The organism is Mastigocladopsis repens PCC 10914 (assembly GCF_000315565.1).
Lineage (GTDB): Bacteria > Cyanobacteriota > Cyanobacteriia > Cyanobacteriales > Nostocaceae > Mastigocladopsis > Mastigocladopsis repens.
In genome coordinates this window covers 5464242-5521912 of record NZ_JH992901.1, presented here as the reverse complement: position 1 = coordinate 5521912, position 57671 = coordinate 5464242, and the positions used below count along the sequence as shown (strand labels likewise).

Here is a 57671-nt window from a genome sequence, read left to right as displayed (position 1 = left end):
CTGCAATTGCGCGTTCACGTCCTCACTGGGACAACGTGTCCATGTTGGATGTACAGCAAATGCACGTCAATGGTAGCTTAGAGCGCTGCATCCGGTTTTTAGTTCACGCCTATCTCCCTGCCACTGCCCCAATCTGCCATACCTATTTACGCCACGCTGCCAGCTTGCGTCCCGACTGGAGTTTGTCCCAACCTCTGTAGCTAGTATAAGCTGCTACCTTTAGAACACTCATAATGCAGATTTGCTAAATCAAACAGGTCTAACGAACCGGGATGAACCCAGACTGCTCAATTGCCTTTTGCCCCTGGTCGGTCAGCAAAAGTCTGGTATAAGCTTCACCAGCTTGCTGTTCCCGACCTTTGTTCCGCTTAATAATTACAAATAATTTGCTAATAATTGGATAACTGCCATTCTTGATAACTTCCGTGTTGATCTGATTGCGCTTTGGTGGGCACTGATTTGGCGGCACTAAGGGTTCACGGTAGAGAGAAACTAGCTGCGTGGGAGTAAAACCTAGGGGCAGAAGCTTTACCGTACATTGAGGCACGACTGCACTGGCAGAAGTGTAATATAGACCACCAGGAGTTTTGCTGACCCGACGCAGTGCCTCAGTGGTTGAGTAGACATATTGGGTATTAGTAGAGTTAAGCGTTTGCTTTGTTAACAGCGGATTGGCAGAGAATAATACTGTGTCTGCATTCTCTGGTTGCTGGGAGAAGGTGGTGATGGGGAGGTCTGGTCCACCCACCTGTCTCCAGTTAGTAATTTGCCCTAGATAAATTTGCTGCAACTGGTCAATGGTTAAGCCTGGGACTTTAAGTGTCTGGTTGACGACGACTGCTATCCCATCAACGCCAACCTGACGTTGCTCAAGTGTGAAGCCTCTGTGCCGAGCCATGTTATATTCCTCAGCTGTGAGGGGACGAGAAGATTCAGCGAAGTCCAATTCCCCATTGAGCAACATCCGAATGCCTGATCCAGAACCAGGGCTACCCTTAGCAGGGTCTACATAGCGCAACTGTAGTTCTGGGCGATTGTTCTGGATTTGAGAATCTACCAGTTGCCGGATTGGTGCCCAAGCTGTACTGCCACCGTATTTGAATGTTCCTATTGGAACATCACTAACAGTCTTAAAGGTTGAAGCCGCAGGAGCAGAGGCAGTGTCTGCACCTTGACTAGAGGAAGAGACAGGACCGTTGTCGATCCATAAGCGCGGTCTCAGCCATAACCATAGTCCGCCGATGATTACAATTGTAAGTAGTTCACCAATGATCAGACCCCTGATCATCTGTACCGCATCTTTGCTGAGTGGGACGCTTCTTTTGCTACCCTGCTTCATCTTTTCTTCCTATAATTTAGTTGGTCATAAACAGTATGAAATGACCACTTAACGTATCTTTTTGGTCTATGACTCATTTCATCTCCTTTCTAAACCTCCCACAACTGCTAGATGCACTTTTTATGAAATTTAGATCTTGTTTTTGGTAATTTACTTAAAGCTTCCTTTGTAAAAACTATATATTAATTTTATAGACAAGCTTGTCTAAGTAAATTTACTTAATGCAACCGTCAGGTACATCGTAACATGTTAACCAAGTTACAAGGGGAGCGTTACCAGGTTGTTCAAGTTTTAAGTCAAGGTATATTCTGTCAAACCTACTTGGTTCATGACACCCACCTCCCCGATCATCCCACCTGCGTCGTCAAACATTTCTTACCCAGCAGTAAATCTCCCATTCCGGTGGAAATTCGCAGACGGCTATTTACGCGAGAAGTAGAAGCCCTGAAAAAACTGAATAATTATGACCTGGTTCCTCATCTTTTAACTTCTTTTGAAGACAACCTTGAGTTCTACTTGGTACAAGAGTTTATTGAAGGACATCCCCTTAGTGTCGAGCTATCTGCTGGTCATCGCTGGTCTGAAAGCAAAGTTTTTCAACTACTGCAAGAAATATTGGACATCCTGAATTTTGTTCACAACTACGGGCTGATCCACAGAGATGTCAAGCCGAGTAATATTATTAGACGAAAGCACGATAATCGGTTAGTCCTGATTGATTTTGGTGCCGTTAAGCCAATTTGGAATCAATTAATCAAAAGTCAAGGAAAAAATTCAAACTTTATTCCCGTTGAATATACCACCATTGCTATTGGTACACCTGGCTATATGCCTCATGAGCAAGAGCGAGGCAAACCACGCCCTAATAGTGATATCTATGCCCTAGGAATGATTGGCATCCAAGCACTAACAGGAGTACATCCGACAAAATTACCAGAAGACCGCAATACAGGTGAGATTATCTGGCAACACTTAGCTCAGGTTAATGCTGGGCTAGCCTCAGTACTTAACAAGATGGTACACTACCATTTTAAAGACCGATACAAGTCGGCACAAGAAGCACTGCAGGCGCTCCTACCACTAACTCATCTCTACACGCCAACACAGGAGTCGCCTACTTCACCATCAGTCAACGTTACATTTGAGCCTCAAACCGCCTCAGATGAGCACAACATTAACCAAGTTTTTGGAGATACGCTTTCAGCACCACTCTTAAACAAGCAAATAAGCGATACGATAGAATTAGACACGCTCCTGTCACTAACTCATCTCTACACGCCAACACAGGAATCGCCTCCTACTTCATCACCAGAAAACGATAAGACTATTTCTATTTCTCCTCAAAATCTAGCTTTACTCATTGGCTTGATATTGGGTGTAGTTTCTGGTCTCATTTTGATGGTTGTGAGCTACTGGTCTGTGCAGATCATTACTCCTGCTCCTCATAAAATTCAAAATTCCTCTCCTCAACCACCAGAGGTTTCCCGTTAACCTTCGGTCGTTATCACAACAGAGAAATGGGGGTAGGATAGAGCGAAAATTTCTCTAGCAAAGTCTAAAGGTCAGACTTCGTTTATATTTGCCTTTGTTGGCTTGGTAATTGATTATAGTTGTCTTGAGTACTATCTCTATGAATCAAAAATGCCACAATGCCGACTATAACTAAGTTAATAACTAGAAGCCCAAGAGCACTCCACATCCAAATTTTCATCTTTATTACCAGGACTTTGTTTGCTCACAGATAGAACTCTCAACTTACACGTATAGCGGTTTGCAACTGGGTGAGGTACACAAAGAAATAATGAACCACCGATGGACACCGATGGACACAGATAAATTAGTACTTCATTCAGATGAGAAGTGCTATAAGTAGGCGTCATGAACTGCGTACACCAAAACGAATGAAAATTTATCTTTTCTTCTGAGTTCTGAGTTCTGCGTTCTGAGTTCTATTTTCAAGTCAGATGGGCAGAAAACTGGTGGAGCATGCTAATTGCCTGATTACCAGTCTTCGACTAGTCATTAGTCTATCTGCCCGCGACCTGCTAATTTTTACTTGCTTTGTTATGGGAAAACCGAATTCCTAAAAAAATGTCATAAACAAACTCAAAAAAGTCTTTTTTTTGTAGCAGACCAGAAGTTTGATAACAGCCTTTTTCATCTAAAAGAGGCTTCATGAGATAGTACGTTGGCTGGTAATTATACCAAGGAATGGAAGGCCATAAATGATGAATTAAATGGTAATTCTGACCCAGAATTAGGATATTCAGAATTGGATGAGGATAGACACGAGCATTTTTCCAGCGATCGCGCTCTTGGTGAGGACGATGGGGTAAATAATCAAAAAATAAACCTAGTGCGACTCCGACGACAGCAGTAGGTATAAACCAAAAATTGAGAATATAGCCCAAAAAGTGGTACTGAATTGAGATATAGAAAATTGCAGCAATAAACAAGCGACTCACAAACCATTCCAGTAGCTCATATTTACGCCACAGTTGCCGCTTAAAGAAAAACACTTCATGGTATAAAAAGCGGACTGGAAGCAACCACAAAGGACCACCTGTGGAAACATAATGATCTGGGTCGTTTTCTGGATCGTTTACATGAGCATGATGCTGCAAATGCACCCGCGTAAACACTGGAAAGGCAAAAGCTAGCATCAAGGCACTGCCATGTCCTAAAATTGCGTTAATTACTCGGTTACGATGAGCAGACTGGTGGCAGGCGTCGTGAATCACGGTTCCTGCAATATGCAGAGCAAGCGTATTTGCACTGAAGCATAACCAGTGTGGCCATTGCCAAACCCAGTAACCAAAATTGGATAAGACAAGAATCGCCACAGCTGCTAAAAACATCAGCAGCGTCGGATTAAAATCACCTGGAGGTGCTAAAAATTCCTTCGGCGGGACTGTCAGTGGCTTCTGTGCCTCCGACATCAGCATTATGAACTCCTTGTTGATTAAATTATGTATGGTATTTAGATCATGCCACTTTTCTTAAGGATAAGTGAAGTTTTGCAATACAAAATGACGAATAATAAATTTATGTGTAGCAAGATTTATCTACTTGTTTACAAATCAGCATCCGAATAACGGTATGATTTCAGGGTACAAGAGAACAAGCGAAGAATTTTCTCCCTTATCTCTCCCCATTCATCTACCAGCTTTAATGATTGATTCAGCAGCAACAGACAAGAGGCGCCCTCTCATTTAGGATGATTCCCTGAGTAGCTCCCTAAATTCAGCTCCTATGCAACTAAAAGATTCTATACGCCGGACAAAAATTGTCGCCACGATTGGTCCTGCTACCAGCAGCCCAGAAACGCTCAAAGCTCTTATTGAAGCTGGTGCAACAACGCTGCGGCTAAACTTCTCCCACGGTAATCATACCGACCATCAGCGTAATATTCGCCTCATTCGGCAAACCGCCTTTGAACTGAATCAACCAGTAGCCATTCTCCAAGACCTGCAAGGACCAAAAATTCGCTTGGGGAAATTTGAAAACGGAGCTATAGTCGTAGCAAAAGGCGATCGCTTCACCTTAACCAATCGTCCAGTTGTTGGCACAGAGGAAATCAGCTGCGTCACTTACGATTATTTGGCAGAGGAAGTGCCTGTCGGGTCAAGAATCCTTCTGGATGATGGGCGAGTAGAAATGCTGGTAGAGGAAGTAAACCGCGAAAAAGGTGATTTGCATTGTCGCATCACGGTTGGTGGGACGCTTTCAAACAATAAAGGCGTGAACTTTCCAGGGGTTTACCTGTCAGTTAAGGCAATGACCGACAAAGACCGTGAGGATCTGATGTTTGGTCTAGACCAGGGTGTTGACTGGGTAGCACTTTCCTTTGTCCGCAACCCCCAAGACATGATAGAAATTAAAGAACTTATTTCCAGTATCGGTAAACAAGTGCCAGTCATTGCCAAAATTGAAAAGCACGAAGCCATCGAACAAATGGAAGCTGTTCTAGCTTTGTGTGATGGCGTCATGGTGGCAAGAGGTGACTTGGGCGTAGAACTACCAGCGGAAGATGTCCCGGTACTACAAAAGCGGCTGATTGCGACTGCTAATCGCATGGGGATTCCCATCATCACCGCCACCCAAATGTTAGACAGTATGGTTAACAACCCCCGTCCAACTCGCGCCGAAGTCTCAGATGTGGCAAATGCGATTTTAGATGGTACGGATGCAGTGATGCTCTCGAATGAAACCGCTGTCGGTAAATTCCCAGTGGAAGCTGTAGCGACGATGGCACGAATTGCCGAACGCATAGAACAAGAGGAGGCGTTAAACACAAACGCACGTCAGGGCAGAGACACCAAACGTTCCATTCCTAATGCCATTAGTCAAGCTGTCGGTCAAATTGCAGAACAGCTAGGAGCATCGGCAATTATGACCTTAACGCAAACAGGAGCAACAGCGCGGAACGTTTCCAAGTTTCGTCCCAAGACACCCATTTTGGCAGTCACACCCCATGTGAATGTAGCACGGCAGTTGCAGCTCGTATGGGGGGTAAAACCATTGTTGATGCTAGAGCTACCTTCCACTGGTCAGACATTTCAAGCTGCTATCAACGTAGCTCAAGACAGAGGTCTACTGTCTGAGGGGGATTTGGTCGTGATGACGGCTGGGACTCTCCAAGGAGTGTCCGGGTCAACAGATTTGATTAAAGTTGAAGTTGTGACGGCAGTACTCGGTCAGGGAATTGGACTAGGACAAGGTTCTGTAAGTGGTCGCGCACGGGTGGCGTACACTGGTATGGATGCTAGTAACTTTAATCACGGAGAGATTTTGGTTGCCCCACGTACAAGTGCTGATTTTGTTGAGGCAATTCGCAAAGCCGCCGGAATTATTACTGAAGAAGAAAGTCTCACCAGCCATGCAGCCGTGATTGGCTTACGTCTCGGTGTGCCAGTCATCGTTGGAGTGAAAAAGGCAACCCAAGTGATTCGAGATGGAGCGATTTTAACAATGGATCTGCAACGCGGCTTAGTTTACTCTGGCGCAGTGGGAACGCCTTAGAATTAGTTGATGGTTAGTGGTTAGTAGTTAGTACAAAATTTAACCTAACAACTAACAACTAACAATCTCCAATTACTAATCCCTTGCCTTCAAAGATATTGTTTGAAGACGTATCATAATCGCTGAACACAATAGGCATCAAAGGCAGAATCTACACTCACAAGGAGTTTGAATGTTCTGGCTCTGAAAGAGCCTAACCCAAGGGTTGGGTGAGATGTTGAGCAATATTTTACTTTCAAAAGACTAATGGCTGTTGAACCATAGATTTCTAACATCTTCAAAGTGGCATGACCGACTCGTTTTGACGAGATTGAACGGCAAGAAAAAAATCAACTGATGAAGGTTCAACCGATGAAGAGAGATCGCGAATCGCAATCATAGAATCCTTGGTTTTGGGCAAATCAGTTGCTGCTTTTTCACGTCGTGCTCGGGTGGAAAGTCCCATCTCCTTGAGCAGTATACTGATGTAGCGCTCACTCAGCTGAATCCCCAATTCTTTCGCCAGATGCTTCCCTAACCAGTTCGCTGTCCAGCGCTTAAAAGAATAGCCATAGTCCTGGGGGCTATGGCTCACCAACTCTTTTAACCGATTGAGATAGTGGGTATTCACCGTCTTAGGCCGACCCGTCGGGTGATCTTGCCAGTGGTGAGCCTTGCCAGCGCGTGCCATTGCAATCCAGTACCGGGCTGTCTCCTGGGAGCACTCAAGTGCGGCACAGATTTGCGTTTGCGATTGACCCTCATCAGCCATCAGCATGATTTGAATGCGACGGCGGTATTCAGGTCGTAAATCAGTTTCCATGCTTTTCAGCAGGAGCTTCCTTTGAAACGGTGTCAGAAGCTGAGCCTGATATTCCATAGCAATTGTTCTTATTGTAGATACACCTATGGACATGTGATAACTTCGTGCATTAACGAAGCATATCCGCGCTTATTAGGGCAATTTTGAGCACTCCATCCAGTAGGATTCTACATTGACCAGATTGAAACATCTCCCCTAGGGTAGAACCTCGCCTTCATCTAAGGAGTACGACATTCTTGCTGTCAATTGGTCATGTAAGTCTCTATCTTAGAGACTGTTTGTAAATGATTGTTAAGCGCAAAATCAACCTTTTTGATTGAATTATGTATACAGGATATCATAAATACTCACATCCAAAAAGATGGTTTTTAAAACCTTTACTTTTGTTTACAAATAGCTTCTAAAATAGAACTAGGTAGAACTAGCAGAAAAGTGGAATTCTTCTCGTTTCAGGTTGTGGATAAAACCAGAAAAAAGAAATAACTCAGGGGCTTGTTTCGAAATAAGGACTTTTAGAATTGCCAGATTCCTGGGTAGGATTAGGAGAAAACATAGGATTAGGGAGAAAAGTCGAATTCTTCTCGTTTCACGTTGTGGATAAAACCAGAAAAAAGAAATAACTCAAAAATTGATTTTTAAATGCTCTAGTTACGGGTGTTTTAAATAGAGAAATAACTCATTTAGTTAGGTCTAAAAAAGCAGCCTCAAAGACTTGAAATAGCGGATTTGGAGTTGGTAATCTACGTAAGGAGTGAGCAATTTACAGTTTTTAGTTCTATCCAAGACGTGAACTTGGCTTTGGTACATCTTAGATAGCTTGTGGGTTCACTTTGGAAATGACTGAATCTTTACTTGTAGGAGGAAAACAAATGGCTAATATCAAAATCTCTGAACTGCGTCCTGCGGGAGCTGAGCTGTTCCAAGATTCCGAAAGCTTTCTCAATGAGCTAACCGAGCGGGAAATGTGGGGGGTCGAAGGCGGTCTAACACTAGATACGTTGAGTGCGACGTTGGCGGATACAGTCAGTGAACCGTTAAGTGGAGTCACTGGGGGCTCCTTAGGACTCTCCATAGCATCGCTGTAAAGGCTACTTAGTACAACTTGTCATTAATGGGGGTCGGAAATCAAAATCTTGTTGACAACTCTGGACAATGGTTCATCCCTCAATCCAATTCCGATCCCCCTCTTATGCTTATGGTGACGTGATACCCTTACACCCTGCCCGTAGGGCATTGACTTTTTTGTTAGGAGGAAAACAAATGGCAAACATCGAAATCAATAATCTGCATCCTGCGGGTTCCGAGCTGTTCCACGATTCCGAAAGTTTTCTCAATGAGCTGACCGAGCGGGAAATGTGGGGAGTCGAAGGCGGTCTAACTTTGGATACGTTGGGGTCGGTATTAAGTGAATCACTAGGGCAAACACTAGGGCAAGGCAGCATAGTTGTAACGGGACCCGACAGCATCCAAGGTCTTACTCTTTGAGGTAGCCCTCGGCAAAGTGATTGCCCCTGCGGTTCGTAACCCCGTACTGAAGCAGACTTTAGTGCTCACTTTGCCCAAACCATTGCTCCAGACGCAGAAGTTGTATGGATTTTTATCGTTGCTCAACTGAACACTCACAGTGTTCAGTTGCTTAAATCCGCAACCCTCTCTCGTCGAATTAGTGGCGCGGCGCTGCGGGGTTGAGATAGACCTGGGGGTTAAGGGTCAATCAAGCGTTCTTTAGTCGATTGAGACAAGGGCAGCATTTCTGAGTGACCCGACCCACCAGATTCGCTTTATTTACCTCCCCAAGCACATCTCCTATCTGAATCAGATTGAGATTTGGTTCGGTATTTTGGCGCGTTGGCTAGACAAACGGGCAAGTCTTACTCAGTCTGCATCTTCTGGTTACCGATACTTGCTACCCAATTGACACTCCTCAGCCTAAAGGCATGAGGATTCTTGCTTCAACCGTCCGGACTAGATACCGAAATGCAAGCATTCAAATATCCCCGGTGCGGATACGTCCACAAGCGTACACGGACTGCCCGACCGCGTTTGAAAAGGTTTATTCAATACGAGTGCTTTTACTCCCACATTTGTACAAGATCTTGGATTTGTGCTACCAGGGTTCCGGATCAGGAGTTGTCCGCTTGACCTACTTCGCCTTTTTTATGTGCACATTACCACTATACTCTATTGTTACACAAAGTCGCCCTACAAGGGCGAGGCTTTAGACCCAAAATTTTCGGTAAAGTTTAAAAACTCTAATTATGAAATTCTTGTTAAGCTCTCAGAATGCTGTTGAGTACTTGGTTGGGCATGGTCTTTGTACTCACCAAGAGCAACAGCAGAGCCAGATTGAGCAAAAAGTTGCCAAAAACTTTAACTTGTTACTGAGCTTGCCAAATGACCGTAAACTCCTTGTTAAGCAAGAGCGTTACAATCGAGAAGGGAAAACGGCTGGTGAGTTTTTGTACGAATGGCGAATCCAGGAGTTTTTACAACGATTCCCAGAGCTTAACTACCTTCGCTCCTGGCTCCCGGAGATGCTCCATTTCAACGCCGAGCATTCAATCATTGTTCTCAACTACCTAAATAACTATCGCGATTTAGCGGATTTCTACGCCAAGGAGAAAGTTTTCCCGACAGCGTTAGCGCAGCGGGACGCGGTAGCGTCCATCGCAACTTCAATCGGAGCCATTCTGGCTGCAATTCATCGCGTGACGCTGGATCGTCAGGACTATCGGGACTTCTTCTCTCACAATCGTGAAGGTGTCGCCATCAGCCAGGCTCCTAACCTAACTCGTGGGCTAGAACGGATTGGTCCTGAAGTTTTTGGTCAGGTTCCCGCAGATGGACTCAAATTCTTAGCACTCTATCAGCGCTACGACAGTCTTAGGCAGGCGATCGCAGAGCTAGCAGGTGCTTTCGAGCGCTGTTGTTTGACGCACAATGATCTCAAGCTGAACAACATCTTACTGCCTATTGATTGGGAACAAGCTGTCTCCAGAGAAAAATCAGGTGAAAGCATCGTTCGGTTCATTGATTGGGAACGCTCAACTTGGGGAGACCCTGCCTTCGATTTAGGAATGATCATCGCCAGCTATCTGCAAATCTGGCTGGGTAGCTTGATTACCAGTAAGACGATCAGTATGGAAGAGTCTTTACGCCTAGCCACGATTCCCCTCGAACAGCTTCAACCCTCGATTGCTGCCTTGGCTGGTGCTTATTTCGAGCGCTTTCCGGAAATTTTAGCTCGTCGCCCTGATTTTTTGAAGCGAGTCGTGCAATTTTCTGGTCTGGCTTTGATTCAAACAATTCAAGCAACAATCCAGCACCAAAAAACCTTTAACAATACGGGGATCTGCATACTTCAGGTTGCCAAGACTTTACTGTGCCGTCCGGAATCATCGATTCCAACGGTTTTTGGTATGTCAGCATCAGAACTCACTCACCGTTACTCTGTTCTCCCAGTTTAGTATTTATAGTTATAGTACAGACTATTATGCAATTGCTGGATTCTCCGCAAAATCAACTGCCAGATACCGCGACTGAACAACTGCGGGCTTCACTTGAAGATATCGCTAGCAAAGTTCAGATCCAGTCCAACTTCTGTATTCGCCATCCAGACTATAAACCCTTAGAACTTCCGGCTGAGGCACTAGACCGCTTTCAGCAAGTGCCTTTAGAGCTTCAGAACAAGTATCGGAGCCTGCAACTACAAAGTTTTCTCTACGGCACCTATTACAACGGTTCCCTACGACCTGCCTTCACACCAGATGCAAATTCAGATGGTTTAGCCCTGCACCAGAATCTAGAGAACAATACCTTCTTAGGCGTAGACGTAGCATTTTACGAGCGATTGCACGAAAGCAATAGCGGTGAAGGCTACTTTGACCCAGGTTGGTCTGTGCTGAAGCAAGAGAGTGATGACAGCCTGGTCGTGACCAAGAATGGTTTAACCCTGTATATCGAGCGCCAGCGCCATCTACACCCAGAAGCGCAATCTGCGGCTGTTGGTGACTTAGTTGCCATCAAGCTGCCTCGCAATCGCGTACAAAACGGATTTTATATGGCAGTTGGCAATGCGGGTCCAAGTCGCGGTAATCCAGACAGTCATTCGGAGATAGTACGCATCTACTTCAATTTAAGCTCTGAAGGTGCAGTTGCGGTGATGGGCAGCCTGACGCGGCAGCTAAATGACATCACCCTTCCCTTCACTTTTAAAGCGTTATACAACCCTTCAAACTACGGGCGCTATGACTCAGCAGTGCTCTACTTTGACAAAAGCAACTACAAAGCCGTCCGGCTAGTACTTCAGACTGTTTATGCAGAACACCAATCGCAGTTTCAGCCCGAAGTGCCTCTGTTCACCAAGTGGCTGGCACCGGGACTAGCGCTAGCCGAGGAACCAAACCACAAATTTGCTGAGTTAGAAAGTTTCGGGATGAACCGCTGCCAGATTGTTGCCAATGGCTTGCTAGAAGCTTGGCAACAAGGGGATGACTCAGCTAAGGGGCGGATGAGTTGTATCCTAAAACACTTCTCCTTACTGGGGATTGAATTGCAGCGTCCTTACCTAAATGCCAACTCTGAGGACATCTACACTTCCTTGGACTTATGAAAATCACTAATCTCGTAACTGATCCTGTGCAGCAGCCTGTAGTCCCATCCGTTGAGGTCGCTGCTATCACTAAATTTCCAGAGTCCGATCTGCCTTTTTACCGCAAACTTGGGCGGACTGATCTAACAGTCAGTTGCTTAGGATTGGGAGGCGGGGGACACATCTCCAGTGAGGATACCCTTTATGCCTTCAAGCAGGGAATTAACTACTTTTTCTACTCTAGCGATCTGCACCACTATCTCTACAGTTCCATGGCTGAGGCACTCCGCAACTTATGTGGACGTAAATCCTCAGTCCGAGAACAAGTCGTTCTGGCAACCGTGACTTACGTCCTTAAGAGTCCAGAGTCTGTGCTCTCATCGCTCTACGACCAATTGACAGACCTGAAAATGGACTACATTGATGTGTTTTTTTGGGGCTGGGTTGGCAGCAAAGATGGTGATACATTTCAGGATTGCTTGAGCGTCTCTGACGATCTGCGAGGTCCTAATACCGCTTATCAGCGGACTATCGAACGAATGTTTGGCACCTCGGAGCGCCTCAAAAAAATGGGGATTGTACGCTACATCGGAGCCTCTTTCCATGACCTCAATCTAGCCCGCCAATGGCTGGACAGCCCCCTGCTTGATGTCGTCATGGTCAGACACAATGTCGCTCACCGCACCGCCCAGAGTCAGGTTTTCGCTCATCTAGATGCCCAAGACCCCCAGCGACCAGGCATTGTTACGTTTAAATCTGCTGGTATGCAGGGTCCCCTCTGGCACGCCCCTCCAGGTCTTCCAGCAGAGTGTTGGCAGCCTTCTGTGCCTGATTTCTATCGCTATGCTTTATCCCAGAACTGTGTGGACATCGCTTTGACAGGTTGTCGAAGCCGTGAGGAGATTGATGCGGCGATCAGCGGAGTCCAGAAGGGTAAATTGACTCCTGCCGAACTGGACTACCTTAACCTTTATGGCGATTTACATCGCCATCGGCTGAAAATCCAAGAGGTTCCACCAGAACGATTACTGTACCGCTCTGAGATGGCAATACCTACGCTGTAAAGTTCTCTTTAATACAAGCTCTTTAATACAATCTCTTTAATACAAGCCATGGAAGAAACTTTGGAAAAATTGGCATCGCCGGAAATTTCCCCTATAAAAGATGCAGATATCATTGCTTACCTGCGCCGTTCCTATAAATTTGCTGAAATTGCCGCTCTAGCTGAACGAGATGCACTGGTTTTAAACACCTGTGAACAGCTCGGCATTACTGTTTCTGATGAAGAGTTGCAAGCAGCCGGAGATGCCTTTCGCTTGGAGTACAAGTTGCTGGGAGGTTCTGAAACCTTTGCATGGCTTTCCCAGCAGCGGATTACCGTAGAAGATTGGTCTCAAGGAATTAGAGTAGCGCTGCTCACGAAAAAGTTACAAGAACATCTCTTCGGTGCAGCTGTCGATAGTCAATATGTTAGCAACCGCAACAATTTTAAACGCGTTGCTCTCTCTCAGATTCTAGTGCTTGACCTAACAGAGGGTTTGAAAATAGCCCAGGCACTGCGAGAGGAAAACGCTTCCTTGTGTGCTTTAGCATTGGAATACTCGAAGGGTAAGCAGTCCCGAGAAAATGGTGGCTTTGTCGGGATTCAGTTTCTGGCAGAACTGGTGCAGGAGGTTGCAGAAGCTGTTGCCAAAGCGAAGGAAGGCGAAGTGATAGGACCAGTTCAAACGAAATTTGGCTATCACATTCTTAGAGTTGAAAAGTGGTTTCCGCCTCAACTCAATGAATCAGTCAGAGAGCGAGTTTTGGAATCCTTTTTTCAGGCTTGGTTACAGCAGCTAAGCCATTTTAACTATCGTACTTAATAGATTCAGTATTATGCCTACCTCAGCGCTCATTTAAATTACTTCCTGAATCAAAAAATCAGGTGTGCTCCTTTAGGAGTCAAGACCGTTCAGTTAAGGTTATTCGTGAGATTTTCTGGTATGTAGAGACGTTGCAATTGCAACGTCTCTACATACGTTATTGCTCTTGCAAATAATCTTATCTAAACCGTATGGCTTTAGGGGTCACGATTGGTTTGAGAATCTGGGGCGGAGTGACTGCAAAGACGCAGCAGAAATCTCCATCCTCCGCGAACCATACCCCTTTTTCCACATCTTGTGAAAAGTCCAATATAAATTGAGAGTAGAAATTTAATGCAATATAAACATATTTTGAATCCGTTTTTTGGGAAAAATCCATATTTATCGCAGGTAGAATTAGGAGAAAAAAAGAAATAATTAAGCGACTTATCTAGAAACAAGATTTCTAATGCAAATTCAAGCATTCCTAAATAGGATTTTTCTAATCTTCTGCCTTGAATAAGTAAGTAGGCGAGAAAAAATCAAACTATGTAAAGAAAAGAAAAGCTTGAAAACTGGCTCGTAGTAAGCGCTTACTACATACCTTTAATTATTTACGCCGACTTACTTATGAACGTTAAAAACTGGAAAAAAGTTGTTTTTTTAGAGAGAGTAGTTGCTCTAGTTACAAGAGATTTGAATAGAGAAATAACTCCTTCAATTAAATCCGAAAAAGAAGTTTCAGAGGCTTGAATTACCAGTTTTCGAGTTTGTATTCTATTAGAGAAAGCTAGGCAATTGACAGTCTAGCTTTATCGAAAATCACTTTACTGAATTAAGGATATTCTCAAATGGCTAACATCAAACTCAATGACCTGCGCCCGGTTGGCTCTGATTTCTTTGCTGATAACGAAAGCTACCTGAACGAGTTAACAGATAATGAACTGGGAGTCACTGGTGGCATTATTACTCTTGACAGTGTTGCCTCGTTGGCGTCTGCCCTTAGTATACCCACTGCATTGACAAGCGAAGTATCAAGCGCTCTAACAAGTGTTATAGGTGGCTAGGTGTTGCAACTAAAGACCACTGAATGTTACTAGCCTAGAAACCTGGTTTCTTTAAGAAACCGGGTTTCTTTCCCTGAACGCTCCTTAACCGTCCAATTGACAGATCTGAGAATGGACTACTTAGCTGTTCTGTCGTGCATACTTTAAACATAACGTGATAAAACTTCAACAGTAGCAAGCCCTGTTTTTTCCCAACTGAACTGACTAGCCCTGCTAATACCTTGAGTAGAAAGATGCTGACGCAATGCTGAATCAGTTGCAATTGTTTGCATCGCTTCAGTCATTTCTTCAACGTTGTAAGGATTGATAACAACAGCAGCGTCGCCAGCCACTTCTGGTAAAGATGAGAGGTTTGAGGTAATCACGGGAGTACCGCAAGCCATTGCTTCTAGAACTGGAAAACCAAACCCTTCCCAAAGACTAGGAAAGACGAGGGCTGTAGCACCATTGATGATTTTGGGCAATTCGCTGTAAGCAACGTAGTTGAGGAATTTTACCTTATTAGTTATACCTAATTCCTCAACTTGCTTTTGTAAAACAGGAGTATAGCGTTTATCTGGTGGTCCTGCTAACCAAAGTTCATATTCCCTATTGTTAGGTAGTGCAGCGAAGGCGGTCATGAGTCTGTGCAGGTTCTTGTAGGGGTCTTGTCGCCCAATGTAGAGAAAATAGGGGCATCCTGTGGGGCGGACATCTTGTCCGCCATTCTCTAAATAAAGCGGGCGAAAATGATTGGCATCATGTGCTAGGAGAATAGGGGTAATTTTACTTGCCCGAATGTGATAAAAGTCGGTGATATCCTTTGCCGTAGCGTCAGAGTTGCAGATGATATGTTGCGCTTGGGCGAGAACTTGGGGAACGTAGTAGCGCGAGAAATTCGTCAGTGGCGACAAGAGTTTGGGAAAGCGCAACGGTATCAGGTCGTGAACCATTACGATAAAACGACAATCGGTATAGAATGGGGCTTCCGGAATAGGAGAAAATATAAGTTGAGATTTCAGCTTTTTATAGATTTGCGGTAGTTGAAATTGTGTCCACACAAGGCGGTCAAAATGTCCTTTTGTCCCTTGAGCAGGCGTAAGATTATCTGGTATTGAATAACAGTTAAATTCAGGGTAGTTTTGGGCGGTTAATAGGGTAGGATTGAGAGTTTTTAAATAAGGAAAAAGATTTTTAGCATAGTTGCTTATGCCTGTAGGTTGAGAAAAAACAATGGATAAGTTAAATAATATTTTGCTCATCTACTCAAAGTTAACTCGTTCAGAAATCTGGCAGTGAGGAATTTGACAGTTACCTGAAACTAGGGTCAAAACTCCATCCTTGTCATCAGATTCTCGAAATAGCCAGTTCCCTTCTAAAGTTTTACTAAACTGCTCAATATGGATTTGATATTGGTCAATCAGAACATATTCTTGAAATTGCGGGATGGAACGATAGTAAGTGAACTTGTCACCCCTGTCGCGGCTACTAGTAGATTTGGAAAGAACTTCAAAGATAATACAGGGATTCAGTACTGTATCGGTACGTCCTTCCTCAAACATGGGTTCATCTTTGATAATCAAGATATCTGGGTAGGTGTATTGGCGGTAGCGAGGAATCCATAAGCGCAGAGCATTAGCGTAAACGTAGTAATCTTGCTCCCTGAGTGCAAGGGTAAGGGCGATTATTAAATTAACAACAATCCGGTTATGATTAATCGAACCACCTGTCATGGGAACAATTTCTCCATCATTATATTCACTGCGGTAGTCGGTGGTTTCCTCAAGTGAGTAATAACTAGGGGGTGTTTGTACAAACACAGCAATAGCCTGTGGGTTTTTTGTCTTCTGCTGGCTAACATTAGCCTAGCATTTTTTGAAAAAAGTTAAGGTTGCGTTCTCCTCCAATACATTAACACGCCACCAAATTTACCAAATGCTACTTTCGGTTTTATAAAAATCAAAATTAGAGCATAACAAATCAAGCGAATTAGCCTTAAGGTGAGAATCAATTTATTTGTATATCTATCTAAAGATAACAAATACCCATAGGTACTATTTTTGATTTTTCTAAAAATATACCTATTAGTAATTGAGGAGGGCTGGTGCAGCACACCAAACTGCTTAGTCACTGCAATTAAATGTCCTTGATTAGCATAACGTCGGCAAAAGTCAAAATCTTCATAGTAGAGAAAGTAAGCAGAGTCAAACTGAGGATACTCATCAAATTTACGAAGATTAATGAGCAGGCTACAACCTGTAATCCAATCACAAGCAACATAGTCTGCATCTGCATCGGTCAACAAATCTTGAGTGATAATTGCCCCTGTTGAAGGAATAAAGCGACCGCCGGCAAACCAAATTTCGCCTGTGGGAGTATGAACAATCGTGCCGAGTATGGAAATTTCTGGATGAACTTCAAAGAAAAACTGAACTTTAGACAAAGGATTTTCTGTGAAATAAGCATCTGGATTAACTATCCAAACAATTCCTTGAGAATCTTGAGTGGAAATCCACTTTATTCCTAAATTACAAGCTCCGCCAAAACCGAGATTATTTTCAGCATTAAAAATAAATACCAATTCATGCTTTAGATGATAAATAGAATGATCATCGAGAGAATTATTAATAATTACTATTTTGTAATCATTATTTTTAGAAGCAGACAGAGAGCTAATTAATTTAGTAATGAGATTGCTAGAATAATAATTGACTACTAAAAAATAAATCATGTTAGTTCATTCTGCAAATAGACTCGTTGAAAAAGTATAATTAGGAGATAGTTTGAACCACAGATGGACACAGATTAACACAGATAAATTATCTGTGTTAATCTGTGGTTTCATTCTTAATATGAGTAACAGCTTATAACTTCAATCTCCCTGCGGATAATCCTCCCACAATGTTGTTATTTCCCTCAGGCTCTGATGATTGCCATCGCCTAAAATCAGATGGTCTAAAAGAGGAATGCCCAAAAACTGCGCTCCAACTAATAACTGTCGCGTCAACTCGATATCTTCTTGACTAGGTTCTACGTTTCCAGACGGATGGTTGTGGGCAACTATGACTCGCGTTGCTCCTTGGCGAATGACTTCTCGAAAAATTTCGCGAGGAGGGGCTAAAGTTTCCGTTGCGGTGCCAATGGTAATAACTTGCGTCCCTAGCAGGCGATTCTTCACATCCAACAGTAACACTGCAAAACGTTCTTGATTTTGCCACATTAAATCTTGACTCAGAGCAGCAGCCGCCGCCGCTGGGCTATCAATTAACGTGCGTTCTCCTGGACGGGATTGAAATGCTCGTTTACCCAATTCAATCGCCGCTAAGATAGTCGTGGCTTTTGCCGGACCAATACCAGGAATTTGCATCAACTCGGCGGCGCTGACATCTCGCAGAACTGCCAAGGGGTCTCGCTGGTGTTTGCTCAGTTCCTGTAAAATATATTGCCCCAGGCCCACGGCAGATAACTTTCCGTGTCCTTGACCGGTGCCTAACAGAATTGCTATTAACTCGGCTGTAGCTAAAATTTTAGAACCATGCGTTAATAACCGCTCGCGCGGACGCTCAGTCTCTGGTATATCGGCAATTCTGAGGCAATAAGTCATAGACAAACACAGGGGACAAATGATGATATATGTACTTATTCCTACTTATCCCCTGTAACCCTGAAAACCTTTACATAGTTGACAAAATATTTAATTTTCGTCTTTTTTTCCGTATTTTCCCAAGTTTTCTACGGTAATATTTGTGTGGCTTTAAGCACGTGATACGTAATTAACAGCTGAGTGAGGGCAAGAGGGTAACTCTGGATGGTTTCCCCAGTTGTCCCTGCCACTTTGCCTAACTCTGGGTTGCCTTCGCGATCGCATATACTTTTTAGGTAGGGCATATCTGCACAAAGGATTTGTTCTAACTTATTGACTTGTTCTAAAGTGGCATGACCATCTACTTCCAGAACATCAACTGGTTTGCTCATATCCCGAGCTAACCCTAAGCGGATTGCTGACTCAAAACTACCATCACCGTAGTAGATAATCTGGCTAAAATCTGGATGAGGAATCGTAGGACGAAGTACCAGACGAACATTTAGGTGTCCATTGCTTTGCTCCAAATCGTCATTAGGAGGGTAAAAACTCACCACAATATCTGACCATTGGCGTTGTGGACGGATAAAGTGTTCAGAATCTGCTTCGCGTTTTCTGAGTTCCTCAAGCACTTGTTCTTCTGTATACCCTCGCTTTTGCGTATCCCGCTTGACTTTCCACGCTTGCCTTAAGGACTCAGGGGGAGCAAGGTAAACTTTCACGTCGTAGCAATCACGGGCGCCACGGGTGGAATAACCCAGCAATCCCTCCACAATGACTAATTTACTTGGCTTCACATAAACTGGTGGCTCAAAGGTTCCTGTTTTGTGGCTGTAAACAGGCTTAAGAATTGACTGTCCTGTCCTTAGTAATGACAGGTGCTGCTGCATAATATCTAGATAGTTGCAGTCAGGATGAAGAGCAGTGATACCAATCTCAGCACGTTGCTTACGGTCGTACTTATGATAATCATCTGTACAAATAACCGTAACATTCTCCGGTCCAAGAACCTGAGCAATCCCCTTAGTCAGTGTTGTTTTCCCAGCAGCGCTGTCACCAACAATACCAAGAATGATAGGACGGCTCATGACTCCCCCTGACTGAAGTTACAGTAAAGTATAATTATAAATTGTAGGTTATTTTACTTATTTTATATAAAAAATAAAATAATGATAAAAATACAATTAGCCCGTCATTAGCTATTAGCAGCAGAACATGGCAAATAAAACGTTGGGACTCGAAAAAAGTCTTTATGACTACTTGCAATCTGTTTCGTTGCGAGAGCCAGAAATATTAGCGCAATTGAGGGAGGAAACAGCGCAGCATACGATGAGCAGAATGCAGATTACTCCAGAACAGGGGCAATTGATGGCATTGCTGATCCAATTGATGGAAGCAAAGAAAACTCTAGATATCGGTGTTTTTACGGGATACAGTTCCCTGGTGGTAGCACTAGCATTGCCACCAGAGGGTAAGGTCGTTGCTTGTGATCTGAGCGAGGAGTATACGGCGATCGCCCGTCGCTACTGGCAGCAAGCAGGAGTAGCGGATAAAATCGAGCTACACATCGCCCCAGCACTGGAGACTCTAGAGAGTCTGATAGCAACAGCACAAGCCAACACCTTTGATTTTGCCTTCATCGATGCAGATAAAAGCAACTACGATAACTACTACGAGCGAACATTACAATTAGTGCGTCCGGGTGGGCTGATTGCGATTGATAATGTGCTGTGGTCAGGGCGAGTTGCAGATCCCCAAGAGCAAGACAACAGAACTAACAACATCCGCGCCTTTAATCAGAAACTGCATCAAGACCCACGAATCACGATGAGCTTGGTGCCAATTGCTGATGGCTTAACTTTGGCACTGAAGCGTCGTTAGTTCTCTGGTAAGCCAAATCCAACTGTCGTTTTTTCTCCTGCTGACGTATCTTTTTTTCCTCACAGAGACTATCAAAACAATAAGGGCAAGAAACACCTTCTTGGTACTTGGGAGATAATTTATCAGCTTCCGAGATAGGACGCCCACAACTGGGGCACATATCATAACTACCCGGTTCCAAAGCGTGACGCACAGCGATGCGTTGGTCAAAGACAAAACACTCGCCATCCCACAAACTCTCAGACTCTGGAACTTCCTCTAAATATTTGAGAATCCCACCTTTTAGGTGATAAACCTCTTGAAACCCTTGAGACAGCATGAAAGAAGAGGCTTTTTCGCAACGAATTCCCCCAGTACAAAACAGCGCAACCTTTTTGTGTTTCTTGGGGTCGAGGTGGTTGTGGACATACTCTGGAAAGTCACGGAACGATTCAGTATGAGGATTTTGTGCTCCTTTGAACGTTCCGATACTCACCTCATAATCATTGCGTGTATCAATCACAGTGACTTCTGGATCTGAAATGAGACCATTCCAATCCTTGGGGCTGACATAGTTGCCCACCTGTTCGTTAGGGTCAACTCCTGGCAATCCGATAGTCACAATTTCTTTTTTCAAACGCACTTTCATGCGCTCAAACGGTGGGTCGTCAGCATAAGACTCTTTATGTTCCAAGTCTGCCAAGCAGGGGTCGGAGCGCAAAAAGGAGAGAACCGAGTCAATCGCTTGACGCGAACCTACTATCGTACCGTTAATACCTTCTGCTGCCAATAGAATTGTCCCCTTAACGCCATGCTCTTGGCATAAAGACAGCAGAGGGTATTGTTTGTCAGCAAAGTCTGGCAGCCTGACAAATTTATAGAGTGCTGCAACAACTAATGTCATTTTTTTGTTAATCCCCTTTCGCAAAACAAGAGTACAGGTTAGAATAACAACGGCAGTATAAAAGACCTGCCTTCTTCATCTTAAGGGGGTATAGCTCAGTTGGTAGAGCGCCTGCTTTGCAAGCAGGATGTCAGGAGTTCGAGTCTCCTTACCTCCATCAATACAGTTCTTCTGGGGCGCACATCTTGTCCGCCTAAAGATTAGGACGGACGAGAAGCCAATCCTACAAGAAATCTTTAAATGTGATGCATTCAATTGAGAACCGCTATAACTTAAAGTTACACCGAGCGATCGCGTGAGGATATACCGCGTCAACAAAAACCGCTATATTGCACGCCCAAGCTTGATAATTGAAACACCAGTACCATATGAGCAAGCTCATTCATGACCTCCGAACGCGAAAGGGTCGATAATGATTCACCCTGGAAAGAAATCTTAGAAGCCTACTTTCCCCAAGCAATGGAATTCTTCTTTCCTCAAACAGCTGCATTAATTAATTGGGAACGTCCCCATGAATTTCTCGATAAAGAATTCCAACAAATAGCCCGCAATGCCGAACAGGGAAGAAGATACGCAGATAAATTGGTCAAAGTTTGGCAAATTCAAGGAGAAGAAATTTGGTTGTTAATCCATGTCGAAATCCAGGCAAAACCGGAAGATAGCTTTGCAGAAAGAATGTTTTCCTACAACCTACGAATTTTTGACAGATTTGCGAAACCAGCCATTAGTTTAGCGATTTTGTGTGATACAGACCTGACATGGCGACCAAATCAATACAGTTATAATTATCCCGATACTAGTCTGCATTTTAAATTTGGAACCATCAAACTTCTCGATTATCAAAACCGTTGGACTCAATTAGAGAAGAGCGATAATCCTTTTGCAACGGTTGTGATGGCACATTTGAAAACACAGCAGACGAGTAAAAAGCCAGGAGAACGCAAAACTTGGAAATTTAGCTTAATCCGCCGATTGTACGAATTAGGTTTTCCAGAAAAAGATATTCGTAACCTTTACCGCTTCGTGGATTGGGTTATGATTTTACCAAAAGCATTAGAAGCAGAGTTTTGGCAAGATTTTAAGGAGTTTGAGCAGGAGCGTGCAATGAGCTATATCACTACAGGCGAGCGCATTGGCTACGAACGTGGAAAACAAGAAGAGGGACAGACTATAATTGTGCGGCAACTACAAAGACGAGTAGGAGAGCTATCTCAAGAGGTGAAAAAGCAAGTACAGGCTCTTTCGCTGGAAGATTTAGAAGTACTTGCCGAAGCTTTATTAGATTTTACAGCAATGGGTGACTTGCTCAATTGGTTACAAGCACATCTCAATTCACCTGAAAACTGATGCAAATGATGCAAATACGGTATAAAAGGCATAGGAACCTGATAAAGTAGCTGTTAAAGCTGTCAAACAGGCAATTGCTCCAATCGCAGCTTGCTTGTTTACCTCTGTCTGGCAGTCTTTTCTATTTAGTATTTGTTTATTTGCACCAGCACAATATAAGAGAAAATCTAAACCTAGATTGCGTTTATCATGTCGCATCAGACTCATTGTTTAACTCGACAATTACATAATTCCACTGGTGTATTGGAGTTAGACCTTGAGTAATTTGAGTAATTTGAGTTGCTGATTTTACTTTTTTCGAGTATCAGTCAGTGTAAAGTGTCAAGTAAAATAACGCCTCAAGGTATTTACCCACATTGTTTTCCCCTGCATTTAAACTAACTTGGATTGGCATCTCCAGGACTTACACAGTCTGCTTTTTTCCTCTGTGTTCTTGCCTCTGCGGTTATTTAAATATCAGTAAGGTTCAGATAAGATGATTTGCTGGTGTGATTGCCCATGTAGAGACGTTGCACTTGCTAGTCTCTACACAGATTTTTTAGATACTATTAAAGCTTATTTATAGAAGCCCAAAAAATTGTAAAAAAATTAGCATTTTTTCTTTGAATTAAATAGTAATTATTGTTTCAGTAGAAAGATTTTGTAGATGAAAGCCTTATTTCAAAAAAAGGTTTTTGCAAATCAAAAAGAGAGAGATATTTGAGGGAAAAATACTGATGTCCAGTGATATTAATAGTAACAATTCTTTTTCTAATCAAGGGTCAAATATCACTTCTATCTCCTCAGTAAATTCCTTTGATTCCAACAACGACTACAGCGTAAATTTGAGCGGTCGTAGTAGCTTTGACCTAGCTACGAATGATAATGAGGAACAATTGTTGAATGACAATGGGTATAACTCCACCTCTGGCTATGGCTTGATTGATGCAGCAGCAGCCGTGAGTCAAGCGGTTGGTCAAAATACCTTTGCTGATGTTTCTGACCTTGGTAGTAATAATTGGGGAGCCGACCTTGTGAACGCACCAGAAGCTTGGGCACAAGGATACACAGGTCAAGATGTGGTTGTTGCTGTTCTGGATACTGGGGTTGACTACACCCACGATGATTTAAACGATAATATCTGGACAAATAGCAGCGAAATTGCTGATAACGGCAAGGATGATGATGGTAATGGCTATATTGATGATGTCTATGGCTGGAGCTTTGCTGACAACAACAACAACACCTTAGATAATAGTGATTATGGTCATGGCACCCATGTTGCTGGCACTATTGCTGGGGAAAACAATGGCTTTGGTGTGACTGGCATTGCATATGATTCTAAAATTATGCCAGTCAAAGTCATGGATGATCAGGGTTCAGGCTCTTATAGTTGGGTTTCTCAGGGTATTTACTATGCTGTCAATAATGGAGCTGATGTGATTAACCTTAGTCTCGGTAGCGATTATCCTAATAGCACTTTAGAGGAAGCTATTGAGTATGCTAGCAGTAAAGGAGTGGTTGTTGTTATGGCTGCTGGCAATGATGGTGACTCACAACCTGGTTATCCAGCCGGCTATGCAGACACAACAGGAATTGCAGTTGGAGCAGTTGATCAAAATAACAACATGGCTGACTTCTCCAACCAAGCGGGAACAAATGAACTCACTTACGTCACAGCACCAGGAGTCGATGTATACTCTACAGTTCCGGGAAACAACTATGCTTCCTATAGCGGCACATCTATGGCAACTCCCCACGTTGCTGGCGTAGTCGCCCTCATGCTCAGTGGTAACCAAAGTCTGACTGATACGCAAGTGCGTCAGATGATCTCCGAGACAGCAGTAGATAGTACAAAAACCGCAAGCTCCAGCTCAAATGACTTTGTAACACAAAGCAATCTCGTCACTTCTAGCTTTCATGTTACACAGTACCAGGATAGCTCTTTGTGGGCTGGTAAGACGTCCACCTCACAAGACCAATTAAATGATGTCAATAATGTGCAAACCTCTAGCTTCAGTACCAGTTCTACACTTAATCACAATGATATGTCCCTCAGTTCAAGTCTCGGGTCGCGATTCTTAAGCTACCAAACCATAACGGACAGCGATGTAAAATATAGTACCTTTGATAATAGTGGTACTAATTCTGAAGAAATGCTGGGGGAGTATTGGGAATGGTTAGATAACTCTAAATAGGGTAAAAAATTATAGCTAATACCCAAACGGTGTGAGATGGAAGGGCGATTGCATCAAGGCGCAGCACTCCTTTGCAATCGCCCTTGGCGGGTGCTCTGCACCATCGCACCCCTTAAACCTACCTGACAGAAAATGCCTCGCTAAAGCGACGAGTAATCGGCTCAATTAAGAATGTTAAAATCGACTTTTTACGAGTGACAATTTCACCATTAGCAGCCATCCCCGGAGTAAACGCGACTTCTTGACCGCGCACCAATATCGCGTGTTTGTTTAGCTTAATTCTAGTAGGAAAAACTAAGCCCATTTCCTTATCAACAATAGCATTTGGACTGACTTGCACCACCTCGCCATTAATAATGCCAAATTCTTGGAAGGGGAACGTCGCCATTTTCACCTTTGCCTTCATTCCCTGGTGAATAAAGCCAATATCCCGGTTAAGAACTTTCACCTCCAACAAGAGTTGTTCTCCTTCTGGCAAAATAGACAGTAACTCTTCACCTGATTGGACTGGTCCTTTTGTAGCTTTGATTCTATAGATGGTACCTGCTACTGGAGCTTTAATAGTTTCCCTGTCTTGTTGCTTCCGTGCCTGATTAAGCTGACCTTGAATTGTGGTCAGTTCTTCTTTACGCTTGTTAATTTGGGTGATAATTTCACTTTGACGCTGTGATTCCAGACGTTGTACTTGATTGCGAGCAGCTTGATATGCTTCTTCAGCTTGGCGAATTTCTTGAACTTGAGCAGCAATATCCTTTTCTAAGGATGTGACTTTGTCTTGAGCTTCTGTCACCTTATTTTGAGAGTTTGTCACCTCATCATTCGACCTGGTGATTTCCGCAGTCACACGATTTAGTCTTTCTTGCGCGTCTAGGTAATCAAGTCGAGGGAGAGCACCAGAAGTCACTAGGGTTTTTAGGCTTTGTTCCCTTTTTTGAGCAATGACTAAGCCGCTTTCAACTTTAGTACGAATATTTTGAGCGTTGACTAGGTTAGTTTTGGCGTTGGCAAGGCTAGTTCTTGAGTTTACCAGATTTTCTTGCAACCGAGTTTGACGCACTTTTGCTTGGTCAATCAGCGCCTGTTGGCGGTTTGCTTCGGCTTGGGCTGCGGCTTGACGCGCTTGGTAGTCTCGTAAACGAGAGTTTAACAGTTCATCTTGAAGTTGTGTACCGGCAGCTTTCGCACCCGTGCGTTCTGCATCCAAACGCCGTAAATCTTCCTGAATCAATTTAGCAGATGTGGCTAAACGAGCAACATCAACTTGTTGCAAGTCTGGGTCACGTTGAACGAGGGTTTGACCTTTGATAACGCGATCGCCTTCTTTGACGTTGACCGCAACAATTGTTCCATTACCTATCGATGTCACGGGTCGTACCTGTGTGGAAGCGATTAACTCCCCAGGTGCTGTCGCTACTTCATCTATTTGCGAAAAGTGTGCCCAGGCGATCGTCCCTATTACCACAGCGCTCACTGTTCCCGCTAACAATCTAGTATACAAGGGCGGCAATTCCTGTACCGCCTTACCCAGCTCATACGATAGATGTTCATCAGGTTTTACGAATCGCTGTTTTGTTTTACGTGCTTGAGCAGCATTTGCAGCTAGAGAATATTTCATAAGATTTTAGATTAGGAAGTAGGAATTGTTGGTTGTTAGTTGTTAGTTGTTAGTAGTTAGTTGTTAGTTTTTGGTTGTTCTTAACCACTATCCACTACCCACTAACTACTAACACTTTCTTTTTAAACTGCTAGATACCGTCGCAAGAAATTTTCTAATGTTTCCAACTTAAAGTTGAAAATATCCTCCAATTTGGCAATTTCCTCATGTGTACAGAAAAATTCATTACCTAGTAGTGTACGAAACGTTCCCAATGCTTTTTGTGCTTGAGGATTGAAAAAACCTAATGCACCGCGTAAAGCATCTACTGCAAACAGTGGCGGGTTAATCAGCACTGGCTCTTTATTAAAAATGCGACTAAAAATTTTAGGAATATCCTCTCGCGATAAAATCTCTGGTCCCCCGACTGGTAATATCTGATTGCGAGCAGCTTCAACTGTTACAGAATCTACCACTATCCTTGCCAAATCATCTGTACTCACAATAGAGGTACGGTTTTTGGGATCGCCAATGAGCAGGTAAAACCCCGTTTCTCGAAAACGTTCTGCCAATGGCAGCAAGTTCGATGCTAATCCAGCTGGGCGTAAAATAGTGTAGTTTAAGCCACTAGTTTCCAGGTATCGCTCTACTGCTCGTTTTGCTTTAAAGACAGGAGCATCCTCGTATCCCCGGTCTGCTCCTAGCACAGAAATGAAGACAAAATGCTGTACTCCATTAGCTTTTGCGGAGTCTATGAGTTCAATGTTGGCGCGGTAGTCCAAAGATAGGGCATCACCATCGGAACCATGTGTGCTGATTATGTACTGTACGCCCTGACAAGCTTTTTGGATATCTTTTTCTTGGCGCAAATCACCAATAAAGATGTTAGCTCCTCGGTGTTCTAACTCGCCGTAACGCGAGGTGAGGCGGACAAATGCCCGTACCTGCTTTTCTCGTTCACGTAAAAGTCGCACGACTCTGCGACCTATTCCCCCAGTGGCTCCAGTGACTAGAAACATATCAATTTTGGATTTTGGATTTTGGATGAGTCAATAGTCCAAAGGTTTTTAACCAATGACTAATGACTAAATTCTAAAATTCGACAATCACAGGCGCATGGTCGCTGGGTTGAGGTAACTTTCTAGGAGCTACATCAATCGTGCAACTTTTAGCACGTTCATATAAGTTGGGTGTGAGATAGTGATGGTCAATACGCCAACCCAAGTTACGGCGAAAAGATGCAGCACGATAGTCCCACCAGCTGTAATGTCCGCCTTCAGTTGTAAATTTGCGAAAAGCATCAGCAAATCCTAATAAAAGAATATCCCGCAAGGCTTGGCGCTCTGGTTCTGATGCCATGACGTGATTTTGACTACTAACACTATCGTGAATATCTCTAGCTTCTAAAGCAATGTTAAAGTCTCCACACATACAGATTCTTGGTGAGGACAAAAGAAGCGATCGCAAATACTCCCGCAGCACTGTTAACCAGCCCAGCTTGTAATCATATTTTTCGCTTCCTATGGCTGATCCATTGGGTACATAAAGATTGACAATTCTGATCCCGTCAATGACACCCGTAATCACCCGTTTTTGTTCATCCCAATCTTGCTGTACGTTTGACAAAATAGGCGTAAAACCACGGCTGACATCTTCTAATGGTTGGCGGCTTACTATGGCAACACCATTGTAAGCTTTTTGCCCTGATACATAGAGGTGATAGCCCAATTGCTCGAAAGGCGCACAGGGAAATTCCGCATCTACAACTTTAGTTTCTTGCATACATAGGACATCAACGTAATTCTGACTTAACCAATCAACAACGTGTCCTAGACGAGTGCGAATCGAGTTGACATTCCAAGTAGCAATTCTCATATGAGTCATTTAGTCAGTACTTATTAATTATTCTCTCGAGCACTCGATTTCCCTCTCCTGCATCGCTTGCAAAAATTGATCCCGTTTAGAAGATTTAGTATGTTTCGTTACAAAATCCTTGAATTATTTATGATCCCCAAGATAGATGCATTCTGGTCTTGACAAAGAGTACTATAAAAGCATAGTCGTAGTACAGTCATAATGACTAGTGTAAAATTAGTCATGAGCTATCTCAGGGTACGGTTAACCGAAATTGCGCTCTAGTGAGTGAGTCAGGTTAACTTAAAAGTCGATGGTTAGGTACAAATGCTCTACCATCATCAGATGTAGGTCTTGGCTATAAGACCGTTTCACCTGCTGAACCAAAACAACTTATGAAAATCGCTCAAGTAGCCCCCTTATGGGAACGGGTTCCTCCTCCTACATATGGAGGAATAGAGCTAGTCGTTAGTCGCTTGACCGATGAACTGGTGCGTCGAGGTCATGATGTCACTTTGTTCGCATCTGGGGATTCGCAAACATTGGCTAGGTTAGAAGCAGTTTATCCTCGTGCATTACGCTTAGACCCAAATGTCAAAGAGTACACGGTGTACGAAATGCTGGAACTCAGCCAAGTTTACCAGATAGCACAGGAATTCGATATTATCCACTCCCATTTGGGAATATCGGCATTACCTTTGGCGAGTTTAGTGCCAACACCCACAGTTCATACCCTGCATGGCAGGTTCACAACAGATAACAAGAACGTATATGCCCACCATCAAAAGCAACCATACGTTAGCATTAGTCACGCGCAGCGTGAAATAAACCTGAATTATGTTAGCACGGTCTACAACGGGATTAATCCAGAAGATTACCCTTTTGTCGCCCAACCTGAAGATCCGCCCTATTTGGCATTTTTAGGACGATTTTCGCCAGAAAAGGGACCGCAACACGCGATCGCCATTGCTAAGGAAACTGGCTGGAACCTAAAGATCGCAGGAAAGGTTGATGTAGTAGACTCTAAGTTTTTTGAACAAGAGATTGCTCCTCACATTGATGGTCAGCAAATTCAGTACTTAGGCGAAATCAACCACGCCGAGAAAGTTGAACTGCTGGGCAATGCTGCTATCACTCTGTTCCCAATAACCTGGCAAGAACCGTTTGGCTTGGTGATGATTGAATCGATGGCAACTGGTACACCAGTTATTGCCCTAAATTTAGGTTCTGTACCAGAAGTCCTTGCCCACGGTGTATCAGGTTTTGTTTGCCAAAAGTATGATGATATGGCAGCAATGATTCCAGCTGCTTTGGAACTGAATCGACAAACTTGCCGAGAGTATGTAGAAAACAAGTTTAGCGTCATCCAGATGGTCAATGGGTACGAGGCGGTCTATGGAAAAATAATTAAAGACCGCATAAATTCAAACGGTCGTATTCATGCGACTAAAATCCAGTTTTAATTAACACTTTTTTAGTGCATCTATAAAATCAACAATTTTTCACAAGGAGGGCATCAATAATGAGCATGAGAGCCAATAATTGTCCATGCTGTGGTGGTTCACTCTTGCGTCATGTCCGTCACGGTGAACTCTACTGGTTTTGTAAGACCTGCTGGCAAGAAGTCCCTGTGTTAACTGTCAGTCAGATGCCAAACGTGGAAGGAAGAAACACGGGCGTTGTTCCTCAACCAGCAGTGAAATCCTAGGTTTCCAGAACTTAAGACAGATTAACTCGTAAAAAGTTCCCAACTCCACCTGGTAAAATCAGGTGGAGCAAATTACTGGGTACAAGCTGTGTTAGCAGCGTTACTTTACGGCAAAGAAAATTTACGTTTAGAAGAAGTCACTGACCCAACTCCCGGTGTGGGTGAAGTCGTCATCCGAGTGGAAGCAGCGACAACTTGTGGTACGGATTTAAAAGTTTGGCGTCGTGGCGGTCATGCCAAGATGCTAAAACCGCCTACGCTATTTGGTCATGAGGCGGCAGGGCAAATTGTAGCGGTAGGAGAAGGTGTTACGGGTTGGCAAGTGGGTAGTCGCGTGGTGGCAAATAATTCTGCCCCTTGCATGAATTGCTTTTTTTGTCAACGCCGAGAATACTCTCTGTGTCCAAATTTGACATGGAATAACGGCACTTTTGCCCAATACTTGAAAATTCCCCCACCTGTTGTGCAACATAATCTGTTGCCCATTCCTGAGGACTTGCCCTATGAATTGGCGGCAATGACAGAACCTCTCGCTTGTGTGCTGCATGGAGTCGCCCGTTCCAACGTCAAAGCTGGCGATCGCGTGGTAGTGTTGGGAGACGGAGCGATTGGGTTGATGTTTGTAGCAAAGTTGGCTCATGATGCACAAGCTGAAGTGTTGCTCTTTGGCGGCAATGACCAAAGGCTAGAAATTGGGGAAAAACTGGGCGCGGCAAAAACCTTCAATTACCGTCAACTGCCGGATATTTCCAGTTTGGTCAAAGAACTGACACAGGGATGGGGTGCGGATGTGGTAATTGAAGCCACTGGTGTACCAAGTGTCTGGGAAACGGCAATTGCTTGCGCCCGTCCCGGTGCAACAGTTAACCTATTCGGTGGTTGTCCACGGGATACGACGATTAGTGTGAATACAGAACAGTTGCACTATAGCGAACTTACGCTTAAAGGGGTGTTTCACAACACTCCTGAATTTGTCCGCGCCGCGCTGTCACTTATTGCAAGTAGGAAGATTCCCTTTGAGTTACTTATCAGTGAACACCGTGCGTTGAAGGATTTAGAACAGGTGTTTTGTGATATGAGGGAGCGTAAGGTCATTAAGGTAGCGATGATTCCGTGAACTATTCATGCTTGCTCATGCACCTGCTGTGGCAGAGCCAATGAAAATCAAGTGTCTCCTTAGATTTTCTGGCTGTGTAAACGCCTTATATTGAGCCGTCATCTCTGGAGTCAGCAGGTTTAGCAATAATCTGTTTTCCAACCAGAACTCAATGTAATCGAAGCCGAAGTTATTACGCAACACCTGCCAACCTTCACGTTGGGCAATTCGCTCAATTTTTTCTACGCTGACAGGTACAGATATAGCTGCATGGGTAGCTGTGAACCCATAAGGACTCTCTTTTTGCACATATGAATGCCCCTCATTACTTTTCCCTGGCACTATCTCAGTCCCCAAAGAATATACTTCAATTTCTGTACCGTATTGATCGAAAGGAAAGACGATATAGCCGTTAAAGACAAAAGGATGGTGTGCAATTTGTCCGTTCCAGAGTTCAGCAAGAACTTGGGCAACGTGCAAGGAGTTGTGAGCAGAAATACTCATATGATGAATCATAAATTTGTTATGTGATGAAATTAGACGACTGCTGAGAGAATTCTTAAAAAGAATATAGATGTAAGGCTGCTCTTGCTTATGCACTTCCGATGAGGTTGGGACTCTATTCTTCGTTGTGAGCTTTATTTGCACAAAAAGGGAAAACTAAGATTACCCTCCCGTTAAGCTATGAGGTTGTTTCATTCCGCTTGTCAGAAAGGTTGATGAAACGACTGTGTTGTTGTCAATCAGCTATCAGGGAGGATCGCCATGCAACTCCTGAAGAGAAAATGCTAAAAAAACCTCTATATAACTATTTGATTCTGCCTTCCCTTGTTCCCTGCTTTTGCCTCACAACGCTTTTTAATTTAAAAGCCAATGCTTTACCAGGACAACCTACAGAGGAAGTTGGTGCTTGGATTAAAGCACATCCCACACTTCGCCCCAATACTGGAGAGCGATTTTTGGTGCAAAAGAGTGACACAGCTGCCCAAAGGTTTACCTTTCAAGCATCGGTATTACCTCCAGGTAAAGTCGGGTTTACCAAAGACCGCAGCACAATTCGCACTGAGCGCATTGCAATGTATGATGCCATTAACGGTATGACATTTGGGCGGCTCCAGGAATCTTTACGGGTAATTTATGGCTTGGATATCTATCAAGATTTTAAACGAGCTCAGGTGGTGTACGAGTATCCTAACCAAAGTGCGATTAACTCAGCTCGTTTTGCAAAAACTCCAATTAGAGAAGCTTTACAGGGGGAGTTGCGTGTAGGCGATCGCTATGTCTACTGGGTAGAAGTTGCACAACCCAAAGAAGGGAAAGCATTCACCGGTCAGATGACAATTTTGCTCAAATCTGACTTAGATAAGATGGAAGCAGAACTGCGAAATCGTTAATGTAAGCTTTGCCATTCACCAGAAAAGATACTTTCAGTTGCGATCGCAATTCTTAGTAAATCTTCCTTTAGCAGCGGTGGCCATTCAACCCCGACTTTACGTCCCGCTGCAAACATCTGTTGAGCCTTAATTGTTAACTCATACAGAGCGTAAGCCAGTTTTTTGTCTATAACGGTAGCATCTTTTAGACTTTCAAAAACTACTTTCAATGCCAATAAAATCGAGGTGATCTGACCAGGTACTGGCGGCTTTCCCTGTTGCAGACGCATTAACAGCGGATCTGGGTTTTCCTCAGTGATGACTGTTTGGTCAATCAGGAATTTGCGAGCTGTTTCGTAATTCATTTTAGAGGAGTATCCATCATGCTGTTACCTACCTATTTCCCAACCAAGCCTCTAAATCAGCAACAGTGTTGAAATCCAACAACGCCTCAGCCAAATCCTCTAACTCGGCTGTTGACAAATTTTGAATACGTTCTTGCAACTGGGAACTGACTCCACTGAAGCGTCGGTTGAGTAGGCGTAGAACAAGCGTTGCTGCTTCCTGCTGCCTTCCCTCCTGCCTTCCTTGTTGAATACCCTCTTCCATCCAGCTAGTGACGATTTGCATAACTTCCTCCTGCTGCCTTGGTTCAATCGTAGCAAGTTGTTCTTCAAACACAGCTTTTTCTTCAGCATTCAACTTGAGGTATGTATCAATAAAGCCAGAAATCAACTGTACTTGTGCGGGGTTTAGTCCTAGAGTAGATAGCAGTTGTAGCGACACTAGCTTTACTGTAGGACGTTCTTGAGCATCCATTCGCATTTTGGACATCAAAGCACTAGCTACTGGGTTCTGGTGATTGACAAAATCCTGCCAGTTGAGACAATTTAGTTGAATCACCCTATAGTTAAACTCTAATACTTTCCAACCGGGAAACTCGATGCTATAGGAGTTGGCTTCTGGACGCTGGGGGAAGTCATGGGAATAAATGACTATCGGATAGACTGGTAGGTCATATTTCTCGTGTAAGCGTGCGAAGTAGCGGAACATCCGCGCATTAAAATCGCTTTTGGTATAGGATTGATGTTCTGTGTGGATGATGAATAGAGCCTTCTGATTTATAAATGCTGCTTGCACCAATAAATCTACAATTTTGCGCTCGCCTTCTGTAATATCGGTAAACATCTCTTGCGGCAAAAATTGCAGAGAGTCTCTATCCCAGTAAGCGCTCACATCAGGGAAGAATAGCTCGATAAACTCTGGAAAGAAGTTGGAGAGAAGTTCTTTGAATAGGCGGTCGTGGTCAATCATTGAGTCATTTTAGCTGGTTATCCGCCAATATATAGTAAAACAGCTAATTTTAAGTTGGAAAATTAGCTGTCTTGAACAATAGCGTCAATTTAATTCAAAATATGAGCAATCATCCGGTTTGCTTGCGACAAGTAACCACCACCGAATAAATTGAAATGATTCAAAATGTGATACAAGTTGTAGAGAGTTTTTCTCTGCTCATACCCTTCATCTAAGGGCCAAACTTCGTTGTAACCCTGATAAAACCCAGCTGAGAAACCACCAAAAAGTTCGGTCATGGCGATATCAACTTCGCGATCGCCAAAATAAGTTGCTGGATCAAAAATCACTGGTTCTCCGGACACAGTACAGCCAGCATTTCCTCCCCACAAATCACCATGTACCAAAGAAGGTTGCACTTTGTGTGCTAAGAGTTCAGGAATCACCTCTAGTAACTCTTTCTCTTGGGGAAAATGCCCACCCCGCCGCCTTGCCAACTGGAATTGATAACCCAGCCGATGTTTAGTATAAAATTCCGCCCAATCTGTAGTCCAAGTGTTAATTTGAGGCGTGCTGCCGATAGTATTGTTGATTTTCCAACCAAAACCTTGGCTACTGGTAGCTTTGTGCATCGCTGCTAACTTGCGCCCCATTTCTTGCCAAGATTTCGTATCACCAGAACCCATTTCCAGCCACTGCAACACCAAATAGCCAGAATTACCAGTTGTACCCCAACAAATGGCTTTGGGAACGCGGATGGTAGCTGTTTGGTACATTTGCTCTAAGCCCAGCGCCTCTGCCTCAAACATAGCAACTTGCGATGCTTGGTTGAGCTTCACGAAGTAAGTACGCTGACCATTAGAGACAGCATAACCTTGGTTGATGCATCCACCACTCACTGAGCGTCGTTGTGACGATTGAAATTTTTCGCTCCTCACTTGGCTAATATGGGCATCAATTTCAGTCCACATCATAAGAATAGGAAGTAGGTAGTTGTTAGTTGTTTACTACTACCCACTATCTACTACCCACTAAGTACTTTAAAATGGTTTGAGGATAACTACACCGTAAGCATCTGGTGAAAGAAATTCTTGGGAAGCTTGCATCAAGTCAGTTACATCTTGAGCCTGAATGCGGGCTGGGTAGTTAAATGCTGGTTCCAAATCTCCCACCATTGATTGGTAGTAGCCATATAAATTAGCGCGATCGCTTGGTGTTTCATTACCAAAAATAAATCTGTTAGCCACTTGTGTCCGCACGCGGGCAATTTCCGCTTCTTTCACCATTTCTGTTTGCAGATTGCAGATGTGTTGAACAATCCCAGCCTCTACATCTGCCAACTTTTCCACTGCACAATAAGCTGCAATATAAAATGTTCCCTGTAACTGTTGGGTGATATTGCTGACAGAAATATGGGAAACCAGTCCCCTTTCTTCCCGCAAATCCCGCACTAGCCTTGATGTTAGTCCATGTCCCAAAATTCCCGCCAAAACATCTAACGCATAAGTTTGCTTTAATTGGTTCATCCCTGGCACTCGCCAAACCATCACAAGTCTTGCTTGCTGGAGGCTTTTATCAATAAATTCTCTGCGAACAATTTCTGTAAACGGAGGTTCAGGAGCTACTGAGTGCCGAGTGATGAGTGGAGTCTGCTGAGTCCTAACAGCTTGTTCAAATCCCTCAGAAACAATTTCAATTAAATCTTCCACGGGTAAATTGCCTACAGCCACAGCAGTCATTGATTGCGGTTGATACCAACTCGCATGAAAATCGCGCATCTGCTGAGGTTGCAGTTGAGAAATGACCGTTTCTGGTCCCAATACTGGACGCCGATAAGGGAGCTCATCAAAAGCTGTCTCCATCGCCCGCCCAAATGTGCGGCGACGGGGATTATCATCTGAGCGCCGAATTTCTTCCAAAACTACCAATCGTTCGCGTTCAAAAGCTTCATCGGGTATGCTGGCATTTAGGACTACATCAATTTGCAGTGGAGCAAGTTCTGCAAAATCCTTGGGAGCACTCGTAATGTAGTAATGAGTATAGTCTTGACTTGTGGCGGCATTAGTCACAGCGCCCCGCTCTTCAATTTGCCGTTCAAACTCGCCGCTTGCCAGTCGCTCAGTTCCCTTGAAAACCATATGCTCTAGAAAGTGAGCCATACCGTTAATGGCATCTGACTCAGCGGCTGAACCAACGTTAACCCACAAGCTTAGGTTAACTGCTTCAACTGGCATCTGCTCTGCCACTATTGTCAAACCATTAGGCAATTGGTGCAGCTTCGGGGCATTAACACGAGGAAAGTTCAGCAGGGTTGAGGTCATTGGTACTGGTGGGGGTGAGCCTATACTTCTTTATCTTACCTATGACTGAAGTTTGTACCAAAATTACCAGTACATGACTGGAGATTTGCTGCGAAAGTTTCTATATACCATAAAATGGTCTTTACGCATACATCTTCATCAAGATTTAAATGTAATAAGATTTTCTGTAAAACTACTGGAAAAGTTTGGTAATTTTCTTTCATAAATTGACAATTTCTCTAAGAGAAACTAATAGAATATAAAAACTACTGTAAACTTTAAAGAAGTGTTTCCATTGATGAATTAACCGATACTAGCATCTACCCTACCCACCTATTTGCGCTTTAAGTCGGTTAAAGCAGTTCAGTTTTTTTAGATCGGACGACATTGCAGTATAGGTCTACATTAAATTCCCCAATCAATCATCACTGCTCAAAAGTGAGATTTTTTGCATTGAAGTGTCAGTTGTTCCTCGCAAAATTACGATAACAGACTAAACTCTAATTATCAGTAAACTTTCGGAGAGACCGGAAGTATTGATAGCTGTAATATCTGTCTCTATAGTGACAGTTTTGCTATCAAGCACAATGCTGCTTGGGGGAATTGTCATAAGCGTATCAAATCTAGGTTTCTGGCTAGGTTGTTAATTCTATAGTGCAAGATTTGCAATACGAATAAGAAAATGCAGACTGCTTCTCCATTGGTTTTGGTTTCAGTGATTATCCCTGCTTACAACGCAGAGGCGTTTATCGGTCGGACATTGAAATCAGTCCTGTCTCAAACTTACACAAATGTTGAAGTTTTAGTTGTTGATGATGGTTCTCAGGATACAACTGCTGAAATTGTGAAATCTTTTGCTCAACAAGATGAGCGTGTCACTTTATTGCAACAGAAAAATGCCGGTGTAGCAGCTGCGCGGAATTTAGCAATTGAAAAGTCTAGAGGTGAATACATCGCACCAATTGATGCAGATGATATTTGGTATCCTCAAAAACTAGAAAAACAAGTGCAATCTATGTTAGAAGCAGACCTATCTGTAGGATTAGTTTATGCCTGGTCTGTGGACATTGACGAAGAGGATGCAATTATTGGCAAATACAATCTCCACTATAATTTAAATTTTCAAAGCGTAGAGGGTAACGTTTACCCAGCTATGCTATATAGCAACATTATAGGCAATGGTAGTGTACCTCTAATCCGCCGAACTTGTTTCGAGAAAGTTGGTGGTTACAACTCAAAACTTAGAGAGCAAAATGCTCAAGGCTGTGAGGATTGGGATATTTATCTGCGTATTGCTGAATATTATCAATTCCGAGCTGTGCCAGAGTTTTTAATTGGTTATCGTCAGGTCAGTGGAAGTATGTCTAGAAATTGTACGGCAATGGAGAGGTCTTACAATTTGGTTATGGCAGATGCTCGACAACGGCGTCCAGAAACTTCCTCTCGCATCTACAATTGGTCTGCCAGTAATTTTTACATCTATATGCTATCAATAGGCAGAGCTTGTGGAGATTATTGGAGTACTCTAGCCTGGCTATACAAAGCTATCAAATTGGATTATAGTCCGTTGTTAAAAAGCAGTGTGTATAAATGCTTTATTATATGCCTTTTTAAAATTTCAGCTAAGTACCTCATTTCTTTGATTTGGTCAGAAGAACAATCTAGGTTACAGTTTCCGAAAAAAATTCAGTCTTCTAAAAAGGTAGCTATTAATGGCGTGAATACAGTTTCTGAGAGCCAGAAAGAAATTTATAAAATACAATATTTTCCGTGGCAACCATACGAACTCATTAAATGGCAAAGATGGTTGTACATTGTGCAGCTTTGTCAGACAGTATCTCATTAAGTGAAAGGGCAGTTTTTTTTAATCAAATCCTCAAGTCTTCGTATCAAAAAGGATGACATGATGAAAGAATCGAAGGTAACTAAAATGCTAGTGCCACTGCTGAAACTATATCCTGAGGCTAATCCATCCATATATTCATTATTTCTTTAAAATATAAAGTCCTCTGAGGTAGTAATTTTAATGTATTGTGTAACAAAGGGGTATACGCAGATTCTGGGAATGTAATATCCCCGATGCAAGCTTTTGCAACAGTCGATACGGCGAGGCTTAGTACTAGTAAAATACTTTATCTAAGTTTTGTTACTGTACATAGCACGAAAAGTAGGCATAAAGTCATACGAAAGAGGGCAGAAACAGGATGAATATAGAACAGATGCAGCAGAATGCACCCTTAGTTTCGGTAATTATACCTGCCTATAATGCAGAGGCTTTTATTAGTCAAACATTAGACTCTGTACTATCTCAAACTTATAAAAACATTGAGGTTTTAGTTGTAGATGACGGCTCGCGGGATAAAACTCCTGAAATAGTCAAATCGTTTGCACAAAGCGATCGCCGTGTCATTTTATTGCAGCAGTCCAATAAGGGAGTTGCAGCGGCTCGTAACTTGGCAATTGAAAATGCTCGTGGGGAATATATCGCACCCATTGATGCCGATGATATTTGGTATCCTCTCAAACTAGAAAGACAAATGCAGTGCATGTTGCAAGCAGAATCATCTGTTGGATTAATCTACTGCTGGTCAGCATGGACTGATGAACAGGGTTTAATTATTGGAGAATATAGTGATTATGCTACTGACAAGCCAGAAGGAAAAATTTATGCAGCTTTGGTGTATCGCAATTTTGTAGGTCATGCTAGCTCACCTCTGATTCGTCGTACTTGTCTAGAGAAAGTCGGTGGCTACAGCTGCAAATTGAAAGAAAATAATGCTCAAGGTTGTGAGGACTGGGATCTTTACTTGCGTATTGCTGAATATTATGAATTCCGGGTGGTACGAGAGTTTTTGGTTGGTTACCGTCAGATAAATGGAAGTATGTCCAGCAACTGTAGCTCAATGGCAAGGTCTTACGATCTCGTCCTGAGAAATTCTCAGCAACAGCACCCAGAGATTCCAAGCTGTATCTATCGGTGGTCTAAAAGTTATTTCTACAGCTACCTGTTAGGAAAAAGCTTGACTGGCAGTGCTCATTGGAATAGTTTGGTGTATTTATTCAACGCTTTACAAGCAGATTTTATGTTCCTTTTACGCCCAGGAGTTTATAAGATCTTTGTTAAATGTCTTTTAAAGCTTGTAGCTAGTCCATTGACTTCTTTAATTTGGCAAGATCATAACTCTTGGTTACAGTTCAGACAAAAATTGGGATTAAATCAGCAGTCAAATCAACAACAGGAGATGACAATTGCTGATATCACCAGGCAGGTCAACAAAGGCAAACAGTCGTTGAAACTATATGACAGAGTTCTGCGACAAAGATGGTTTAAAGTTATGCAACTGTGTCAAAGACCAGCTTCTCAAGCAGTAAGGCAAAAAGTTTCTGTGTAATTCTATGACAACTTCCTTTTATCTATGAACAAATCAAGGAGTAAACCCTTGCAGTTAACTCCAGGAGCAACTCGGCAAACGCGAAGGGTGGTTTACACGCCTGAAAGTCAGCTGGAGCATCCTGTTCAATTATTCAAAGCAATGGGGCGAGACTTGCTTGCTTCTCGGCAACTGGCTTGGCAGCTCATGGTGCGGGATATTAGCGCGCAATACCGCCAGTCTTTTTTAGGGATTTTCTGGGCTTTTGTTCCACCGATTATAGCTGCCTTGGGTTTTACTTTTGCCAGCAACGCCAAAATCGTTAATGTGGGAGCAACAGATCTGCCTTACCCGGCTTTTGTCGTGTTTAACATGGCTTTATGGCAGACTTTTACGGAAGCACTCAATGCTCCGATTCAAGCAGTGACTGCTGCAAAGCAGATGCTGGCTAGAATCAATTTTCCACGTGAAGCACTCATCCTTGCCAAGCTAGGCGAAGTATTTTTTAACTTCGCCATCAAGTTAATTCTCATCGTAGCGTTGTTTCTCTGGTTTCGGATACCAGTGAGTTGGACTGCAATTTTGGCACCAGTAGCCTTGATTCATTTGGTGATTTTAGGAACATTTGTCGGCTTGTTACTAGCTCCCCTTGGTGTTCTATATAACGACATTTCCAGGGGTCTTACCCTAATTATCGGACTGTGGCTGTTTTTGACCCCAGTGGTTTATCCTGTTCCCCGTGGGGGTGGATTAGCAGCAATTGTGCAACTAAATCCAGTTACCCCACTGCTTGTAACAACACGGGAATTAGCGACAACAGGTGTGGTGTCAAACTCGTACGGATTTTGGCTAGCGAGTCTGTTTGCCATAGTAGGATTACTACTGGCATGGCTTGTATATCGTCTAGCGATGCCCTTTGTAGTTGAGCGGATAAGTTCCTAATGACGATTAACGTTACTGATCGAGAAATTTTAGAAAAGCCGCAAGGTGATGACGTGATTCTCTGTGTTAAGGGAGTCTCGAAAAAGTTTTGCCGTGACTTGAAGCGATCGCTACTCTACGGCGTTCAGGATATGGTTTCTGAGTTAACAAGAACGCGAGCATCGAGCCAGAAGCTAAGACCAAAGGAATTTTGGGCGTTAAAGGATGTCAGTTTTCAGTTGCGGCGAGGAGAATCCCTAGGTTTAATAGGACCAAATGGGAGTGGGAAAACGACACTACTAAGAATCATTAGTGGATTAATCAAACCGGATACTGGCTCTGTGGAAGTGACTGGTCGGTTAGCGCCACTCATTGCCTTGGGAGCCGGATTTAATCCAATTTTAACAGGGCGGGAAAATGTCTATACAAATATGTCAATTTTGGGTTTATCTAAACAAGAAATTGATGAGCGATTTCAGGATGTTGTAGATTTTGCAGAAATCGGGGATGCTATTGATGCTCCAGTGCAATCCTATAGCTCCGGTATGGCAGCACGATTAGGATTTGCTTGTGCAATTCATACAGAGCCAGAAATTCTTCTCATTGATGAAGTGTTGGCTGTAGGAGATATCAAGTTTAAAGCTAAGTGTTATCGTAAGCTGTATGAACTGCGTCAAAAAGGTATATCTTTTATCTTAGTTAATCATAACACTCAAGCAATATTACATGCTTGTGAATCCGCCATTTATTTATCAAAAGGCGAATTAATTGTATCTGGCAGCATAGAAGAAGTTGTCAAAAAATATGAAGAAGATTTATTTCTGGGAAGTTCAGCCAATCAAACAAACTCAGTCATGTTTCTCCCAGAAAAGTTAGAAGATGAAAGTTTAGGAATAGATATAATTTCACTTTTATTTAGAGACCAACAGGGAAAAATCATTGAATCAATAGCAAGTGGTCAAAACGTTAATTTTTCCGTAGGTATTAAAGCACACAAGCAATTTGATGATGTTAACCTTCACTTAAAAATTACAGAATTGGGTGGTGAAGGAGGTTCAGCTTTATTTATAAGTGGAGGAAATGATGAAACGTTTTTTGAAGTCCTCCCAGGAGAACATGAGATACAAGTTCATTTGCCTTACCTTTGCTTTAGCCCTGGTACATATACCATGAGTGTTAAAGTCAAAACAGGCGCTTTTTATACTTTTGATGTCATTGAATCTTTCAAGTTTACAGTCGAGTCAGATGGCAAGATGAGTGGATGTAAGTTTTATCAACCGAGGGCGTGGAAGCTTGTGAGTAAGTAAGTTGATTAAGACTGTCACGTTGAAAGCTAGACTGCAACCACCAGACAATAAATTAACATGGCAACATTAAAATCGCTGCTCTATTTATCTTATGGAAATCTGCCTTCAAAAATGGCTCATACGATACAAGTCGCTAAAATGGCGCAAGCCTTATCTAAAAAAATTGAAAACTTTGAGTTAGTGACTGGTGGAGATATTAAGTCAGCTTTGAAAGGGATGGATGCAGAATTTAAAGATTGGTATGGCTTACATTGCAATTTTAAGGTAGCACGAATACCAACACATATTAAGGCAAATTATCCTTTTCCCCCAGATTATTACAATCCAAAATTTTTTAAATTAGCTGTTTTGTATGCCTGTGTCAAATCTCCCTCATTGGTGTACACTCGTACACCAAAAAACGTTGAGCTTTTGCTCAAGATAGGTATACCAGTTGTGTGGGAAAAGCATGAACCGATCAACGATGATTCTCCCAGTCGGAAATTTTTTGATGACAAAAACTTTATCGGTTTCGTTACAATATCGCCCCAATTATTAGAGCAATATATCAAACATGGTCTCAGCCCCGACAAGGCATTATTTGTTCATAGCGGTGTGGATTTGAGCAATTTTCTGCCCTACCAGCCAAAAGATTTAGCTCGGCAAAAGCTCTCCCTACCTCAAGATGAAAAAATTGTTCTATACTCAGGGCATTTATACGAACATAAAGGAATTCCAACACTGCTAGAAACTGCCCGCCTCCTGCCAGAGTATAAATTTGTTTTAGTCGGAGGATGGGACAATGATATTAATCGAGTCAAACAAGAGTGTAAAAACCTGAACTTACACAATGTAAATATAGTCGGTCACGTAGTCCAATCTGAGTTAGCCGCATACTTGTACGCAGCAGATGTCCTGATTCTTCCTACTAGTAAGTACTGGCATTTAAGCGAAACGACTAGCCCTTTGAAACTGTTTGAGTATATGGCTGTTAGAAGACCAATTGTTGCTTCAGCATTGCCAACTATAAAGACAGTATTGCGCGATCGCGAAAATGCTCTTTTGGCGCAACCTGACGAACCTCTTTCCTTTAAAGAAGCTATAGTTCAATTATTTGAAAATCCAACACTTGCAAGTGCTATTGCTGAACTTGCTTTTCAAGAGGTAGATAACTTTACTTGGGATAGCAGAGTAGAGCGCATTTTGCAGTTTGCCGTACCAAAGCTACAGGAAATTGACGAAGGCATAACTAGTCCTAGAAAAAACTTGATGAGATATATCAAATGCTACCTAAACTCAGCGTTGTAATGTCAGTTTACAATGGAGACCAGTACTTACGGGAGTCTATAGAAAGTATTCTCAATCAAACCTTTACTGATTTTGAATTCATTATTATTGATGACGGTTCTGTCGATTGTAGCTGGCAAATTCTCAGTGAATATGCTGACAAAGATCGTCGCGTTAAGTTGTTCAAGAACGAAGAAAATATTGGCTTGACTAAATCTCTGAATAAGGGATTAAAACTGGCAAAAGGAGAGTACATCGCCCGACAAGATGCAGACGACGTGTCTCTACCAGAAAGATTTAACAAGCAGGTGGAACTTTTGGATAAGTCTCCAGAGGTTGTTCTAGTATCTTGCAATATAGATTGGATCGACTCTGAGGGACGTTTTATCGGAAAACAGCCAAGGGAGTGCGATCGCGACTTAGTAGCTTGGTACTTGTTGTTCTATAATCATGTGGCAGGTCACAGCCAAGTGATGTTTAGGCAAAAGCCAGTCAGCGATTTGGGCGGTTATTCCGAGGATTATCGCTATAGTCAAGACTACGAACTTTGGAGCCGTCTAAGTAAGGTTGGTGACATTGTTATTTTATCTGATGCCCTACTACAACAGCGCCGTCACGACAAGAGTATTTCTTCTGCAAAGCAATTAGAGCAGGATACTTACTCTCTGAGTAACTCAAAGCACAATATCAAACAATTACTAGGCGAAGAACTTAGTCTGGAGGAATTAAATGCTCTTAGGGGTTTTTGGTTAGGTCATTGGTATTCACCCTTTTTCCCATCAAGCCAAAAAGTGAGTTCTATACACTCCAGACTCAAGGAAATTTATCGAATATTTTTGCACAAAGCTGCACAACAGAACAACTGTAATTCCGATCTGTCCTTGCGATTACGCATCCGTATCGGACAGCAATTTGCTTACTGGTTTAGAAATCTCAGCCTACGACAAGAATTACTGTCAAAATTCAAGATTTCACTTTATATGTTGGTCTGGCACCCAGTAGCTTTACTGGATTGCTGGCTAAAAGAGATTGAGAAAGTACTATCCCGTATATCTCAAATTTTGGTGTTGCCGGGGTTTCGCGAGCAATAGGACAAGAAACAACGCTAAGATTTTGTAAAGTAATATAAAATTCTTAATATAAATATTAAGAAATATGTCGTAAACATCAATGCCAGGTCATCGTGTTGGCAACAGCAAATCCCGCGTCATAGTTATCGGTGCTGGAATAGGCGGACTCACTGCTGGAGCATTATTAGCCCGTAGAGGTTACAGTGTCTTAATTCTGGATCAAGCCCTCGTACCAGGAGGGTGTGCTTCTACCTTTAAACGCAAAGGATTTACCTTTGATGTGGGCGCCACTCAAGTAGCAGGGTTGGAACCAGGTGGAATTCACCACCGTATCTTCACAGAATTAGAAATCAATCTACCAGAAGCAAAGCCTTGTGACCCCGCTTGTGCAGTGTATTTGCCTAGTGAGGAGACACCAATCAACGTTTGGCGAGATCCAGAGAAATGGAAAGAGGAACGGCAACGCCAGTTTCCTGGTAGCGAACCGTTTTGGCAGTTGATGGCGGCTTTGTTTAAAGCCAGCTGGGAATTCCAAGGACGCGACCCAGTGCTACCGCCACGTAACGTGTGGGATTTATTACAGCTTACCAAAGCAGTGCGTCCTCGTACATTTATTACCGTACCCTACACGTTGTTTACAGTTGGAGATGCATTACGTGCTTATAAGCTGGCAAACGACCACCGCTTAAAGACATTTCTGGATTTGCAACTCAAGCTCTACTCTCAGGTAGATGCAGAAGAAACGGCTTTACTCTATGCAGCAACAGCGTTGAGTGTATCGCAGTTGCCGCAGGGATTGTATCATCTCCAAGGTAGTATGCAAGTCCTAAGCGATCGCCTGGTAGAAGCTTTAGAAAAAAATGGTGGCAAGTTGCTCATGCGCCACACGGTGGAACATATCAAAGTAGAAAAGGGCAAAGCTACCACTGTGGTCATTCGCAATCAGAAAACTGGCGAAGTCTGGACAGAACCAGCCGACCAAGTCGTTGCCAATGTTACCGCGCAGAATTTGGTGCAGTTGTTGGGCAATAAGGTTCCCAATGGTTATAAGCGACGAGTAGAAAAACTACCACCCGCATCAGGTGCTTTTGTTGTGTATCTGGGCGTAGACGAAAGCGCTATTCCTTCTGGATGTCCGCCCCATCTCCAATTTATGTATGATGCTAAAGGTCCCATTGGGGAGAATAATTCCCTGTTTGTTTCTGTAAGCCATCCAGGAGATGGTCGCGCCCCAGATGGAAAAGCGACAATTATTGCTTCTTCCTTTGTAGATCCACAACAGTGGTGGCTGACTGAGGATTATGAGGGGTTAAAGCAACAGTATACACAAGAAGCTATCTCGCACCTGGCAAAGTTCTTTTACTTGAAACCAGAAACCATTGTTCATCTAGAAGCAGCCACTCCCCGCACTTTTGCAAGGTACACAGCACGCGATCGCGGTATTGTTGGTGGTATTGGTCAAAGGATATCCACTTTCGGTCCCTTTGGTTTTGCCAACCGTACACCCATCAGCAATCTGTGGCTTGTTGGTGACTCCACCCACCCAGGCGAAGGGACTGCTGGTGTGAGTTACTCGGCGCTGACAGCAGTCAAGCAAATTGAGGCTCAAATTTAGTCAATATCTGTCATAGCTTGTTGGGTTTCCATACAATAAACCCAACAAACTTCCTTTTCCGCATTTATGGGTTCCACTCAGCTATCCTGCTCAGCAAATCTTCAAGTTGTCTACTGTCTTGGATAACGTCTAAATCGGGGTCAGTCTTGACAAAGATTTGAAAATTCGGATTGATTTTTAAGGCTGTCTGAAGGCTTTCAATCGCTAGCGATTCTTGTCCAACTTGGGCGGCACAGCAAGCGCGATTATACCAAGCATACTCATCATCTGGGTTCAGTTGGATTGCTTTTTGATAGCTTGCAAGCGCCTCATCATAGCGCTCTAGATATCTCAAAGTATCTCCTATTTTGTAGTAAGTCCAAAATTCATCCGAACGGATATATTGGGCTTCGTCGTAACTTTTGAGCGCTTCTTTATAGCGACCCAAATGTCTCAAGGCATCTCCCCGACGCAACCACGCCCAGTAATCATCACGACGAATTGATAAAGCTTGATCATAGTCGGAAATGGCTTCTTCATAGCGCTCCAAATGTCTTAAGACTTCTCCCCGACGAAACCACGCCCAGTAGTCATTGCGGCGAATTGCCAATGCTCTGTCAAAACTCTTGATCGCTTCCTCAAACTGCTCTAGTTCTTCTAACAAAATGTATCCCCGGTTGTACCACGCCCAGTAATCATTAGGGCGAAGAGCCAATGCTCGGTCAAAGCTCTTGAGAGCTTCCTGATAATCACCCAATTCCCGCAGGACGCTACCTCGGTCATACCAGAGCCAGTATTCATTGGGGCAAGCCTCTATAGCTTTGTTGTAATAAGCGATCGCTTCTTCGTAACGTTCTTGCTTTTCAAGCCGTTTGCCCTGTCGATACAAGTCTCTATAGTCTTGTGTGAGTGATGGAGTATCCGCCTCCGGTGGTGCTGCTGGACTCATCATTAATTCCCCAAAATGTTATTACTGTTACAGACAAGCGCACTATCTATATTATGGGGAAGTTTGATTATTCGCTATTTGAAGGGTCGTTTCGTTGGTTCCTGATGTCGCTAATTCTTCCAACCTAGTATTACCTGCGGCTTAACCCACCTCTGACGGTTACAAATAAATTAAGTAGTGCATAAGTCAATTTCGCTTATATATATCAATAAAGTGCAAAGATAGTCGATATCAAAACACAAGTAAGCATGTCATGACTCAATGCTGGTCTATATAACTATGAGCTTCGCCTAGCTAAAAGTGACTCTGTTTGACCGACTTTTGCAAGAGGTCTATTCATCTATGATGGCAACTGTTGGGTGAGCATCTCTCGCCAAATGCTTTAGAATTTGTAATTCTACATCCATTTCCCTGCTTACCTTCCAGAGTTTTTTCTCTATTTAGAATACCCGGAAAGTGACAGAAGAGGGCTAATCTTTTCGCTAAATTTTCTCCCGTATAAGCTTGCAGTTCTAGCTGCGGTGGGCGGTAGTTAAAAGATTGTCGCCGGGAGCCAGTTGAGGATCGCTGATTAAGTAAAGAGATTGCTCCTTCTATTTGTGCTAACCTTTGGACGATTGCTTCAGTCTTCTGCTCCAACAGTGAAAGTCTTTGTTTGGAGTTATGTTCTACACCCAATTCTATACGAGCATCTTGTCGATTGACGATTTGAGTCAATTGAGCTTCAAGTTGTTGTAGACGAATTTCTACACTCGTTTCTGTACCTGGGGCTGACCCCAGGATATGATGCAAGCCCTGGATAACTAAGTCACTAGCAGTGGTGTTACGTTCTCGTGCAGCAGTGCGGAGTGCTTTAGTCAGGGTTTTGGGGAGTTTGAAGTTAATTGATTCGCGTTCCACATTAGCCATGTATACACCACATATATACCCTAATACAGACAGTTTACCGCGTTTGTAGTAGACGGCGTAAATAGAAGGTTCGTGCAACCAGGGGCAACCTATGGCTATAAACCTTATACAGCAACAGTTACAGGGATTGATACGAGATTTAACCGCACTCATGAATAGATTTGTTGCACAAATACTTTTTCTAGCGCATAGACAGTAAAAGAACTTTGCCTAAAACGGAGCTTGGAGTACCTGGAAGTGTCTGTTTCAAAGTATTATCGCTCCGTCTCGAAACTGAAAAACATTGCCTAAAAGAAAGCAAAGTAGGCAAAGTATTGATCGATAATAATTATCAATAAAGTACTCAAAAGGGGTTGACAAATGTGACATCATACTAAAAAGCCCCTGGTTGCATGAACCTTCTATTTACGCCGTTACCAATGGTGCGGAAGGAAAGTTATATACTTGGACATATTGACAAAATCTACTTGCTTTTCAAGGTATTACTTTGACAACGTGTCGTTTGACAACGGTGAATTTTCGTATTGATAATATAACTTGCTTTCACTATTGCAGCATTTCTACTAAGTAAGTCTGCACAATATACTAAGAACGGTTAAAAACTAGACTTTTGTGTAGTTTAAAAAAGTCCACTTTTTAGCCGTTTAGAGTATAAAAAAAACTATGTGAAGAAAGATGAACTATGCTAAAACCCTCTTCCCTCCTGCCTCCTGCCTCCTGCCCTCTGCCTTATCCCAATGAGAAATATTCACGCCGACCTACTTAGAGTTGCGATTCTTTTGTGTGAGTGCAATTTTCATGTGGTGTGGGAGGATACTTTGAAATTGAAACAATTTTTATACGCAGGCTTTGCAGGTGTATGTTGTTTAGTGTTGGCTCAACCATGTTTTGCAGGAGAAAAGCAAAGAGAAACAGAAATTATTACTAAAAAACAAGATGCTTGGTCTCAGGTTGAGAAGAAACTGACAAGCACTACGAATGAAGCACAAAAAACTCAGACATCAATTTCAAATATTTCCCAACTGAGCGAAATTCAGTTCCCAAAAACGAGTGCAACTGATTTGCTGACCCAGGAAAATACAACTCCTCAAGTTATTAAAGTAACTGGAATTAAACTGCAAGAAACGCAAAGCGGTTTGGAAATTGTTTTAGAAACTCTTGAGGGAGAATTGTCACAGCCGACAACTAGAGTGGATGGTAAGACTTTGATTGCAGACATCCAAAATGCGGTATTGGCGTTACCGGATGGTCAGAAGTTTCAATCGCAAACACCCACTCCAGGAATTGCTTCTGTAACAGTTGTACAGCTAGATGACAACAAAGTGCAGGTGCGCGTGACTGGGGTAGAAGATGTACCGAGCGCACAGATGACGAGTAGCGATCGCCGTTTAATTTTCAGCTTAGCTCCTGCTCCCGAAGCAGATATTGAACTCATCGTTACCGCGCAAAAACGACCGGAAGACGCACAGGATGTACCGATAAGTGTTACGGTCATACCCCTTCAGGAAATAGAAGATGCTCAAATCGATTCTTTTGCTGATATTGCCAATCAAACGCCCAACTTTTACTTTCTTCCCACATCTTCCGGTGGTACTGAGTTTAATAATTACAGTTTACGGGGTTTGAACAATCAAAATTTCCTGACCGCTCAGGATAGTGTAGCCTTTTACATCGATGATGTTCCAATTGACTATAACGGCTTTCTAGACCTTGCTTTACTCGATCTAGAACAAGTAGAAGTGCTCAGGGGTCCCCAAAGTACACTATACGGTCGAAATAGTTCTGGTGGGGTCGTCAATATCATTTCTAGGCAAGCAACTCCAGAACCAGAAGCACGAGTGAGTGCAAGTTACGGTAGATATAACAGCCGCGAACTCCAAGTCTCTCTCAACGTATCGGCTCAATAAACAGGGGTAGTCGAGAAAAATAAAAAAACGAGCGAGGAACACATAGCGTCGTAGAATATGACAGATGACGCAAAAGCAATCGAGTGAAAAGTTAGTAGAGACTTTAGTGTAAACCATCAACCCGAAGGAAATTGCAGAGGAGTCCTTGCGTCAAACAGTAGAGATACTACTGAACCTGATAGAGCAATTACATACAGAAGTAAAAGAGTTACGAGAAGAAAACCAACGCTTAAGAGACGAAAACAACCGCCTCAAGGGAGAACAGGGTCAGCCAGACATCAAAGCCAAAAAACCGAGAGGGTTCTCAAACAACCACTCATCAGAAGAAGAACGAAAGACTCTGAAAAACCACTCCAAGGGCAGCAAAAATGCTCATCTAAAAATAGACCGAGAAGAAATACTGGAGTATCCCTTAGAATGACTGCCAGCAGATGCACAATTCAAAGGTTACGAGGAAGTAATCGTTCAAGACATCACCCTGGCAGCCGATAACGTATTATTCCGTAAACAGAAATACTATTCGCCGTCTGAAGGAAAAACTTATCTGGCAGAACTACCACTAGGTTACTCTGGAGAATTTGGCCCGGGAATAAAAGCCTTGGTGATTAGTTTGTACTATGGAGGCAATATGACCCAAGGCAAACTGTTAGAGTTTTTAGAGGATATTGGCATCTCCATGTCAGCAGGGCATTTGTCCAACCTGTTGATCAAAAACCACCCTTGTTTTGAAAGCGAGAAAAGTGAAATCTATGAAGCTGGGCTAGCTAGCAGTCCCTGGCAGCAGTTTGACCAGACTGGTGCCCGTGTTGCTGGAGTCAACTATACCACCAATGTAGTGTGTAACCCTTTGTATACGGTCTACTTTACAACTCCCAACAAAGACAGATTAACTGTACTGAAGGGATTACAAAACGGACGAGAACTAGAGTTTCTTCTTAACCAACTCACCTTCTCACTCCTGGAGGCTTTCCAACTACCGACTAAATGGAAGAATTCTCTAAAACTCTTGCCTCAAGAAACTGTATTTAGCTGCACAGACTTTAATACACTACTTGATACATATCTACCCAAATTAGGCTCTGTCCAACGTACTCGTGTTTTAGAAGCAGCCGCAATCGCCTTTTATCATCAGCAAAGAGATTGGCCAGTGGTGCAAGCTCTCGTATGTGATGATGCTCCTCAGTTCAAGTTACTCACTGATGATTTGGCTTTATGCTGGGTAGATGAGGGACGACATTATAAGAAGTTAAGTCCACTGGTTGCTTATCATCAACAAGCCCTTGATAAATTCTTGGATGATTTCTGGGATTATTACCGAGAATTACTCACTTACAGAGATTTTCCCAGTGCAGAAGTCGCACGAGAACTAAAGTCTAAATTCTGGAAACTTTTTGATACAAAAAGTGGTTACGAACAGTTGGATGAACGAAAACGATTAACTGTTGCCAAAGCTTCAGAACTGCTTCTAGTTTTAGAGCATCCGGAATTACCCCTGCATAATAATCCTGCTGAATTAGCTGCTAGGACTATGGTGCAGCGACGTAATGTTAGCTATGCAACTCAGACAACTGAGGGAACTCAAGCTTGGGATACTTTTATGTCTCTTGTGGCTACTACTCGCAAGTTAGAAATCAGCTTTTTTGAGTATATGCGTGACCGTATTTCTCAAATTCGAGCAATCCCCTCTCTTGCCCAAGTTATTCGCGAGAAATCTTCTCTCATTCCATTGGGCTGGTCGTGGCAGCTTGAATCACTGCCTACCCCAAATTATTGAGCCGATACGTATAAAATATTTTCAATTTCTGCTGGATAGACATTTTCACCACCATAAACAATCATATCTTTAAAGCGATCGCAAATATAAATGTAACCTTCTTCGTCAACATAACCAGCATCACCCGTATGAATCCAGCCATCTACTAAAGTTTTTGCTGTGGCTTCTGGTAATTTCCAATAACCAATCATATTTGCCGGAGATTTGATATAAACTTCACCCACTTGAAAGCAAGAGACTTCTTTACCCTCACTGTTGATGATGGCTACCGATACACCAGGAAAGGGTTTACCCGCAGCTTTGAGTCTGTCTTTATTTGTAGATGTATGCTCATCCGCAGGTAAAGATACTGCACAATTTCCTGTTTCTGTCAACCCATATATTTGCACAAAATGACAACCGAATGTGGCGATCGCTTTTTTGAGTGTTGCTTCGGCGATAGGGGAACCCCCATAAATAATGTATTTTAGTGATGAAAAATCTGTTTTTTGGCATGATGGTTCGTTCAACAGAATTTGAATCATCGCTGGAACCATAAATGTCTTGGTGATGCGGTACTTTTCAATCGCTTCGAGAACCTCAACGCCGATAAAATTGTCTAAGATAATATTTTCGGCTCCTGATGCTAGACCACGGATAGCCCACCAGAGACTGCCGATATGGAATAAAGATAAGGTCAGCAAACTCTTATCAGTTTCGTTCCAACCTATCCACTTTTTGCCTCGTTGAGCAAATTCTTTGGCGATCGCAAAAAAACTGTAATGTCCTAGTTGGACACCTTTGGGTCGTCCGGTAGTGCCACTAGTATACATTTGTACGGCTACATCATTGGCTTCAACAGCAAAATTGGGTGGTTGGTCACTATGTTCCTGACACCACATATCGTAACTCAGGCAATTGCCATCAATTTTTTCTAAGGCAATAATGGTTTTAATTGTAACTCTTGGATGTAGTGAGTCGCCATCTGTTCAATTTGAGTGTGAGCTTCGTACTCGGGATTAAGTCCAATTGCTTGTAATCCAGTGATAAAGCTAGCGTTTGTTTTTTCATCATCTTTCCAATAACCTAGCGCTAGTCCTATCCCCCCAATATAAAGCTGTCCTGTAACCCATAGCGGAGTTGGTTCCATTAATTCATTGAAGACATAAAACTGTTGATTCGTCAGCGGTTTACCATAGGGAATACTCGGACAATCGGGGGAGACTGCGGTGATGGGATAGCAAATCGACCAAATTGAAGCTTCCGTTGCTCCCCCCAAACTAACTATTTCAATATCCGAGCAAAACAAATGAATTTGCTCTGGTAAACTTAAAGGCAGCCAATCTCCACTTAGCAAAGCCAAACGTAATGATAATGGTACTATGAAAGGCTGTGCGGATAAATACTCTACCAACATCTGCATCAGAGCCGGAACTGAATTCCAGATCGTAACTCCTTGCTTAACTATTAATTCATACCAGCAAGCCGGGTCTTTAACTGCATCTTTCGGTGGAATGACTATGGTTCCCCCAGCTGCAAGAATACCGAAGATATCGTACACTGATAAATCAAAATTTAACGCCGAGAGAGCCAAGAGGCGGTCGCCACTTCCAACTCCAAAGCGCTGGTTAATATCAACAATTGTATTAACTGCACCCCGATGGTCGATGGCTACTCCTTTAGGTAATCCAGTGGAACCTGATGTATAAATTACGTAGGCTAGATTGCGGTTATTTTCATCGTTTAAGGGCGCGAAGGTCGGGTTAGTCTCTGCATTGCTATCGTCAACACATAGACTCTGCACCCCTGGAGGTAAAGAAAGATTGCTTTCTAGGTGGGGTAGGGTAACAACTAGTTTAACTTGTCCTTGTTCGAGTAAATACCACTGTCGCTGTTGGGGTAAATTGGGGTCAATCGGGAGATACGCCGCTCCAGACATTAAAATTCCTAGTACGGCTACAACTTGTTCCCAACCTTTGTCCATCACTACAGCTACTAAGGTGTTAGGGGTTGCTCCCGACTGTTGTAATCTACGTGCTAATCCTGATGCTCGCTGGTATAATTGTTCATATGTTAACTGGCATTCATTCGTAATGACTGCTACTTGTTGGGGTTGTGTTTTCACTTGCAAGGTAAACAAGCCGTGCAAAGTTTGCTGACAAATTGGAGCACTAGTATTATTTACCTCATGGCGTTTAGTTGTTTGAGTTGCAGGTAATAATTCTTGTTGTGCTTCCACCCAAGCCGATTCGGAAGTAGCCAGACACTTGAGTAAATCACAGTAAGCCCCAAACATATCACCCATAAGACCAAGAGGGAAGAGTTCTTCCACCACATCCCAGTTGAATATTAATGCTCCTTTTTGTTCGGTAACTTGATGGTCGAGCCAGACTTGCGGTGTTTGACTAATGCTATAAACTTCTTCTCCTAAAAAACTGAGTTCTAAATCTCTTTGATTTACAGAATTTAAACCTAAAAGACTGGTAAAAACTATTGGCATCACTGCGGTTAATCCAGTTTTTCTACGACGAACTAATTCCCGCAGTACCTCCACTCCACTAATATGAATATGGTCTAAGTCTTGTAATAATTGCTGCTGTATTTTCCGAGCGCGGATAGTAAATGTAGCTAGGGTTGAATTATCTACTGCCAATAAAATTGTATTAGTAAAATCGCCTATAATGCGATCAATGTCAGGATGGAGAGGAAGACGTTCAAACACGGTGAGATTGATCGTAAAGCGAGGATTCTTGCTCCACACTGTTAAAATTTCCGCAAAAGCAGCCAGCAAAATCACAGAAGGAGTCAAACCAGCATTTTTCCCTCGCTGTTTTAATTGCTCCCAAATATTGTGTTCGAGTCGAGCGCGGTAACGTTTAAATCTATAATCTTTTAATTCGCTAGGAAAATAAACTAGAGGTAATTTTGGTGCTGGGGGTAAAGTATCTAAACGACTGAACCAGTAATTGTGCGATCGCTTTATCAATTCTGGATCTTGTCGTGTTTGCTTATTAATTACATAATCTCGGAATGATACCTCCAATGGTTTAAAGGAAATTTCAGGATTTTGGTAAAGTTGATTCCACTCTTGGAATAGAATTTGAACACTAGCAGCATCCATCATCAATAAATCTATTTTGATATGAAGCCGCATCCGATGGTCGTCCAAATAAGTGGCTCGAATATCAAACAAAGGCCATTGATCGCAAGGTAACATCTGATGGGATAATTTTTCTCGCATGGCTGTGAGTACCCGTTCTGCTTCAAGATTTTGTACTTCTCGCAGATCCAAGGTAGAAATTTCATAGTCTGGAACTTCCTCTAAAATCTGTTGCTCTCCTGTAGGTAAGACTACAGCTCGCAGCATATCGTGACGATAAATTAATTTCTGCCAAGCTGCTGAAAGTCGCGACAAGTCTAAATTTTCAGTTTCAAACTCGATATAACCACTAATAGCTACATCCCCTAACTCAAATATGCCACTGCGTCCGATCCAATATGCTTGCTGAATATCAGTAAGGGGAAAAGGTTCATATCGGCTGGTAGAATCTGATTCAATTACTGGTACAGAAGTAGTATTTATCTCGGTTTGTTCTAGCAAACGTATAATATCTAGCTTATGTTCTGCTAAGGAGTTTCTTAGTTTTGGTGTCAATACTCCTTTTGGAGCTTCAATAATCAATCGTTCGTTTTTGACTGATAATTTGATTCCCTGTTGTTTCAGTTCTGTTAAAAGTTTATTTCTATTCATAATTCGATGATTTCTGTATTATTATCGGATTCAGCAGACAAGGGCACTGACTTAATTTTTGCTAAAGTTAATTGCTCGTCTACAGCTACAGCTAATTCTGCAATATTCGTTGCTTCTACTAACAATTGTTTCAGGGAAATATTGACTCTGAGTTGAGTTTGCAACTTATTCCTTAACTGCACTAATTTCAATGAATCCATGCCTAACTGAAAGAAATTATTATCTATACCCACTGCATATACCTGAAGAAGTTCTTGTACAATTTCGACCAAAGATCGCTCCATTTCAGTTTTTGGAGGTGTTAAAACTGCTTCAGATTTAGACCTGACTATATCGGGAGTAGGTAACATCTTGCGGTCTACTTTCCCATTCGCAGTGAGAGGCAAGGCATCTAATAAAATATACTCAGAAGGTACCATATATGTCGGTAGCTTCTGTTGTAAATACTCCCGTAACTGCACAGAAATTGATTGGAAACCTTTATCGGTTTTAGAGGAAAACCACTGTTGAGTTTGAGCTAAATTGATTTTGCCACCCACAAAGCTATAAAGTAAAACCTGACTCGATTCGAGCTTAAATAAATCTTGTATTTCGCTCAATTCCAGATAGCCAATAGGACACAATCCAATTTCCTGTTCTGGCGCAGATTTCATTAACAACTGACCGATATGACCCGCTTCTAAAAGACAATATTCTTTTGCTAATTCTCCATAAATCGGAGTAATAGCACTTAGTTCTCCAATCAAAAATAGCGAAAAAGCACCATTATCAAAAATTGGTTGATTGCCACGATAAACACTGCCATCAATTTCGCTGCTATCGCTGACCAATATCAAACGATGCTCAGCAGGATAATAGTAGTATATTCCTGCTGATAAACCTTCTACTCGGTTAGGTTTAATTAACAACTAAGTCTGTACGGGATAGAGACTACCAGCGGAAGGATAAAGATATTTTGGTAGAGGATAATTATCCAGTTTCATCTGCTGCAAGCAACTTAAAAACTGGCTAAATTGTGTTAAAGAAATAGGTTGAGGCAAAAATTGCCGATAACTTTGACGTTCTAGGTAAGCTTGAGTGAGGTTGTCATCAAACTCAGGTTGGGGTAATTTTACGCTATGTTGAGAGGGTTCTAACTGTCGTAATCCTGGTTGCTTGAGCTTAAATTCAATGCGTTCTACAGGATCTTGCAATACTCCTTCTTGTTGAGTAGGTTGGTAAGCTTCTGCTAGATTTTGAGTTGAGCAATATGCATTAACCAGACTGCGATGGGCGATCGCAACTCCTTTTGATGTACCTGTAGAGCCTGATGTGTAGACTACATAGGCTAGATTTTGTGATGTCGCACTATTAACTAGATTTGTTTCACTTTCCTGACTAATTACTTCCCAATCTTTGTCTAAACAAACTACAGGTGCATTCTGCTGAGGAAGAATTTCTATCAGTTTTTGTTGAGTTAACAGTATCGAGACTTGTGAATCACTGAGCATGAAATTTAAGCGTTCTTGGGGTAATTGCGGATCTAATGGTACATAAGCTCCACCAGCTTTAAGAATTCCTAGTAATCCTACAACCATCTCTAGGGAACGCTCGACACAAATCCCCACTAGCACTTCTGGTTTTACCCCCAAAGAGCGCAAGTAGTGTGCTAGTTGATTGGCTCGAAGGTTTAACTCTTGATATGTCAGTTGTTGGTCTTTAAACGATACTGCTACTGCATTTGGTGTCTTGTTCACCTGAGCTTCAAACAACTGATGAATGCACCGATCTTGGGGATAGTCTACCTGATTGTTATTCCACTCCTCAAGCAGATGTTGTTCGACTTCACTGAGCAAAGGTAATGAAGCAATCTCCTGCTCTGGGTTCGTCACAATTCCCGCCAGCAAAGTCTGAAAATTGCCTGCCATGCGGCTGATTGTTGTCTCATGAAATAGGTCAGTGCTGTACCTAAATATACCAACTAAGGATTCTCTTGTCTCAACAATGTCCAAAACTATATCGTTTTGACCTTCTTGTTGTGGGATGACAAAAGGTTCTAACCTCAAACCTCCCCAATCTTCTCTGGCTGTTGTTTGAGTAGACATAGATAATTCATATTCCGGTGCCATTTCCTGAAATTGCAACAGATTAAACGAAGCACGGAAAAGTCCTAGAAAACTGGGGTCGCGGTTTAACTGTAATCGCTCGATTAATAATGGAGAAGGATAATCTTGATGGGTGAGTGCTGCTAATACCGTTTGACGTACTTGAAACAAAAGCAAAAGAAAAGTAGGATTGCCCGTAAGATTGACTCTTAGGGCAAGCATATTCACAAAAAAGCCTACAGTATTGGTGAATTCAGTCTTACTTCTCCCCTCCGTAGGAGAGCCAACAACGATATCTTCCTGACCCGTGTAACGATGAAGGAGCACTTGAAAAGCAGCCAGCAGGGTCATGTAAAGGGTTGCTCCCTCCCTTTTCCCTATTTCTCTGAGGCGATCGGCTAATTCTTTAGTGAGTTCAAAACTAAAACAAGCTCCTTGATAATTCTGGACTGGCGGTCGGGGGCGGTCTGTAGGTATATTTAATACTGGTAACTCCCCAGCAAACTGTTTGTGCCAATATGCCCGTAGATTATCTCCTACAGAACTTTTGAGCATTTTCTGTTGCCATTGCACAAAGTCCTTATACGAGTCATGAATAGGAGCTAGAGATACTGCTTTACCCGTATTTTCCGCCTCGTAAAGCAAACGCAACTCATCCAGAATAATCCCAAATGAGAAACCATCGACAGCAATGTGATGTATTGTCAGCAACAATACATAGTCTTGTGGAGAGCAAATAAATAGACATCTCCGGAAAATAAATAATTCCTGGTAAAATCATATACAAATGTATTTTTACCAAACTATTGTGGGTTCTCTATTTGAGCATATTCAACATCATCCTCTAGATGCACAGCGTTTAATTGGTCTCAAGTATGAGCAATTAGAGCAACTTTTAGAACAAGCGAGAGAGGTGCATAACCAAAAACAAGTATCATCTGAGTCTAAAAAGGTAAGAATTATTGCGGGTGGAGGAGGTCGCAGACCTAAACTGTCGTTGGAAGAGCAAATAATTTTAACTTTGACATATCTCAGACATTTAACAACATTTCAATT

General features: G+C 42.8%; 50 protein-coding genes, 1 tRNA gene and 2 pseudogenes (1 of these 53 only partly in view). 30 read left to right on the top strand and 23 right to left on the bottom strand.

Features of this window, described 5'->3' with window-relative positions:
• Nucleotides 1–200 carry the 3' portion of a chorismate mutase gene (aroH, locus tag MAS10914_RS0126570; protein ID WP_017318983.1) on the top strand. It extends 169 nt beyond the left edge of the window, so only the last 200 of its 369 coding nucleotides appear in the window; its start codon lies off the left edge, out of view; its stop codon occupies nucleotides 198–200.
• Nucleotides 201–259: 59 nt separating this feature from the next.
• Here the strand turns inward: aroH and MAS10914_RS0126565 are convergent, their stop codons facing one another.
• On the bottom strand, nucleotides 260–1339 hold the full coding sequence (locus MAS10914_RS0126565; protein WP_017318982.1) for a PstS family phosphate ABC transporter substrate-binding protein: 1080 nt from the start codon (nucleotides 1337–1339) through the stop codon (nucleotides 260–262).
• Nucleotides 1340–1585: 246 nt separating this feature from the next.
• Between MAS10914_RS0126565 and MAS10914_RS0126560 the strand changes: the two genes are divergently transcribed.
• The gene (locus MAS10914_RS0126560) at nucleotides 1586–2830 is read left to right on the top strand and encodes a serine/threonine-protein kinase (protein WP_017318981.1); all 1245 of its coding nucleotides are present in this window, start codon (nucleotides 1586–1588) and stop codon (nucleotides 2828–2830) included.
• A 554-nt stretch (nucleotides 2831–3384) separates the two neighbouring features.
• Here the strand turns inward: MAS10914_RS0126560 and crtR are convergent.
• A complete protein-coding gene (gene crtR / locus MAS10914_RS0126550; protein WP_017318979.1) occupies nucleotides 3385–4284 on the bottom strand; it encodes a beta-carotene hydroxylase in 900 nt (299 codons plus the stop codon).
• A gap of 307 nt (nucleotides 4285–4591) precedes the next feature.
• On the opposite strand from crtR, the gene pyk reads away from it, so the two are divergent.
• Nucleotides 4592–6361: a pyruvate kinase gene (pyk, locus tag MAS10914_RS0126545; protein WP_017318978.1), complete on the top strand. Its 1770-nt coding sequence runs from the start codon at nucleotides 4592–4594 to the stop codon at nucleotides 6359–6361.
• A 277-nt stretch (nucleotides 6362–6638) separates the two neighbouring features.
• Here pyk and MAS10914_RS0126540 read toward each other — a convergent pair whose 3' ends face one another.
• Entirely contained in the window at nucleotides 6639–7220 is a 582-nt protein-coding gene (locus tag MAS10914_RS0126540; protein ID WP_017318977.1) for a helix-turn-helix domain-containing protein, read from the bottom strand.
• 812 nt (nucleotides 7221–8032) lie between these two features.
• On the opposite strand from MAS10914_RS0126540, the gene MAS10914_RS0126535 reads away from it, so the two are divergent.
• From MAS10914_RS0126535 to MAS10914_RS0126505, 8 genes are all read left to right on the top strand, one after another.
• Complete coding sequence (locus MAS10914_RS0126535) at nucleotides 8033–8248, top strand: hypothetical protein (RefSeq protein WP_033366594.1); 216 nt, start codon at nucleotides 8033–8035, stop codon at nucleotides 8246–8248.
• A gap of 175 nt (nucleotides 8249–8423) precedes the next feature.
• Entirely contained in the window at nucleotides 8424–8648 is a 225-nt protein-coding gene (locus MAS10914_RS0126530) for a hypothetical protein (protein WP_017318975.1), read from the top strand.
• Between the two features lie 247 nt (nucleotides 8649–8895).
• Nucleotides 8896–9081 carry a transposase gene (locus tag MAS10914_RS36725; RefSeq protein ID WP_084786484.1) on the top strand — a complete coding sequence of 62 codons (186 nt, stop codon included), beginning with the start codon at nucleotides 8896–8898 and terminating at the stop codon, nucleotides 9079–9081.
• Nucleotides 9082–9421: 340 nt separating this feature from the next.
• The gene (locus MAS10914_RS0126525; protein ID WP_017318974.1) at nucleotides 9422–10630 is read left to right on the top strand and encodes a phosphotransferase family protein; all 1209 of its coding nucleotides are present in this window, start codon (nucleotides 9422–9424) and stop codon (nucleotides 10628–10630) included.
• 26 nt (nucleotides 10631–10656) lie between these two features.
• Nucleotides 10657–11775: a T3SS effector HopA1 family protein gene (locus tag MAS10914_RS0126520; protein ID WP_017318973.1), complete on the top strand. Its 1119-nt coding sequence runs from the start codon at nucleotides 10657–10659 to the stop codon at nucleotides 11773–11775.
• Complete coding sequence (locus MAS10914_RS0126515; protein WP_017318972.1) at nucleotides 11772–12818, top strand: aldo/keto reductase; 1047 nt, start codon at nucleotides 11772–11774, stop codon at nucleotides 12816–12818. The genes MAS10914_RS0126520 and MAS10914_RS0126515 overlap by 4 nt, the downstream gene beginning before the upstream one ends.
• Before the next feature lie 48 nt (nucleotides 12819–12866).
• Nucleotides 12867–13619, top strand: coding sequence for a peptidylprolyl isomerase (locus tag MAS10914_RS0126510; RefSeq protein WP_017318971.1), 753 nt, complete (start codon nucleotides 12867–12869; stop codon nucleotides 13617–13619).
• Between the two features lie 830 nt (nucleotides 13620–14449).
• Nucleotides 14450–14665, top strand: coding sequence for a hypothetical protein (locus MAS10914_RS0126505; RefSeq protein ID WP_017318970.1), 216 nt, complete (start codon nucleotides 14450–14452; stop codon nucleotides 14663–14665).
• Nucleotides 14666–14808: 143 nt separating this feature from the next.
• On the opposite strand, the gene MAS10914_RS0126500 is transcribed toward MAS10914_RS0126505, so the two are convergent.
• From MAS10914_RS0126500 to MAS10914_RS0126480, 5 genes are all read right to left on the bottom strand, one after another.
• Nucleotides 14809–15906, bottom strand: a complete 1098-nt coding sequence (locus MAS10914_RS0126500) for a glycosyltransferase family 4 protein (RefSeq protein ID WP_017318969.1) — start codon at nucleotides 15904–15906, stop codon at nucleotides 14809–14811.
• Nucleotides 15907–16464 carry a Uma2 family endonuclease gene (locus tag MAS10914_RS0126495; protein ID WP_017318968.1) on the bottom strand — a complete coding sequence of 186 codons (558 nt, stop codon included), beginning with the start codon at nucleotides 16462–16464 and terminating at the stop codon, nucleotides 15907–15909. It lies immediately after the preceding gene.
• A gap of 65 nt (nucleotides 16465–16529) precedes the next feature.
• The gene (locus MAS10914_RS0126490; RefSeq protein WP_017318967.1) at nucleotides 16530–17375 is read right to left on the bottom strand and encodes a glycosyltransferase; all 846 of its coding nucleotides are present in this window, start codon (nucleotides 17373–17375) and stop codon (nucleotides 16530–16532) included.
• A 141-nt stretch (nucleotides 17376–17516) separates the two neighbouring features.
• Nucleotides 17517–18248 carry a RadC family protein gene (gene radC, locus MAS10914_RS0126485; protein WP_017318966.1) on the bottom strand — a complete coding sequence of 244 codons (732 nt, stop codon included), beginning with the start codon at nucleotides 18246–18248 and terminating at the stop codon, nucleotides 17517–17519.
• Between the two features lie 128 nt (nucleotides 18249–18376).
• Nucleotides 18377–19315, bottom strand: coding sequence for a phosphoribulokinase (locus tag MAS10914_RS0126480; protein ID WP_017318965.1), 939 nt, complete (start codon nucleotides 19313–19315; stop codon nucleotides 18377–18379).
• Nucleotides 19316–19442: 127 nt separating this feature from the next.
• Between MAS10914_RS0126480 and MAS10914_RS0126475 the strand changes: the two genes are divergently transcribed.
• Entirely contained in the window at nucleotides 19443–20108 is a 666-nt protein-coding gene (locus MAS10914_RS0126475) for a class I SAM-dependent methyltransferase (protein WP_017318964.1), read from the top strand.
• Here MAS10914_RS0126475 and trhO read toward each other — a convergent pair.
• Nucleotides 20050–20991, bottom strand: coding sequence for an oxygen-dependent tRNA uridine(34) hydroxylase TrhO (gene trhO / locus MAS10914_RS31185; RefSeq protein WP_017318963.1), 942 nt, complete (start codon nucleotides 20989–20991; stop codon nucleotides 20050–20052). The two genes, MAS10914_RS0126475 and trhO, sit on opposite strands and share 59 nt — an antisense overlap.
• 84 nt (nucleotides 20992–21075) lie before the next feature.
• On the opposite strand from trhO, the gene MAS10914_RS0126465 reads away from it, so the two are divergent.
• The 3 genes from MAS10914_RS0126465 to MAS10914_RS0126450 all read left to right on the top strand — a co-directional run bounded on the left by MAS10914_RS0126465 (nucleotide 21076) and on the right by MAS10914_RS0126450 (nucleotide 24515).
• A tRNA-Ala gene (locus MAS10914_RS0126465) sits at nucleotides 21076–21148 on the top strand.
• A 227-nt stretch (nucleotides 21149–21375) separates the two neighbouring features.
• Complete coding sequence (locus tag MAS10914_RS0126460) at nucleotides 21376–22338, top strand: DUF4351 domain-containing protein (RefSeq protein WP_017318962.1); 963 nt, start codon at nucleotides 21376–21378, stop codon at nucleotides 22336–22338.
• 716 nt (nucleotides 22339–23054) lie between these two features.
• Entirely contained in the window at nucleotides 23055–24515 is a 1461-nt protein-coding gene (locus MAS10914_RS0126450; protein WP_017318960.1) for a S8 family peptidase, read from the top strand.
• A gap of 118 nt (nucleotides 24516–24633) precedes the next feature.
• Here MAS10914_RS0126450 and MAS10914_RS0126445 read toward each other — a convergent pair whose 3' ends face one another.
• The 3 genes from MAS10914_RS0126445 to xth all read right to left on the bottom strand — a co-directional run bounded on the left by MAS10914_RS0126445 (nucleotide 24634) and on the right by xth (nucleotide 27984).
• The gene (locus MAS10914_RS0126445) at nucleotides 24634–26130 is read right to left on the bottom strand and encodes an HlyD family efflux transporter periplasmic adaptor subunit (protein WP_017318959.1); all 1497 of its coding nucleotides are present in this window, start codon (nucleotides 26128–26130) and stop codon (nucleotides 24634–24636) included.
• Between the two features lie 122 nt (nucleotides 26131–26252).
• Nucleotides 26253–27128 (bottom strand): SDR family oxidoreductase, encoded by an 876-nt coding sequence (locus MAS10914_RS0126440; protein WP_017318958.1) that lies wholly within the window; start codon nucleotides 27126–27128, stop codon nucleotides 26253–26255.
• A gap of 73 nt (nucleotides 27129–27201) precedes the next feature.
• A complete protein-coding gene (xth, locus tag MAS10914_RS0126435) occupies nucleotides 27202–27984 on the bottom strand; it encodes an exodeoxyribonuclease III (protein WP_017318957.1) in 783 nt (260 codons plus the stop codon).
• 374 nt (nucleotides 27985–28358) lie between these two features.
• Between xth and MAS10914_RS0126430 the strand changes: the two genes are divergently transcribed.
• The 3 genes from MAS10914_RS0126430 (at nucleotide 28359) to MAS10914_RS0126425 (ending at nucleotide 30788) form a co-directional block, all read left to right on the top strand.
• Nucleotides 28359–29426, top strand: a complete 1068-nt coding sequence (locus tag MAS10914_RS0126430; protein WP_017318956.1) for a glycosyltransferase family 4 protein — start codon at nucleotides 28359–28361, stop codon at nucleotides 29424–29426.
• Nucleotides 29427–29485: 59 nt separating this feature from the next.
• A complete protein-coding gene (locus MAS10914_RS33245) occupies nucleotides 29486–29671 on the top strand; it encodes a hypothetical protein (RefSeq protein WP_071599861.1) in 186 nt (61 codons plus the stop codon).
• An 88-nt stretch (nucleotides 29672–29759) separates the two neighbouring features.
• A complete protein-coding gene (locus MAS10914_RS0126425) occupies nucleotides 29760–30788 on the top strand; it encodes a zinc-dependent alcohol dehydrogenase (RefSeq protein WP_017318955.1) in 1029 nt (342 codons plus the stop codon).
• A gap of 15 nt (nucleotides 30789–30803) precedes the next feature.
• On the opposite strand, the gene MAS10914_RS0126420 is transcribed toward MAS10914_RS0126425, so the two are convergent.
• Complete coding sequence (locus MAS10914_RS0126420) at nucleotides 30804–31283, bottom strand: hypothetical protein (RefSeq protein WP_017318954.1); 480 nt, start codon at nucleotides 31281–31283, stop codon at nucleotides 30804–30806.
• Between the two features lie 269 nt (nucleotides 31284–31552).
• Here MAS10914_RS0126420 and MAS10914_RS0126415 point away from each other — a divergent pair, with 269 nt between their 5' ends.
• Entirely contained in the window at nucleotides 31553–32161 is a 609-nt protein-coding gene (locus MAS10914_RS0126415; RefSeq protein WP_017318953.1) for a hypothetical protein, read from the top strand.
• On the opposite strand, the gene MAS10914_RS0126410 is transcribed toward MAS10914_RS0126415, so the two are convergent.
• The 4 genes from MAS10914_RS0126410 to MAS10914_RS0126395 form a co-directional block, all read right to left on the bottom strand.
• Nucleotides 32158–32505, bottom strand: a complete 348-nt coding sequence (locus MAS10914_RS0126410) for a hypothetical protein (RefSeq protein WP_017318952.1) — start codon at nucleotides 32503–32505, stop codon at nucleotides 32158–32160. The genes MAS10914_RS0126415 and MAS10914_RS0126410 overlap by 4 nt on opposite strands.
• A 28-nt stretch (nucleotides 32506–32533) precedes the next feature.
• On the bottom strand, nucleotides 32534–33454 hold the full coding sequence (locus MAS10914_RS0126405; protein ID WP_017318951.1) for a DUF4351 domain-containing protein: 921 nt from the start codon (nucleotides 33452–33454) through the stop codon (nucleotides 32534–32536).
• Nucleotides 33455–33543: 89 nt separating this feature from the next.
• Complete coding sequence (locus MAS10914_RS0126400; RefSeq protein WP_017318950.1) at nucleotides 33544–34404, bottom strand: fructosamine kinase family protein; 861 nt, start codon at nucleotides 34402–34404, stop codon at nucleotides 33544–33546.
• Nucleotides 34405–34473: 69 nt separating this feature from the next.
• A complete protein-coding gene (locus tag MAS10914_RS0126395; RefSeq protein ID WP_017318949.1) occupies nucleotides 34474–35754 on the bottom strand; it encodes a M16 family metallopeptidase in 1281 nt (426 codons plus the stop codon).
• Between the two features lie 661 nt (nucleotides 35755–36415).
• On the opposite strand from MAS10914_RS0126395, the gene MAS10914_RS0126390 reads away from it, so the two are divergent.
• The 7 genes from MAS10914_RS0126390 to crtD all read left to right on the top strand — a co-directional run bounded on the left by MAS10914_RS0126390 (nucleotide 36416) and on the right by crtD (nucleotide 45283).
• The gene (locus MAS10914_RS0126390) at nucleotides 36416–37579 is read left to right on the top strand and encodes a glycosyltransferase family 2 protein (RefSeq protein ID WP_017318948.1); all 1164 of its coding nucleotides are present in this window, start codon (nucleotides 36416–36418) and stop codon (nucleotides 37577–37579) included.
• A 358-nt stretch (nucleotides 37580–37937) separates the two neighbouring features.
• Nucleotides 37938–39125 carry a glycosyltransferase family 2 protein gene (locus MAS10914_RS0126385; protein WP_017318947.1) on the top strand — a complete coding sequence of 396 codons (1188 nt, stop codon included), beginning with the start codon at nucleotides 37938–37940 and terminating at the stop codon, nucleotides 39123–39125.
• Nucleotides 39126–39149: 24 nt separating this feature from the next.
• Entirely contained in the window at nucleotides 39150–40046 is an 897-nt protein-coding gene (locus MAS10914_RS0126380) for an ABC transporter permease (RefSeq protein WP_033365456.1), read from the top strand.
• The gene (locus tag MAS10914_RS0126375; protein ID WP_017318945.1) at nucleotides 40046–41332 is read left to right on the top strand and encodes an ABC transporter ATP-binding protein; all 1287 of its coding nucleotides are present in this window, start codon (nucleotides 40046–40048) and stop codon (nucleotides 41330–41332) included. Before MAS10914_RS0126380 ends, MAS10914_RS0126375 begins: the two co-directional genes overlap by 1 nt.
• A 111-nt stretch (nucleotides 41333–41443) precedes the next feature.
• Nucleotides 41444–42619: a glycosyltransferase family 4 protein gene (locus MAS10914_RS0126370; RefSeq protein WP_017318944.1), complete on the top strand. Its 1176-nt coding sequence runs from the start codon at nucleotides 41444–41446 to the stop codon at nucleotides 42617–42619.
• Nucleotides 42619–43689 (top strand): glycosyltransferase family 2 protein, encoded by a 1071-nt coding sequence (locus MAS10914_RS32330; RefSeq protein ID WP_017318943.1) that lies wholly within the window; start codon nucleotides 42619–42621, stop codon nucleotides 43687–43689. Before MAS10914_RS0126370 ends, MAS10914_RS32330 begins: the two co-directional genes overlap by 1 nt.
• Nucleotides 43690–43768: 79 nt before the next feature.
• Complete coding sequence (gene crtD / locus MAS10914_RS0126360; protein WP_017318942.1) at nucleotides 43769–45283, top strand: C-3',4' desaturase CrtD; 1515 nt, start codon at nucleotides 43769–43771, stop codon at nucleotides 45281–45283.
• Between the two features lie 64 nt (nucleotides 45284–45347).
• Here crtD and MAS10914_RS0126355 read toward each other — a convergent pair whose 3' ends face one another.
• Nucleotides 45348–46214: a tetratricopeptide repeat protein gene (locus MAS10914_RS0126355; RefSeq protein ID WP_232224242.1), complete on the bottom strand. Its 867-nt coding sequence runs from the start codon at nucleotides 46212–46214 to the stop codon at nucleotides 45348–45350.
• 333 nt (nucleotides 46215–46547) lie between these two features.
• Nucleotides 46548–47273 carry a hypothetical protein gene (locus tag MAS10914_RS35090; RefSeq protein WP_198015006.1) on the bottom strand — a complete coding sequence of 242 codons (726 nt, stop codon included), beginning with the start codon at nucleotides 47271–47273 and terminating at the stop codon, nucleotides 46548–46550.
• 671 nt (nucleotides 47274–47944) lie between these two features.
• Here MAS10914_RS35090 and MAS10914_RS0126345 point away from each other — a divergent pair.
• The 3 genes from MAS10914_RS0126345 (at nucleotide 47945) to MAS10914_RS34695 (ending at nucleotide 50801) form a co-directional block, all read left to right on the top strand.
• Nucleotides 47945–49027 (top strand): TonB-dependent receptor plug domain-containing protein, encoded by a 1083-nt coding sequence (locus MAS10914_RS0126345; RefSeq protein WP_232224241.1) that lies wholly within the window; start codon nucleotides 47945–47947, stop codon nucleotides 49025–49027.
• A gap of 145 nt (nucleotides 49028–49172) precedes the next feature.
• A complete protein-coding gene (locus MAS10914_RS31835) occupies nucleotides 49173–49448 on the top strand; it encodes a hypothetical protein (protein WP_017318938.1) in 276 nt (91 codons plus the stop codon).
• 207 nt (nucleotides 49449–49655) lie between these two features.
• Nucleotides 49656–50801 carry a transposase gene (locus MAS10914_RS34695; protein WP_017315955.1) on the top strand — a complete coding sequence of 382 codons (1146 nt, stop codon included), beginning with the start codon at nucleotides 49656–49658 and terminating at the stop codon, nucleotides 50799–50801.
• Here the strand turns inward: MAS10914_RS34695 and MAS10914_RS31155 are convergent.
• The 4 genes and pseudogenes from MAS10914_RS31155 to MAS10914_RS31830 form a co-directional block, all read right to left on the bottom strand.
• Entirely contained in the window at nucleotides 50795–51682 is an 888-nt protein-coding gene (locus MAS10914_RS31155; protein ID WP_017318937.1) for an AMP-binding protein, read from the bottom strand. The two genes, MAS10914_RS34695 and MAS10914_RS31155, sit on opposite strands and share 7 nt — an antisense overlap.
• 32 nt (nucleotides 51683–51714) lie before the next feature.
• Nucleotides 51715–54531, bottom strand: a complete 2817-nt coding sequence (locus MAS10914_RS0126325) for a non-ribosomal peptide synthetase (protein ID WP_017318936.1) — start codon at nucleotides 54529–54531, stop codon at nucleotides 51715–51717.
• The gene (locus tag MAS10914_RS0126320; protein WP_017318935.1) at nucleotides 54528–55439 is read right to left on the bottom strand and encodes a SagB/ThcOx family dehydrogenase; all 912 of its coding nucleotides are present in this window, start codon (nucleotides 55437–55439) and stop codon (nucleotides 54528–54530) included. Before MAS10914_RS0126320 ends, MAS10914_RS0126325 begins: the two co-directional genes overlap by 4 nt.
• Nucleotides 55440–57374: pseudogene (locus tag MAS10914_RS31830) on the bottom strand (condensation domain-containing protein); the annotation flags it as partial.
• Nucleotides 57375–57402: 28 nt separating this feature from the next.
• Between MAS10914_RS31830 and MAS10914_RS35085 the strand changes: the two are divergent.
• Nucleotides 57403–57671, top strand: a pseudogene (locus tag MAS10914_RS35085) (IS5/IS1182 family transposase); the annotation flags it as partial.

Coding starts and splice junctions, on each gene's coding strand:
- MAS10914_RS0126565 (WP_017318982.1), bottom strand. CDS start 1,339: ATGAAGCAGGGTAGCAAAAGAAGCGTCCCACTCAGCAAAGATGCGGTA.
- MAS10914_RS0126560 (WP_017318981.1), top strand. CDS start 1,586: ATGTTAACCAAGTTACAAGGGGAGCGTTACCAGGTTGTTCAAGTTTTA.
- crtR (WP_017318979.1), bottom strand. CDS start 4,284: ATGCTGATGTCGGAGGCACAGAAGCCACTGACAGTCCCGCCGAAGGAA.
- pyk (WP_017318978.1), top strand. CDS start 4,592: ATGCAACTAAAAGATTCTATACGCCGGACAAAAATTGTCGCCACGATT.
- MAS10914_RS0126540 (WP_017318977.1), bottom strand. CDS start 7,220: ATGGAATATCAGGCTCAGCTTCTGACACCGTTTCAAAGGAAGCTCCTG.
- MAS10914_RS0126535 (WP_033366594.1), top strand. CDS start 8,033: ATGGCTAATATCAAAATCTCTGAACTGCGTCCTGCGGGAGCTGAGCTG.
- MAS10914_RS0126530 (WP_017318975.1), top strand. CDS start 8,424: ATGGCAAACATCGAAATCAATAATCTGCATCCTGCGGGTTCCGAGCTG.
- MAS10914_RS0126525 (WP_017318974.1), top strand. CDS start 9,422: ATGAAATTCTTGTTAAGCTCTCAGAATGCTGTTGAGTACTTGGTTGGG.
- MAS10914_RS0126520 (WP_017318973.1), top strand. CDS start 10,657: ATGCAATTGCTGGATTCTCCGCAAAATCAACTGCCAGATACCGCGACT.
- MAS10914_RS0126515 (WP_017318972.1), top strand. CDS start 11,772: ATGAAAATCACTAATCTCGTAACTGATCCTGTGCAGCAGCCTGTAGTC.
- MAS10914_RS0126510 (WP_017318971.1), top strand. CDS start 12,867: ATGGAAGAAACTTTGGAAAAATTGGCATCGCCGGAAATTTCCCCTATA.
- MAS10914_RS0126505 (WP_017318970.1), top strand. CDS start 14,450: ATGGCTAACATCAAACTCAATGACCTGCGCCCGGTTGGCTCTGATTTC.
- MAS10914_RS0126500 (WP_017318969.1), bottom strand. CDS start 15,906: ATGAGCAAAATATTATTTAACTTATCCATTGTTTTTTCTCAACCTACA.
- MAS10914_RS0126490 (WP_017318967.1), bottom strand. CDS start 17,375: ATGATTTATTTTTTAGTAGTCAATTATTATTCTAGCAATCTCATTACT.
- radC (WP_017318966.1), bottom strand. CDS start 18,248: ATGACTTATTGCCTCAGAATTGCCGATATACCAGAGACTGAGCGTCCG.
- MAS10914_RS0126480 (WP_017318965.1), bottom strand. CDS start 19,315: ATGAGCCGTCCTATCATTCTTGGTATTGTTGGTGACAGCGCTGCTGGG.
- MAS10914_RS0126475 (WP_017318964.1), top strand. CDS start 19,443: ATGGCAAATAAAACGTTGGGACTCGAAAAAAGTCTTTATGACTACTTG.
- trhO (WP_017318963.1), bottom strand. CDS start 20,991: ATGACATTAGTTGTTGCAGCACTCTATAAATTTGTCAGGCTGCCAGAC.
- MAS10914_RS0126460 (WP_017318962.1), top strand. CDS start 21,376: ATGACCTCCGAACGCGAAAGGGTCGATAATGATTCACCCTGGAAAGAA.
- MAS10914_RS0126450 (WP_017318960.1), top strand. CDS start 23,055: ATGTCCAGTGATATTAATAGTAACAATTCTTTTTCTAATCAAGGGTCA.
- MAS10914_RS0126445 (WP_017318959.1), bottom strand. CDS start 26,130: ATGAAATATTCTCTAGCTGCAAATGCTGCTCAAGCACGTAAAACAAAA.
- MAS10914_RS0126440 (WP_017318958.1), bottom strand. CDS start 27,128: ATGTTTCTAGTCACTGGAGCCACTGGGGGAATAGGTCGCAGAGTCGTG.
- xth (WP_017318957.1), bottom strand. CDS start 27,984: ATGAGAATTGCTACTTGGAATGTCAACTCGATTCGCACTCGTCTAGGA.
- MAS10914_RS0126430 (WP_017318956.1), top strand. CDS start 28,359: ATGAAAATCGCTCAAGTAGCCCCCTTATGGGAACGGGTTCCTCCTCCT.
- MAS10914_RS33245 (WP_071599861.1), top strand. CDS start 29,486: ATGAGCATGAGAGCCAATAATTGTCCATGCTGTGGTGGTTCACTCTTG.
- MAS10914_RS0126420 (WP_017318954.1), bottom strand. CDS start 31,283: ATGATTCATCATATGAGTATTTCTGCTCACAACTCCTTGCACGTTGCC.
- MAS10914_RS0126415 (WP_017318953.1), top strand. CDS start 31,553: ATGCTAAAAAAACCTCTATATAACTATTTGATTCTGCCTTCCCTTGTT.
- MAS10914_RS0126410 (WP_017318952.1), bottom strand. CDS start 32,505: ATGAATTACGAAACAGCTCGCAAATTCCTGATTGACCAAACAGTCATC.
- MAS10914_RS0126405 (WP_017318951.1), bottom strand. CDS start 33,454: ATGATTGACCACGACCGCCTATTCAAAGAACTTCTCTCCAACTTCTTT.
- MAS10914_RS0126400 (WP_017318950.1), bottom strand. CDS start 34,404: ATGTGGACTGAAATTGATGCCCATATTAGCCAAGTGAGGAGCGAAAAA.
- MAS10914_RS0126395 (WP_017318949.1), bottom strand. CDS start 35,754: ATGACCTCAACCCTGCTGAACTTTCCTCGTGTTAATGCCCCGAAGCTG.
- MAS10914_RS0126390 (WP_017318948.1), top strand. CDS start 36,416: ATGCAGACTGCTTCTCCATTGGTTTTGGTTTCAGTGATTATCCCTGCT.
- MAS10914_RS0126385 (WP_017318947.1), top strand. CDS start 37,938: ATGAATATAGAACAGATGCAGCAGAATGCACCCTTAGTTTCGGTAATT.
- MAS10914_RS0126380 (WP_033365456.1), top strand. CDS start 39,150: ATGAACAAATCAAGGAGTAAACCCTTGCAGTTAACTCCAGGAGCAACT.
- MAS10914_RS0126375 (WP_017318945.1), top strand. CDS start 40,046: ATGACGATTAACGTTACTGATCGAGAAATTTTAGAAAAGCCGCAAGGT.
- MAS10914_RS0126370 (WP_017318944.1), top strand. CDS start 41,444: ATGGCTCATACGATACAAGTCGCTAAAATGGCGCAAGCCTTATCTAAA.
- MAS10914_RS32330 (WP_017318943.1), top strand. CDS start 42,619: ATGTCAGTTTACAATGGAGACCAGTACTTACGGGAGTCTATAGAAAGT.
- crtD (WP_017318942.1), top strand. CDS start 43,769: ATGCCAGGTCATCGTGTTGGCAACAGCAAATCCCGCGTCATAGTTATC.
- MAS10914_RS0126355 (WP_232224242.1), bottom strand. CDS start 46,214: ATGATGAGTCCAGCAGCACCACCGGAGGCGGATACTCCATCACTCACA.
- MAS10914_RS35090 (WP_198015006.1), bottom strand. CDS start 47,273: ATGAGTGCGGTTAAATCTCGTATCAATCCCTGTAACTGTTGCTGTATA.
- MAS10914_RS34695 (WP_017315955.1), top strand. CDS start 49,656: ATGACCCAAGGCAAACTGTTAGAGTTTTTAGAGGATATTGGCATCTCC.
- MAS10914_RS31155 (WP_017318937.1), bottom strand. CDS start 51,682: ATGTGGTGTCAGGAACATAGTGACCAACCACCCAATTTTGCTGTTGAA.
- MAS10914_RS0126325 (WP_017318936.1), bottom strand. CDS start 54,531: ATGAATAGAAATAAACTTTTAACAGAACTGAAACAACAGGGAATCAAA.